At 72.9% G+C, this 56,877-nt stretch carries 50 protein-coding genes and 1 pseudogene (2 of these 51 running past the window's edge); 25 read left to right on the top strand and 26 right to left on the bottom strand.

Features of this window, described 5'->3' with window-relative positions; translation table 11 throughout:
* The 3 genes in view from ACWEJ6_RS28900 to ACWEJ6_RS28910 are tightly spaced (at most 14 nt apart) and all read right to left on the bottom strand, a layout consistent with a single transcriptional unit that may run on beyond the window.
* A protein-coding gene (locus tag ACWEJ6_RS28900) for an FAD-dependent oxidoreductase (protein ID WP_452427744.1) crosses the window boundary here: on the bottom strand, positions 1-71 show its start. The gene continues 1,264 nt to the left of window position 1, outside the view; 71 of the gene's 1,335 nt are visible here — the first part of the coding sequence; its start codon is at positions 69-71; its stop codon lies off the left edge, out of view.
* Positions 68-1,333 (bottom strand): kynureninase, encoded by a 1,266-nt coding sequence (gene kynU / locus ACWEJ6_RS28905; RefSeq protein ID WP_452427746.1) that lies wholly within the window; start codon positions 1,331-1,333, stop codon positions 68-70. Before kynU ends, ACWEJ6_RS28900 begins: the two co-directional genes overlap by 4 nt.
* A gap of 14 nt (positions 1,334-1,347) precedes the next feature.
* Positions 1,348-2,208, bottom strand: coding sequence for a tryptophan 2,3-dioxygenase (locus ACWEJ6_RS28910; protein ID WP_452427748.1), 861 nt, complete (start codon positions 2,206-2,208; stop codon positions 1,348-1,350).
* Positions 2,209-2,380: 172 nt separating this feature from the next.
* On the opposite strand from ACWEJ6_RS28910, the gene ACWEJ6_RS28915 reads away from it, so the two are divergent.
* A complete protein-coding gene (locus ACWEJ6_RS28915) occupies positions 2,381-2,824 on the top strand; it encodes an Lrp/AsnC family transcriptional regulator (protein WP_452427750.1) in 444 nt (147 codons plus the stop codon).
* On the opposite strand, the gene ACWEJ6_RS28920 is transcribed toward ACWEJ6_RS28915, so the two are convergent.
* Genes ACWEJ6_RS28920 through ACWEJ6_RS28950 form a run of 7 tightly spaced genes read right to left on the bottom strand, consistent with a single transcriptional unit; the run spans position 2,802 to position 8,960 of the window.
* Positions 2,802-4,040 carry a carboxylesterase family protein gene (locus ACWEJ6_RS28920; RefSeq protein WP_452427752.1) on the bottom strand — a complete coding sequence of 413 codons (1,239 nt, stop codon included), beginning with the start codon at positions 4,038-4,040 and terminating at the stop codon, positions 2,802-2,804. The genes ACWEJ6_RS28915 and ACWEJ6_RS28920 overlap by 23 nt on opposite strands.
* Complete coding sequence (locus ACWEJ6_RS28925) at positions 4,037-5,014, bottom strand: amidohydrolase family protein (protein WP_358299626.1); 978 nt, start codon at positions 5,012-5,014, stop codon at positions 4,037-4,039. Before ACWEJ6_RS28925 ends, ACWEJ6_RS28920 begins: the two co-directional genes overlap by 4 nt.
* Positions 5,015-5,016: 2 nt before the next feature.
* Positions 5,017-5,559, bottom strand: a complete 543-nt coding sequence (locus tag ACWEJ6_RS28930; protein ID WP_357981713.1) for a 3-hydroxyanthranilate 3,4-dioxygenase — start codon at positions 5,557-5,559, stop codon at positions 5,017-5,019.
* On the bottom strand, positions 5,556-5,981 hold the full coding sequence (locus ACWEJ6_RS28935; protein WP_357981716.1) for a RidA family protein: 426 nt from the start codon (positions 5,979-5,981) through the stop codon (positions 5,556-5,558). Before ACWEJ6_RS28935 ends, ACWEJ6_RS28930 begins: the two co-directional genes overlap by 4 nt.
* A complete protein-coding gene (locus ACWEJ6_RS28940) occupies positions 5,978-6,724 on the bottom strand; it encodes a 2-keto-4-pentenoate hydratase (protein WP_452427755.1) in 747 nt (248 codons plus the stop codon). The genes ACWEJ6_RS28935 and ACWEJ6_RS28940 overlap by 4 nt, the downstream gene beginning before the upstream one ends.
* Positions 6,721-7,518: a 2-keto-4-pentenoate hydratase gene (locus ACWEJ6_RS28945; protein ID WP_387674220.1), complete on the bottom strand. Its 798-nt coding sequence runs from the start codon at positions 7,516-7,518 to the stop codon at positions 6,721-6,723. Before ACWEJ6_RS28945 ends, ACWEJ6_RS28940 begins: the two co-directional genes overlap by 4 nt.
* Before the next feature lie 8 nt (positions 7,519-7,526).
* Entirely contained in the window at positions 7,527-8,960 is a 1,434-nt protein-coding gene (locus ACWEJ6_RS28950; RefSeq protein WP_452427757.1) for a 2-hydroxymuconic semialdehyde dehydrogenase, read from the bottom strand.
* Positions 8,961-9,133: 173 nt separating this feature from the next.
* On the opposite strand from ACWEJ6_RS28950, the gene ACWEJ6_RS28955 reads away from it, so the two are divergent.
* The 3 genes from ACWEJ6_RS28955 to ACWEJ6_RS28965 are packed head-to-tail and all read left to right on the top strand — an operon-like array spanning position 9,134 to position 12,109.
* A complete protein-coding gene (locus ACWEJ6_RS28955; protein WP_358299276.1) occupies positions 9,134-10,444 on the top strand; it encodes an MFS transporter in 1,311 nt (436 codons plus the stop codon).
* Between the two features lie 31 nt (positions 10,445-10,475).
* Entirely contained in the window at positions 10,476-11,444 is a 969-nt protein-coding gene (locus ACWEJ6_RS28960; RefSeq protein WP_364338849.1) for a LysR substrate-binding domain-containing protein, read from the top strand.
* 5 nt (positions 11,445-11,449) lie between these two features.
* Positions 11,450-12,109 (top strand): GntR family transcriptional regulator, encoded by a 660-nt coding sequence (locus tag ACWEJ6_RS28965; protein WP_387674228.1) that lies wholly within the window; start codon positions 11,450-11,452, stop codon positions 12,107-12,109.
* Positions 12,110-12,186: 77 nt separating this feature from the next.
* Here ACWEJ6_RS28965 and ACWEJ6_RS28970 read toward each other — a convergent pair whose 3' ends face one another.
* On the bottom strand, positions 12,187-13,380 hold the full coding sequence (locus tag ACWEJ6_RS28970; protein WP_387674231.1) for an amidohydrolase: 1,194 nt from the start codon (positions 13,378-13,380) through the stop codon (positions 12,187-12,189).
* A gap of 141 nt (positions 13,381-13,521) precedes the next feature.
* Between ACWEJ6_RS28970 and ACWEJ6_RS28975 the strand changes: the two genes are divergently transcribed.
* The 10 genes from ACWEJ6_RS28975 (at position 13,522) to ACWEJ6_RS29020 (ending at position 26,055) form a co-directional block, all read left to right on the top strand.
* Positions 13,522-14,478 carry a helix-turn-helix transcriptional regulator gene (locus tag ACWEJ6_RS28975; protein ID WP_452427762.1) on the top strand — a complete coding sequence of 319 codons (957 nt, stop codon included), beginning with the start codon at positions 13,522-13,524 and terminating at the stop codon, positions 14,476-14,478.
* A gap of 368 nt (positions 14,479-14,846) precedes the next feature.
* Positions 14,847-15,221, top strand: a complete 375-nt coding sequence (locus tag ACWEJ6_RS28980; protein WP_452427764.1) for an STAS domain-containing protein — start codon at positions 14,847-14,849, stop codon at positions 15,219-15,221.
* Between the two features lie 179 nt (positions 15,222-15,400).
* The gene (locus ACWEJ6_RS28985) at positions 15,401-19,666 is read left to right on the top strand and encodes a HAMP domain-containing protein (protein ID WP_452427766.1); all 4,266 of its coding nucleotides are present in this window, start codon (positions 15,401-15,403) and stop codon (positions 19,664-19,666) included.
* 25 nt (positions 19,667-19,691) lie between these two features.
* Entirely contained in the window at positions 19,692-22,040 is a 2,349-nt protein-coding gene (locus tag ACWEJ6_RS28990) for a SpoIIE family protein phosphatase (protein ID WP_387674238.1), read from the top strand.
* 114 nt (positions 22,041-22,154) lie between these two features.
* Positions 22,155-22,631 (top strand): ATP-binding protein, encoded by a 477-nt coding sequence (locus ACWEJ6_RS28995; RefSeq protein WP_452427768.1) that lies wholly within the window; start codon positions 22,155-22,157, stop codon positions 22,629-22,631.
* A gap of 19 nt (positions 22,632-22,650) precedes the next feature.
* The gene (locus tag ACWEJ6_RS29000) at positions 22,651-22,995 is read left to right on the top strand and encodes a YciI family protein (RefSeq protein ID WP_387674364.1); all 345 of its coding nucleotides are present in this window, start codon (positions 22,651-22,653) and stop codon (positions 22,993-22,995) included.
* Complete coding sequence (locus ACWEJ6_RS29005; protein ID WP_452427770.1) at positions 22,992-24,218, top strand: RNA polymerase sigma factor; 1,227 nt, start codon at positions 22,992-22,994, stop codon at positions 24,216-24,218. Before ACWEJ6_RS29000 ends, ACWEJ6_RS29005 begins: the two co-directional genes overlap by 4 nt.
* Before the next feature lie 32 nt (positions 24,219-24,250).
* A complete protein-coding gene (locus ACWEJ6_RS29010; RefSeq protein ID WP_387674246.1) occupies positions 24,251-24,838 on the top strand; it encodes an ArsR/SmtB family transcription factor in 588 nt (195 codons plus the stop codon).
* A gap of 1 nt (position 24,839) precedes the next feature.
* Positions 24,840-25,565 (top strand): SRPBCC family protein, encoded by a 726-nt coding sequence (locus ACWEJ6_RS29015; RefSeq protein WP_452427773.1) that lies wholly within the window; start codon positions 24,840-24,842, stop codon positions 25,563-25,565.
* Between the two features lie 7 nt (positions 25,566-25,572).
* Positions 25,573-26,055 carry a metallophosphoesterase family protein gene (locus tag ACWEJ6_RS29020; RefSeq protein ID WP_352329954.1) on the top strand — a complete coding sequence of 161 codons (483 nt, stop codon included), beginning with the start codon at positions 25,573-25,575 and terminating at the stop codon, positions 26,053-26,055.
* On the opposite strand, the gene ACWEJ6_RS29025 is transcribed toward ACWEJ6_RS29020, so the two are convergent.
* From ACWEJ6_RS29025 to ACWEJ6_RS29050, 6 genes and pseudogenes are all read right to left on the bottom strand, one after another.
* Entirely contained in the window at positions 26,048-28,186 is a 2,139-nt protein-coding gene (locus ACWEJ6_RS29025; RefSeq protein ID WP_452427775.1) for a molybdopterin-dependent oxidoreductase, read from the bottom strand. The two genes, ACWEJ6_RS29020 and ACWEJ6_RS29025, sit on opposite strands and share 8 nt — an antisense overlap.
* A 93-nt stretch (positions 28,187-28,279) precedes the next feature.
* The gene (locus tag ACWEJ6_RS29030) at positions 28,280-29,575 is read right to left on the bottom strand and encodes a M1 family metallopeptidase (RefSeq protein WP_452427851.1); all 1,296 of its coding nucleotides are present in this window, start codon (positions 29,573-29,575) and stop codon (positions 28,280-28,282) included.
* Entirely contained in the window at positions 29,572-33,414 is a 3,843-nt protein-coding gene (locus ACWEJ6_RS29035; protein ID WP_452427777.1) for a Pls/PosA family non-ribosomal peptide synthetase, read from the bottom strand. Before ACWEJ6_RS29035 ends, ACWEJ6_RS29030 begins: the two co-directional genes overlap by 4 nt.
* A 157-nt stretch (positions 33,415-33,571) precedes the next feature.
* Entirely contained in the window at positions 33,572-34,510 is a 939-nt protein-coding gene (add, locus tag ACWEJ6_RS29040) for an adenosine deaminase (RefSeq protein ID WP_452427779.1), read from the bottom strand.
* Between the two features lie 11 nt (positions 34,511-34,521).
* On the bottom strand, positions 34,522-35,280 hold the full coding sequence (locus ACWEJ6_RS29045; protein ID WP_358299223.1) for a class I SAM-dependent methyltransferase: 759 nt from the start codon (positions 35,278-35,280) through the stop codon (positions 34,522-34,524).
* 292 nt (positions 35,281-35,572) lie between these two features.
* Positions 35,573-36,475 (bottom strand): annotated as a pseudogene (locus ACWEJ6_RS29050) (RNA polymerase sigma factor); the annotation flags it as partial.
* Between the two features lie 516 nt (positions 36,476-36,991).
* Here ACWEJ6_RS29050 and ACWEJ6_RS29055 point away from each other — a divergent pair.
* The 4 genes from ACWEJ6_RS29055 (at position 36,992) to ACWEJ6_RS29070 (ending at position 42,748) form a co-directional block, all read left to right on the top strand.
* Complete coding sequence (locus ACWEJ6_RS29055; protein ID WP_387674262.1) at positions 36,992-37,423, top strand: hypothetical protein; 432 nt, start codon at positions 36,992-36,994, stop codon at positions 37,421-37,423.
* Positions 37,424-37,668: 245 nt separating this feature from the next.
* The gene (locus tag ACWEJ6_RS29060) at positions 37,669-40,317 is read left to right on the top strand and encodes a BTAD domain-containing putative transcriptional regulator (protein ID WP_452427782.1); all 2,649 of its coding nucleotides are present in this window, start codon (positions 37,669-37,671) and stop codon (positions 40,315-40,317) included.
* Between the two features lie 549 nt (positions 40,318-40,866).
* On the top strand, positions 40,867-41,706 hold the full coding sequence (locus tag ACWEJ6_RS29065) for a hypothetical protein (RefSeq protein ID WP_452427784.1): 840 nt from the start codon (positions 40,867-40,869) through the stop codon (positions 41,704-41,706).
* A 49-nt stretch (positions 41,707-41,755) separates the two neighbouring features.
* A complete protein-coding gene (locus ACWEJ6_RS29070) occupies positions 41,756-42,748 on the top strand; it encodes a hypothetical protein (RefSeq protein ID WP_452427786.1) in 993 nt (330 codons plus the stop codon).
* Positions 42,749-42,893: 145 nt separating this feature from the next.
* On the opposite strand, the gene ACWEJ6_RS29075 is transcribed toward ACWEJ6_RS29070, so the two are convergent.
* From ACWEJ6_RS29075 to ACWEJ6_RS29100, 6 genes are all read right to left on the bottom strand, one after another.
* Positions 42,894-43,034 (bottom strand): hypothetical protein, encoded by a 141-nt coding sequence (locus ACWEJ6_RS29075; protein ID WP_452427788.1) that lies wholly within the window; start codon positions 43,032-43,034, stop codon positions 42,894-42,896.
* Positions 43,031-43,597 carry a DUF4291 domain-containing protein gene (locus ACWEJ6_RS29080; protein ID WP_452427790.1) on the bottom strand — a complete coding sequence of 189 codons (567 nt, stop codon included), beginning with the start codon at positions 43,595-43,597 and terminating at the stop codon, positions 43,031-43,033. The genes ACWEJ6_RS29075 and ACWEJ6_RS29080 overlap by 4 nt, the downstream gene beginning before the upstream one ends.
* A gap of 77 nt (positions 43,598-43,674) precedes the next feature.
* The gene (locus ACWEJ6_RS29085) at positions 43,675-44,055 is read right to left on the bottom strand and encodes a hypothetical protein (protein WP_452427792.1); all 381 of its coding nucleotides are present in this window, start codon (positions 44,053-44,055) and stop codon (positions 43,675-43,677) included.
* Between the two features lie 36 nt (positions 44,056-44,091).
* Entirely contained in the window at positions 44,092-44,685 is a 594-nt protein-coding gene (locus ACWEJ6_RS29090; RefSeq protein WP_452427794.1) for an SMI1/KNR4 family protein, read from the bottom strand.
* Positions 44,686-44,759: 74 nt separating this feature from the next.
* Positions 44,760-45,335: an exonuclease domain-containing protein gene (locus tag ACWEJ6_RS29095; RefSeq protein ID WP_452427796.1), complete on the bottom strand. Its 576-nt coding sequence runs from the start codon at positions 45,333-45,335 to the stop codon at positions 44,760-44,762.
* A gap of 71 nt (positions 45,336-45,406) precedes the next feature.
* Positions 45,407-46,462 carry a winged helix DNA-binding domain-containing protein gene (locus ACWEJ6_RS29100; RefSeq protein WP_452427798.1) on the bottom strand — a complete coding sequence of 352 codons (1,056 nt, stop codon included), beginning with the start codon at positions 46,460-46,462 and terminating at the stop codon, positions 45,407-45,409.
* A gap of 9 nt (positions 46,463-46,471) precedes the next feature.
* On the opposite strand from ACWEJ6_RS29100, the gene ACWEJ6_RS29105 reads away from it, so the two are divergent.
* Together ACWEJ6_RS29105 and ACWEJ6_RS29110 are read left to right on the top strand one after the other, a co-directional pair.
* On the top strand, positions 46,472-47,650 hold the full coding sequence (locus ACWEJ6_RS29105; RefSeq protein WP_452427800.1) for a cysteine desulfurase-like protein: 1,179 nt from the start codon (positions 46,472-46,474) through the stop codon (positions 47,648-47,650).
* A 43-nt stretch (positions 47,651-47,693) separates the two neighbouring features.
* Positions 47,694-48,290: an NUDIX hydrolase gene (locus ACWEJ6_RS29110; RefSeq protein WP_387674294.1), complete on the top strand. Its 597-nt coding sequence runs from the start codon at positions 47,694-47,696 to the stop codon at positions 48,288-48,290.
* Positions 48,291-48,315: 25 nt separating this feature from the next.
* On the opposite strand, the gene ACWEJ6_RS29115 is transcribed toward ACWEJ6_RS29110, so the two are convergent.
* The 3 genes from ACWEJ6_RS29115 to ACWEJ6_RS29125 all read right to left on the bottom strand — a co-directional run bounded on the left by ACWEJ6_RS29115 (position 48,316) and on the right by ACWEJ6_RS29125 (position 52,484).
* A complete protein-coding gene (locus ACWEJ6_RS29115; protein WP_452427802.1) occupies positions 48,316-49,983 on the bottom strand; it encodes an acetolactate synthase large subunit in 1,668 nt (555 codons plus the stop codon).
* A gap of 116 nt (positions 49,984-50,099) precedes the next feature.
* Positions 50,100-50,411 (bottom strand): hypothetical protein, encoded by a 312-nt coding sequence (locus ACWEJ6_RS29120; RefSeq protein ID WP_387674300.1) that lies wholly within the window; start codon positions 50,409-50,411, stop codon positions 50,100-50,102.
* Between the two features lie 93 nt (positions 50,412-50,504).
* Positions 50,505-52,484, bottom strand: a complete 1,980-nt coding sequence (locus tag ACWEJ6_RS29125) for a HelD family protein (protein WP_452427805.1) — start codon at positions 52,482-52,484, stop codon at positions 50,505-50,507.
* Positions 52,485-52,550: 66 nt separating this feature from the next.
* On the opposite strand from ACWEJ6_RS29125, the gene ACWEJ6_RS29130 reads away from it, so the two are divergent.
* The 5 genes from ACWEJ6_RS29130 to ACWEJ6_RS29150 all read left to right on the top strand — a co-directional run.
* On the top strand, positions 52,551-53,165 hold the full coding sequence (locus ACWEJ6_RS29130; RefSeq protein ID WP_452427807.1) for a TetR family transcriptional regulator: 615 nt from the start codon (positions 52,551-52,553) through the stop codon (positions 53,163-53,165).
* Positions 53,166-53,404: 239 nt separating this feature from the next.
* Positions 53,405-54,082 carry a lysophospholipid acyltransferase family protein gene (locus tag ACWEJ6_RS29135; protein ID WP_452427809.1) on the top strand — a complete coding sequence of 226 codons (678 nt, stop codon included), beginning with the start codon at positions 53,405-53,407 and terminating at the stop codon, positions 54,080-54,082.
* A 79-nt stretch (positions 54,083-54,161) separates the two neighbouring features.
* A complete protein-coding gene (locus ACWEJ6_RS29140) occupies positions 54,162-55,736 on the top strand; it encodes a penicillin-binding transpeptidase domain-containing protein (RefSeq protein ID WP_387674311.1) in 1,575 nt (524 codons plus the stop codon).
* Positions 55,737-55,823: 87 nt separating this feature from the next.
* Positions 55,824-56,468, top strand: a complete 645-nt coding sequence (locus tag ACWEJ6_RS29145) for a GntR family transcriptional regulator (RefSeq protein ID WP_452427811.1) — start codon at positions 55,824-55,826, stop codon at positions 56,466-56,468.
* Positions 56,465-56,877 carry the 5' portion of an OsmC family protein gene (locus ACWEJ6_RS29150; RefSeq protein WP_452427813.1) on the top strand. Its footprint extends 55 nt past the window's final position, so only the first 413 of its 468 coding nucleotides appear in the window; its start codon is at positions 56,465-56,467; its stop codon lies off the right edge, out of view. The genes ACWEJ6_RS29145 and ACWEJ6_RS29150 overlap by 4 nt, the downstream gene beginning before the upstream one ends.

A 56,877-nucleotide genomic window follows, 5' to 3' on the forward strand; every position in this document is an offset into this window, starting at 1 on the left:
AGGCCGCGCCGGGCCAGGTAGCAGGCGAGCAGGCAGCCGGTCAGGCCCGCGCCGACCACGGTGACGTTCATCGGTCCTCCTCGACGCACTCGGCCAGCGCGACGGCGGCGCGCCAGCAGTCGTGGTAGGTCGAGTACAGGGGCGTCGGCGCGAGGCGGACGACGTCCGGCTCGCGGGCGTCGGCGATCACCCCGTGCTCGTGGCGCAGCCGCCGGGTCAGCTCGGCCGCGCCGCCGCGCTCGACGCGCAGGGAGAGCTGGCAGCCCCGGCGGGCGGGGTCGCGCGGCGTGACCACCGTGAGCGGCCTGGTGGGGGTGACCCGGTCGAGCAGGCTCTCCAAGTACGCGGTGAGCCGTACGCTGCGGGCCCGCAGGGCGGTCATCCCGATCCGGTCGAAGACGCCGAGCGAGGTGCGTACCGGGCCCATCGCGTAGATCGGCGGGTTGGAGACCTGCCAGGCGTCGGCGCTGGCCGGCGGCCGGGAGACCGGCGCCATCTCGAACCGGGTCGCCTGCTCGGTGCTCCACCAGCCCTCCAGCCGCTGCAGCGCCGGATCGCCCAGGTGCCGCTGGTGGACGAACACGCCGCCGAGGGCGCCGGGCCCGGAGTTGAGGTACTTGTAGGAGCACCAGGCGGCGAAGTCCGGCCCCCACGCGTGCAGCTCCAGCGGCACGTTCCCGGCGGCGTGCGCCAGGTCCCAGCCGACGGCCGCGCCGCTCGCCCGGCCGGCCGCGGTGATCCCCGGGATGTCCATGAGCTCGCCGGTCAGGTAGTTGACGCCGCCCAGCAGGACCAGCGCGACCGTGTCGCCCTCGCGGTCCAGGTAGTCCAGCACCTCCCGGCCGTCACGCAGCCGGACCACCGTCTCGTCCGGGTCGAGGCCGTGCAGGCGGGCCTGGCTGCGCACGGCGTAGCTGTCGGAGGGGAACGCGGTGTCCTCGATGAGGATCCGGGTCCGCGTGCCGCGCGGCCGGTAGAACGAGACCATCAGCAGGTGCAGGTTGACCGTCAGCGAGTTCATCACCACGGTCTCCTCGGGCAGCGCGCCGACCAGCCGGGCGGCCGGGCCGGTGAGCCGCTCGTGGTAGGGCAGCCACGGGCGGGCGCCCTCCAGGTGTCCCTCCACGCCGAGCCGGGCCCAGGCCTCCAGGTCCTCGGCCAGCTCCGCCGCGGTCGCCCGGGGCTGCAGGCCCAGGGAGTTGCCGGCGAAGTAGGCGCACTCGGGGTGGCCGCCGCCGTCGGCGGGCGGGATCAGGAACAGCTCGCGGTGGCCCGGGTCGTCGCGGTCGCGGCGCAGGGCGTCCTGCTCGGCGGGTTTCCAGTCGTCGATCACGTGTCGTCCGTCCTTCACATGTGGGTCCGGGCGGACCACAGCTCGGGGAAGACCACCCGCGCCATGCTGCGTTCCAGCCAGGCCAGGCCGTTGGAGCCGCCGCTGCCGGGCTTGGCGCCCATCGACCGGCGGACCGCCGTCACGTGCTGGTAGCGCCAGTCGCCGAACTGCTCGGCCACGTCGGTCAGCGCCTCGCCGAGCAGCCGCGGCGCGTTGCCGGGGCCGGTGTCGCGGTACACCTCGACCCAGGCTTGCTCGACGGCCGGGTGCGGCTCGTGCTCGACGGCGAAGTCACGCTCCAGCAGCTCGCGGGGGAGGTCGTGGCCGAGCCGGGCCAGCAGGGCGATGGCGTCGTCCCACAGGCTCGGCGACTCCAGGGTGGTGAGCAGGTCGCGGTGGGTGCGGTCCTGGCGTCTGAACGGGCGCAGCAGGGCCGGGTTCTTCAGCCCCAGCAGGAACTCCACGTGCCGGTACATCGCCGACTGCAGGCCGCTGGCCTCGCCGAGCTCGTCCCGGAAGCGGTTGAAGTCGGCGGGGGTCATCCAGCGCAGGCCGCGCCAGCTCGCGTTCAGGCCCTCCAGGTGCAGCACGGTACGGCGGAGCGGGTCCAGCGCGGCCCACACGTCGTCGGCCCGCAGCCGCTCCTGCGCGTTGCGCAGCTCGAAGGCGATGAGCTTGAAGTACAGCTCCATCACCTGAGTGATCATCAGGAACGACATCTCGCCCGCGTCGTCGCTCATCGGGTGCTGCAGGTCGTGCAGCACGTCGGTGCGGACGTAGGCGTCGTAGGGGGTGCGGGTCTGGAAGTCCAGGGTGGGAGCTCCGCCCGTCGCCCTGGCTCTTGCGGCGCGTTCCTCCGCCGTGGTCGGCCGCACTGCTGCTAACTGTCGCGTCGCGTCCACACGCTTGCCCTTCTCTTAGCCTTGCTGTCCCCATGATGGCGTCGGGATGATGGAGAAGGAATGCCATATAGAAGGCTATATCGCCATATAGGCTTATCTTTCGGTATAAATCATGATTTGGGGCTTACGAACGGAAGGCGTGATCGTGGACGAGACCGACTGGGAGTTGCTGCGCGAACTCCAGGACAACGCCCGGCTCTCCCTCAAGGAGTTGTCGCGCCGGGTCCACCTGTCCGCGCCCTCGGTGGCCGACCGCGTACGGAAGCTGGAGGAGTCGGGCGTGATCACCGGCTACCACGCGACGGTGGACCCGGTGCGGGCCGGCTGGCCGGTCTCGGCCTTCATCCGCATGTCCTGCTACGGCACCCGCTGCGTGCTGCGCGACCCCGAGGTGGCCGGCTGGCCTGAGGTCCGCGAGATCCACCGGGTCACCGGCGACGTGTGCAGCATCCTGCGGATCGTGGCCGTCTCCATGGTCGCCTTCGAGGACCTGATCGACCGCCTGGCGGTCTACGGCCCGCCCTCCAGCACCATGATCCTGTCCACCCCGCTCCCCGGCCACCCCCTCACCTCCCCCGACGGCCCGTGAGCCCGTCCGCCTCGCGGCCGGCCGTGGTGATCCACGGACCTGTGCCGTCGTGGCAGAAGCGGGCGAAGGTGGTGCTCATCGAGTGGGACAGGGCGTCCACCTGGGGGCCCGTGCCGGTCAGCGGGGTTCCGTGGGTGCCGAGGTAGAGGGGGACGTCCGCCAGATGGCAGGCGCCCAGGGCGACCCCGGCGTGGCTCATCGGCGAGCGGTGCCCGCAGACGTGGTGCCCGGCGGGGCCGTGATGGGCGTCGGCGAGCTCCTGGGCGGGCCCGGCGAAGAGCTCGCCGGTGTCCAGGCCGTCCTGGCCGATCGCGGTGAACAGGCGGGTCTCCTCGGCCGTCGTCGTCACCAGCAGCGGGACGCGCGCGGCGGCGCCCGTCCGGACGGCCTCCACCGGGTGGACGGCCAGCAGCTCGCCGTCCACGACGGGCGCGGCGGGCAGCAGCCCCGCGGCCGGGGCGCAGGCGCGTACGGCGGCCTCCTCGGCGGCCAGCAGCCCGGCGAGCGGCACGGCGTACGGGTCGCCGCCGAGCGCGGAACGCGCCACCGAGGTCCAGTCGGCGGCCTCGGCGGGCGTGCGGAACCCGTACGGGACGGGGCTCATCGCCGCCGCCCGCGCGAACAGGCCGGGCGCGCACGTCATCAGGGCCAGCACGCAGGTGCCGCCCGCCGAGTGCCCGGCCAGGGTGACGTTCGCCGGGTCGCCGCCGAAGGCCGCGATGTTGGCGCGCACCCACTCCAGGGCGGCGATCTGGTCGCGCAGCGCCAGGTTGGCCGGCACGCCGTCGCCGTGCCAGAAGCCCGGCAGGCCGAGCCGGTAGTTCACGGTCACCACGACCAGGCCGTGGTCACGGGCGAGCGCGGTGCCGTCGTACATCGCCTGGGAGCCGGAGCCGAAGACGAACGCGCCGCCGTGCAGGAACACCAGCACCGGGCGGCGCCCCTCGGCGGAGGGCGTCCAGACGTCGAGGAACAGGCAGTCCTCGGCCGACGTGGCCGGGTCGATCTCCAGGCCCGGCACCCAGGCCATGCGGCCGGGCCGCTGCGGGGCGGGCGGGCCGGGGGTGCTGGCGTCCGCGACGCCCCGCCAGGGGCGCGCGGGCTCCGGCGCGGCCAGGCGGCGGGCGGGCGCGGCGTAGCGCACGCCCTTGAACGTGCTCACGCCGCCGGCCCGGACGCCGCGCAACGCCCCGAGCGGCGTCTCGGCGACCGTCATCCCCCGAGCCCCAGGAAGGCGGCGGCGTTGCCGCCCAGGACGGCGGCGCGGCCCTGCTCGTCCAGCTCGGCGCAAGCGCGCACGACCGCGCCCGGCTCCTGCTCCCCCAGCGGGAACGGGAAGTCGGTGCCGAGCATGACGCGCTCGGCCCCCATCACCTCGACCAGCAGCCGCAGGGCGCGCGGGTCGAACACCGCGGAGTCCACGTAGAAGCGGTCGGTGTAGGCCGACGGCGGCCTGGGCGAGTGCTCGCGGACGATGTCGCGCTGGTGCCAGGCGTTGTCGGCCCGGCCCAGCAGGTAGGCGAAGCTGCCGCCGCCGTGGCAGAAGCACAGCCGCAGCGAGCCCGGCAGCCGCTCGAACGCCCCGGACAACATCAGCGACAGGATGCCGAGGTGGGTCTCGGCCGCCATGCCGACCAGCCACGGCATCATGTGGCCGCGCATGCGGTCGGCGCCGAGCATGTCCCAGGGATGGACGAGCACCGGCATGTCCTGCTCGGCGCAGTGCGCGAGGAAGGCGACGATGTCGGGGTCGTCCAGGTTGCGCGGGCCGACGTGGTTGCCGATGTGCACGCCGCGGTGACCGGCGGCCTTGGCCTCGGTGACGGTCTTCGCGGCCAGTGCGGCGTCCTGCAAGGGCACCTGGCACAGCGGCAGCAGCCGGTCGGGGGCCTGCGCGCAGTGGTCGAGCACGCGGTCGTTGACCATGGCGCACCACTCGGCGGCGCGGGCCGGGTCGGCCGCGTAGCCGAACAGCAGCGGGGTCGAGGAGACCGCCTGCACGGCCACCCCGGTGCGGTCCATGGCGGCCACGCGGGCCCCGGCGTCCCACAGCTCCGGCGTGACCGGGCGGTAGTCGTCCTCGCCGCTCATCATCATGCCGTCGCGCAGCCACGGCTCGCCGGCCCCGGCGAGCGTCCTGGCCTCCTCGCGGGAGATCCGCGGGAAGACGTGCGCGTGCACGTCGATCATGGTCACCGGACCACCGGCCGCAGGTGGTCCGGCCAGTCCTTGCCGGGGTGCTCGGCGCCGCAGTGGGGGCAGGTGCGGTCGCCCTCGTGGAAGGCGCGGAAGACCGGCGGCAGGTCGTCCACGATCGACTGGAGCTGCACCTCGGCACGGTGGACCAGCCGGTGGCAGTTGACGCAGTACCACTCGAAGGCGTCCAGCGCGCCCTGCGGGCGGGCGAACTCCACGACCAGGCCGATCGAGCCGGGCACCGGCCGCTGCGGCGAGTGCCGCACGTGCGGCGGCAGCAGGAAGACGTCGCCCTCGCCGATCTGCACGTCCACCGGCGGCTTGCCCTCCTCCTCCATGACCCGCAGCACCATGCCGCCCCGCAGCTGGTAGAAGAACTCCTCGATCGGGTCGTCGTGGAAGTCGGTGCGCTGGTTGGGCCCGCCCACGATCGTCACCATGAGGTCGGCGTCCTTCCAGATCTGCGCGTTGCCGACCGGCGGCTTGAGCAGGTCCTGGTGCTCGTCGATCCACTTGTTCAGGTTGAAGGGGGGGATCATGCCTGGCTCCTTTGGGGGATGAGGGCGGTGCAGGAGATCTCGATCAGCAGGTGCGGGTGCGGGAGCTGGTGGACGGCGACGGTGGTGCGGGCCGGGCCGCTCTCGTCGAAGTACTCGCCGTAGACCTCGTTGTAGCCGCCGAAGTCGTTCATGCTGACCAGGTACGCGGTCACGTTCACCACGTCGTCCAGGCCGCCTCCGGCGGCGGCCAGCAGGTCGGCGATGTTCTCGATCACCGCCCTGGTCTGCTCGCGGATGTCGAGGCTGGTGGTGCCCAGCTCGTCCGCGCTCGCCCCGGCGAAGGAGCCGTCGGGGCGGCGGGAGCTGGTGCCCGACACGAACACGAAGTCGCCGGCCCGCTTGACGTGCGGGAACCGGCCGCGGGGCCGGGCCTTGCCCTCGACCAGCAGCGCGTCGCTCATCGGGTGGTCACCTCCACGTGTCCGAGGCCGGCGGCGCCGACGCGTACGTGCGCCCCGGCGGGCAGCGGCAGCGCCGCCGTGGCCGCGCCGGCCAGGACGATCCAGCCGGCCTCCATCTCGATCCCGGCGGCCCTGGTCAGCCGGGCGGCCGCGGTCAGCGCGCGCAGCGGGTGGCCGAGGATGGCCGCCGACGAGCCGCCGGCGACCTGGCGGCCGTCGATCTCCATGACCAGGCCGAGGTTGCCGAGGTCGCCGGCGTCCTGCGGACGGCGCCAGGGGCCGACGCCGAAGCCGCTGGCCGAGGCGTTGTCGGCGATGACGTCGGGCAGGGTGAAGCTGAAGCCCTCGTAGCGGGAGTCGAGCACCTCGTAACCGACCGCGACGCCGCCGACGGCCGAGGCCACGTCGGCCGTGCCGCGCACCGGCCGGTCCAGCAGGAACGCGATCTCCGGCTCGATCCGCGGGTGGATCAGGCCGGCGGTGTCGAGCCGGGACTCCACCAGCATGGCGTCGGTGAGCAGGCCCCAGATGACGTCGTCCACGCCCATCTGGGCCATCTTGGCGCGGCTGGTGAAGCCCATCTTGACGCCGACGATCCGCTCGCCGCGGGCCAGCCGCCGTTCGATCAGGGCGCGCTGGACCTCGTACGCGGCGGGCACGTCGAGGTCGGCCGTGTCGGTCAGGCGGGGGATGGCGCGGCCGGTCAGGGTGGCCTCGTCCAGGCGTTCGGCGAGCGCGTTCACCGCTCCTCCTTCTCGTCGTCGGCGGCGAAGGCGGCGCGGACGTCGCCCAGCCCGTCGATGCGGGCCTCCAGCACGTCGCCCGGACTCACCGGGACGACCGGGCCGAGCGCCCCGGTCAGCACGGTGTCGCCCGCCCGGAGCGGGCGGCCGAGCGCGGCCAGCGTGTCGGCCAGCCAGACCGCGGCGTGCAGCGGGTGGCCCAGGCAGGCCGCGCCGACGCCGGTCGAGACCTGCTCGCCGCGCCGTTCGATGACCATCCCGGCCAGCCGCAGGTCCACGTCGCGCAGCGGGACCGGGCGGTTGCCGAGCACGTACAGGCCGGAGGAGGCGTTGTCGGCGACGGTGTCGGCCAGGGTGATGTCCCAGTCGCGGATGCGGCTGCCGACGACCTCGATCGCGGGCAGCGCGAACGCCGTCGCGGCGATCACGTCGGCGACCGTGTGGCGCTCGTGCGGCAGGTCGCGGTCGAGCACGAGCGCGACCTCGGCCTCGGCGCGCGGCTGGAGCACCGCGCCGGCCGGGATCTCCGCGCCGTCGGGCACCGCCATGTCGGCGAACAGCACGCCGAAGTCGGGCGAGCCGACGCCGAGCTGCGCCTGCACGGCCTTGCTGGTCAGCCCGACCTTGCGGCCGGTGATCCGCCTGCCCTCGCCGAGCCAGTGCTCGGTGAGCAGGCTCTGCACCGCGTAGGCCGCCTCCAGGCCGTCGACCAGGTCGCGGACCGGCTCGCACGGGCGGCCGGACGCGTACGCCTCCAGCAGCCGCGCGGCGGCGGCGCGATGGTTGTCTGTCACTTCTGTCCTCATATCTTGACGCACACGTTGACCGGCTCGGAGAAGAAGTCGAGCGAGTACTCGCCGCCCTCACGCCCGATGCCGGAGGCCTTCACGCCGCCGAACGGGGTGCGCAGGTCGCGCAGGTTCCAGCAGTTGACCCAGACGATGCCGGCCTGGATCCGGGGTGCCACGCGGTGGGCGCGCGACAGGTCGGTGGTCCACACGGTGGCGGCCAGGCCGTACGGGCTGTCGTTGGCCAGCCGGACGGCCTCCTCCTCGTCGTCGAAGGGGGCGACGTGGCAGATGGGGCCGAAGACCTCCTCGCGGACGGTCCTGGCGTGCGGCGGCAGGCCGGTGATCACGGTGGGCTCGACGTGGAAGCCGCCGTCGCGGGCGTCGCCGAACTCCGGCACGCCTCCTCCGGCCAGCACCGTCGCGCCCTCCTCGACGGCGAGGCGGTAGTAGGACAGCACCTTGTCGCGGTGCTGGGCCGAGATCATCGGCCCGTAGCCGCGCAGGCCCCTGGCCCGCTCGGCCAGTGCCTGGGTGAACGCCTCGAAGATCGGGCGCTGGACGTAGACGCGCTCGGTGCACAGGCAGATCTGGCCGGAGTGGGTGAAGCTGGAGCGGATCGTGCCCTCGACGGCCTCCTCCAGGTCGGCGTCGGCGAAGACCAGGGCCGGGTTCTTGCCGCCGAGCTCGAAGGAGACCGGGGTGACGTGCGCGGCGGCGTTGCGCATGATGGCGCTGCCGGTGGCCGAGGCGCCGGTGAAGGCGATGGCGTCCACGCCGGGGTGCGCGGTCAGGTGCTCGCCGGCCGCCCCCGCTCCGTGGCCGTGGACCAGGTTGAACGCGCCGGCCGGCAGGCCCGCCGCGTCGATCACCTCGGCCAGCAGGGTGGCGGTGGAGGGGGTCTCCTCCGACGGCTTGGCGACGACGGCGTTGCCCGCGGCCAGGGCCGGCGCGACCTTCCAGGTGAGCAGCAGCAGCGGCAGGTTCCACGGCGAGATGACGGCGACCACGCCGAGCGGGCGGCGCACGGTGTAGTTGAGCGCCTGCCCGTTGCCGCTCCAGGCCGGGACGCTGGTGTTGTAGGCCCGTTCGGGACGGCCGTAGGCCAGGTCGGCGTAGGCGCGGAAGTTGCCGGCGGCGCGCGGGATGTCCACCGTCGCGGCCAGCTCGCGCGGCTTGCCGGTGTCGGCGGCCTCGGCCTCGACGAACTCCTCGAACCTGGCCTCGATCCCGTCGGCGATCCGGCGCAGGTACGCGCACCGCTCCTCGGTGGAGGTGGCGCCCCAGGGGCCGTCGAGGGCGGCGCGGGCGGCCCGGACCGCCTCGTCGATGGTCTCGCGGGACGCCTCGGGGACGGCTCCGACGGTGCGGCCGTCGACGGGCGAGATGAGGGGGAAGTCGGTCCCCGCCGTCGTGAAGACGCCGTTGACGTAGTGCGCGGGCTTCATGGTCGACATTCTGCTGATCGCTCGACATAACAGTCCAATACCGAAATGTCGCCTAGCTATCCTTATTTCGTTATATGTCGGTTCTGCTATGCCTGCCGACCGAATCGGTATTCGTTCTGGCATACCACCAGCGTGCATCCTCTTCCGTACCCTCATTCGGAAGGCACAGAGAGATGGACACAGATCGCCGCCTGGCCGCCCGCCGCGTCTCGCGGGCCGCCTTCATCGGCACCGCCATCGAGTGGTACGACTTCTTCCTCTACGGCACCGCCGCGGCCCTCGTCTTCAACAAGCAGTTCTTCCCCGCCATGGACCCGGTCGCCGGCTCCATCGCCTCCTTCGGCACCATGACCGTGGGATTCCTGGCCCGCCCGCTCGGCGGCATCGTCTTCGGCCACTTCGGCGACCGGATCGGGCGGCGCAACACGCTCGTCGTCTCGCTGCTCATCATGGGGATCGGCACCACGCTGATCGGCGTGCTGCCGACGTACGACAGCCTGGGCGTGTGGGCGGCGGTGCTGCTCGTGGTGATGCGCGTCGCCCAGGGCATCGGCCTGGGCGGCGAGCTCGGCGGCGCGGTGGTGCTGACGATGGAGCACGCGCCGAAGGGCCGGCGCGGCCTGTTCGGGGCGTTCCCGATGATGGGCACCCCGGCGGGCATGTTGTGCGCCAACGCCGTCTTCCTCGGCACGTCCTCGCTGCTGGGCGAGGAGAGCTTCATGGCCTGGGGCTGGCGGGTGCCGTTCCTGCTCAGCATCGTGCTGGTGGCGGTCGGCCTGTACCTGCGGCTGCGCATCGAGGAGAGCCCCGACTACGCCGACCTGGTCGAGCGGCGCAAGCCGGTCAAGCTGCCGATCGCGGTGGTGCTGCGCGACCACTGGCGCGAGGTGGTGCATACGATCGGCGTGATCATCGGCAACAGCGCGCTGGCCTACATCTTCATGGTCTACATCCTCGGCTACGGCGAGGCCGCGGCCGGCCTGTCGCGGACGTTCCTGCTGAGCTGCGTGATCGGCGGCGCCGCCGTCTGGCTGGTCACCGCGCCGCTGTGGGCCCACCTCGGCGACCGGCACGGGCTGCGTGCCGTCTTCACCTGGGGCTCGGTGGTGCTGCTGGCCGGCGCCCTGGCGATCCTGCCGGTCGTCAACACCGGCAACAAGCCGCTCATCGCGGTGTTCATGCTGGTGATGGGCGCGGTGCTGGCCATGACGCACGCGCCGCAGGGCACGCTGACCGCCAGCTTCTTCCCGGTCGCCATCCGGTACTCCGGCACGTCGGTCGCCTACCAGCTCGCCTCGCTGCTGGGCGGCGGGATCACGCCGCTGGTGGCCGCCTCGCTGTTCGCCTCGACCGGGACCTCGCTGTCGATCACCGCCTACCTGACCGTGGTGACGGTCATCAGCCTGGTCGCCGCCCTGGTGATCCCGCGCAACGACGCCGAGCGCCTGGGTGACCAGCCGGTTCCCGCCGACATAGCGAAATAGGGCAGGTTAGCCCTGGTCATATGATGATTTCGTGATATCTCGTCCGCTGGACCTGCTGAGCGGCCGGCTCAAGCTGCGGCACCTCGTGCTCGTGACCACCATCGCCGAGCAGGGCGGCGTCCTGCGCGCCGCCGAGCACCTCCACCTGGCCCAGCCCGCCGTGACCCGGGGGCTGCGGGAGGTGGAGCAGATCCTCGGGGTGGAGCTGTTCACCCGCGGATCGCGCGGCGTCACCCCCACCCTCTTCGGCGAGGCGTTCATCGACCACGCCCGTGCCGTGCAGGCCGAGCTGCGCCGCGCGGGCGAGCGCATCGCCGGCCTGGCCGACGGCACGGCCGGCACGGTCACCGTCGGCACCCTGCTGGCCGCCACGAACGTGCTGCTCCCCCGCTCGATCGCGGCGCTCAAGGCCGAGCGGCCGGGCATCACCGTGATCGTCAAGGAGGGCACGTTCGACTCGCTGGTCCCCCAGCTCACCGGCGGCGACCTCGACCTGATCCTCGGCCGGCTCAACCCGATCGAGGACCGCCCGGACCTGCGCCAGATCCCGCTCTACAACGAGCCCGTGCTGCTGGTCGCCCGCGCCGGGCACCCGGCGGCGCACGCCCGCGCGCTGGCCGGCCTGCTGGACTACCCGTGGATCCTGCCGCTGGAGCAGACCTCGCTGCGACGGGAGCTGGAGCAGGTGTTCCACCGCAACGGGCTGCCGCTGCCGCCCGACCGCACCGAATGCAGCTCCATCCTGACGATCCGCTCCCTGCTGCTCGGCACGGACATGATCGCCGCGCTGCCCGCCCTCTTCGTCAGGACCGACCCCCAGCTCCTCGAACTCCAGGTGCCGCTGCCGTCGGTCCGCCGCTCGGTGGGCGCCACCCTGCCCGGGGCCCGCGCCCTGACGCCCGCGGGCAAGGTCATGCTCGCCCATCTCCAGCAGCAGGCGCGACGCCTCGACACCGGGGACGCGGACAGCCCGTCCGGTGCGGCGCCGGTGGGAGACTGAGGGGCATGGTGGCAGGAGCCGGGTTCGAGCCCGAGTCCGTACGCGTCATCCGGCGGCTGCGCGACGACATCCTCGACGGCGTCCGCCCGCCGGGCAGCAAGCTCGTCGAGCGCGACCTGGCCACCGAGCTCGGCGTGAGCCGGGTGCCGGTGCGCGACGCCCTGGCCACCCTGGCCGCCGAGGGGCTGGTGACGTTGCGGCCCCGCACCTGGGCCGTGGTGCGCGAGTTCACCGCCCGCGACGTCGCCGACCTGGTGGAGGTGCGTTCGGCGTTCGAGGCCGTCACCTTCCAGCTCGCCGCCCGGCGGCACGACGCGCAGGGCCTGCGGCGGCTGCGCGCCGACCTCGACGCGGAGCTGCGGGCGGCGCGCGCCGGCGACGCGGTCCGCGCCCGGCGGGCCGCCGCCGACTTCCACGAGACGGCCACCGCCATCGCGGGCAACGACCTGCTGGTCGAGGTGGGGCAGGTGCTGCGCAGCCGGATGCGCTGGCTGCTCGGCCGGCACGACGACCTCCAGGCGGTCGCCGACGAGCACCGCGAGCTCTACGAGGCGATCGCCGCCCGCGACGTGACCCGCGTCGGCGAGCTGGTCGCCCGGCACGTGGCGACCAGCTCCCGGCTCATCGGGGAACACGCCGACCGGCAGCGGTCCGGCACTCCCTGACCCGGCGCGGGGCGTCAGGCGACCCCCGCGCGGGCGTCAGGCGTACAGAAGCACGTCGCCGTCGCGGGTGTCAGGCGTCAGGCGTCAAGGAGCACGTCGCCGTCGCGGGCGACCACCCGGCCGCCGGCGACGACGAGCGCCCGCGGCGGCACCCGCACGAGCGCGTCCGGCACGTTCTCGGCGTCCACGAGCACGACGTCGGCCCGCGCCCCCGCGACGAGGTCGTGCCGGTCCCGGTGCACGAACGGCGCCGCCTTGGTGGTGGCCAGCTCCACGGCGGCGGTGAGCTCGTCGTCGGAGCGCAGCCCGTGCAGCCGGGCGAAGCCGAGGGCGATGCGCAGCAGGTCGCCGTCACCGAACGGCGACCACAGGTCCCTGATCCCGTCGGTGCCGAGGCCGAGGCCGATGCCGCGCTCGGCCATGCCCCGCCACGGGAGGGGTGCGGTGCGCACCGGCGCGACCGTCGCCCAGGAGATGCCCGCCGCGGCGAGGTCGTCGAGCAGGCCGCGCTGGCGTTCGGGGGCCAGGTCGCCGAGGGCGAAGCCGTGGGAGACGGTGACCTTGCCCTGCAGGCCGGTCCTGAGCGTGCGGTCGATGATCAGCTCGTACTGGAACGCGCCGAGCTCGCCGCCGTCGTGCAGGTGGATGTCCAGGCCGACGCCGCGGCGCTCGGCGATCTCGAACAGGCCGTCGAGCTGGGCGACCGGGTCCCGGTCGATGGTCGCGGGGTCGATGCCGCCGATGCTGGTGGCGCCCGCCCGCGCGGCCTGGTCGAGCAGGTCGAGCACGCCGGGCCGGCGGACGACGCCGTCCTGCGGGAAGGCCACGATCTCGACCTCGATCGCCCCGTCGAGCCGTGCCGCGGCCTCGCGCACGGCCTCGATGCCGCGCAGCCCGACCCCGAGGTCGACGTCGACGTGGGTGCGGGTGGCCGTGGTGCCGTGCCGCAGGAACTCGCGCAGCACCGCCACCGTGCCGTCGACACCCGGGATGCCGTACTTGTCCCGTTCGGCGCGCTCGTGCTCGATGCGGCCCTGCGTGGTCGCCACGCCGCCGTACGACACCCAGGGCCGGCCCCACCAGCTCTTGTCGACGTGGGCGTGGGCGTTGACGAATCCGGGCAGGGCCAGCAGGCCGCGGCCGTCGATGTGCTCGCCGGCGGGCGGGGTGGTCCCGGCCGGGAGCACGGCGGCGATCCGGGTACCGTCGATGGTCAGGTCCACGGGCGCGCCGCCCCAGGGGCGCACGTTGGAGATCGTCCAGGAAGTCACCTGAAAAATGGTATACCAAAAGCGGATCGTCCCTGGCAGAGGGCCCTGTCCCGTCGGCGGCCGGCCGTTGTCGTAGCCGTTTGGGAAAATCGGCACGGGCCGCGGCAGGCGCGGTCCCCCCGACCGGAGAGAGGTGGTCCGATGGGCCCAGAGGTCTTCGACAGCCGTGACATCGGCCAGACGGAGGCGTTCCTCAGCAAGGCGTACGCCAAGATGCGCATCGGCTCCGACGTGAAGAACCCCCGCACCCAGATCTCCCGCCAGGTCATGGGCTCGGTCAGCATCGACCGGCTCAACCTCGAATACGCGATGAGCTTCGACGTCAACCCGCTCGGCAAGGTGTGCCTGTGCGCGGTCGAGACCGGCACCATCGCCCAGCAGGTCGCCGGCGGGCCGGACGAGCTCTTCGGCCCCGGCGACACGGTGTTGTTCGCCCCGCACGACCTGCCCTACACCGGCGAGATCCGCCGCTCGCGCTACGACATCATCATGTTCGACCCCGCGCTGCTGCAGCAGGTGGCCGGCACGCTGCCCGGCCGCCGGGCCGAGCCGGTCCGGCTGGTGGGGCACCGTCCGGTCTCCGCCGCCGCCGGGCGCCATCTGCGGCGCACGCTCGCCTACCTGCGCGACGACGTCCTGGCCGCCCCCGAGCTGGCCGCCGAGCCGCTGGTCGTCTCCACCGCCGGGCAGCTCCTGGCCGCCAGCGTGCTCACCACCCTGCCCACCGACGCCGACGACGCCGCCCCCGGCTCCGCCCGTCCCGAGGCGCTGCGCCGGGCGACGGCCTTCATCGACGACCACGCCGACCTGCCCATCGGCATCGACGAGATCGCCACCGCCGCCCGGGTCAGCGCCCGCGCCCTCCAGTACGCCTTCCGCCGGCACCTCGGCACCACCCCGCTGGGCTACCTGCGCCAGGCCCGGCTGGCCCGCGCGCACGCCGAGCTGAAGACCGGCGATCCCGCCACCACGGTGACCGCGGTCGCCGCCCGCTGGGGCTTCTTCCACCCCGGGCGCTTCGCCCAGCTCCACCGGGCCGCCTTCGGCTGCTCGCCCGGCGACACCCTCCGCTCCGCGGCCGAGCTCCGCCACGACTGATCCTCTGATGCCCGTTTCGTTCTGTGGACAGGAGTGAGCCGGATTCTTCGCCTGATGTGCTGACCCGCCACCGCCGAAGGCTCAAGGGTTGGAGGCGAGCACCGATCGCCGCGGCACGGAGGAGATGATCGCGATTGAGTCCCGGCCGTAGCGGCGACATGGCGCGTCCGCGGCGAGGGCGTAGCCGCAGGCCAGGCGATCGAGAGGCAGCACAGTCGGGGCGGCCGCGCCCTCCGGGCGACCGCGTCGGTCCCGTGACCGAGCCGATCCCGCCGCCGGCCTGTGATGCCTGACCTCCTTCGTCCGCCGCCACACCCGTCCCCTTCAGACCGGACGGGCCTTCGTGCTGCCCGGCCTCCGGTGACGGCGTGACCCCTCTGAGCCTGAGCTGCCGCGACCTGCCCGGCGGCGTGCTGGTGACCGTGATCGGCGAGCTCGATGCCTCCAACTCGACGCGGCTGGAGTCCTTCACCGAGCGGCACCTGCGGCACGGGGCGGGCATGGTGCTCGACCTGGGCGGGCTGAGCTTCATGGACAGCCGCGGCCTGCACGTGTTGTTACGCCTCAACGCCGCGGTGCTCGAACACGGGGGCGTCCTCCGCCTGGCCGGCGTGCAGGAGCTGCCCGCGCGCGTCCTCCAGGTCACCGGTGTGTGGTCCTCGCTGACCGTCCACACCGGCGTGGGCGACGCCGTGGCCGCGATGGGCGCGCAACGCCCCGACAGCCTCCGCGAGTCGTCGTGAGCGGTCCCCGCCGCACCTCGGCGTTCGGGGCTGAAGATCATGAGTGCCGGCTCTAGAATCCGGATGACCAACAACCATGACTGTTCCGTCGACGACCTCGATCATGGCCTGCTGATCAGGGCCGTTCGCGAGGTCACCGGCGGGGCAGTCCCGACAACGTCGTAGGACACGAGGGTGACATGAGCGAAGCGATGACCGGTGGCTCCCGTTCCGCGTCCGGGGGCGCCGAGGTCGGCGAGCTTCGGCTGCGTCAGCTGCTCGGCGGGCTGACGGCGGTCCGGGACGGCGATTTCCGTACCCGGCTGCCCGAGGACGCCGACGGGCTGCTGGGCGAGATCGCCTCGGTGTTCAACGGCATGGTCGATCAGTTGTCGTTGTTCACCTCCGAGGTGACCCGGGTGGCGCGTGAGGTCGGCACGGACGGGCGGCTGGGCGGTCAGGCCGATGTGCCGGCGGTGTCGGGCACGTGGAAGGACCTGACCGAGTCGGTGAACGCGATGGCGGGCAACCTGACCGACCAGGTGCGCAGCATCGCGCAGGTGACGACGGCGGTGGCGCGGGGTGACCTGTCGCAGAAGATCACCGTGCACGCGCGCGGGGAGATCCTGGAGCTGAAGAACACCGTCAACACGATGGTGGACCAGCTCTCCTCGTTCGCCGACGAGGTCACCCGGGTGGCGCGTGAGGTGGGCACCGAGGGTCAGCTGGGTGGTCAGGCCGAGGTGGAGGGGGTCGCGGGCACCTGGCGTGACCTGACCGACTCGGTGAACTTCATGGCGGGGAACCTGACCGACCAGGTGCGGAACATCTCGCAGGTGGCCACGGCGGTGGCGCGGGGTGATCTGTCGCAGCGGATCACGGTGTCGGCTCGTGGGGAGATCCTGGAGCTGAAGAACACGCTCAACACGATGGTCGATCAGTTGTCGTCTTTCGCCGACGAGGTCACGCGGGTGGCGCGTGAGGTGGGCACGGACGGGCGGCTGGGTGGTCAGGCCGATGTGAAGGGCGTGTCGGGCACGTGGAAGGCGTTGACGGAGTCGGTCAACGTGATGGCCGACAATCTGACGGCGCAGGTGCGCAGCATCGCCGAGGTGACCACGGCGGTGGCCAAGGGTGACCTGACGCAGAAGATCCGGGTGGATGCCCGGGGGGAGATCCTTGAGCTGAAGGAGACCATCAACACGATGGTCGACCAGCTGTCGGCCTTCGCCGACGAGGTGACGCGGGTCGCGCGTGAGGTGGGCACCGAGGGCAACCTGGGCGGCCAGGCCACCGTCCGGGGCGTGTCGGGCACGTGGAAGGACCTCACCGACAATGTCAACGTCATGGCGTCGAACCTGACGAGCCAGGTGCGCAGCATCGCCCAGGTGGCCACCGCCGTCGCCCGCGGCGACCTGTCACAGAAGATCACCGTCGAGGCCAAGGGCGAGGTGGCGGCGCTCGCCCAGACGATCAACACCATGGTCGACACGCTGAGCGCGTTCGCCGACGAGGTCACCCGCGTGGCCCGCGAGGTCGGCACCGAAGGCCAGCTCGGCGGCCAGGCCCGCGTCCCCAACGTGGCCGGCACCTGGAAGGACCTCACCGACAACGTCAACTCGATGGCCGACAACCTGACCAACCAGGTGCGCAGCATCGCCCAGGTCACCACGGCGGTGGCCAAGGGCGACCTGACCAGGAAGATCGACGTCGACGCCCGCGGCGAGATCCTGGAGCTCAAGACCACCATCAACACGATGGTCGACCAGCTGTCCTCGTTCGCCGCCGAGGTCACCCGCGTGGCCCGCGAGGTCGGCAGCGAAGGACGCCTCGGCGGCCAGGCCGAGGTCGAGGGCGTCTCCGGCACCTGGAAGCGGCTGACGGAGAACGTCAACGAGCTGGCCGCCAACCTGACCCGGCAGGTGCGCGCCATCGCCGAGGTCACCAGCGCGGTCACCTCCGGCGACCTGACCCGCTCGATCACGGTCGATGCCGAGGGCGAGCTGGCCGACCTGAAGGACAACATCAACTCGATGGTCAAGTCGCTGCGCGAGACCACGACCGCCAACGAGCAGCAGGACTGGCTCAAGTCCAACCTGGCCCGCATGTCCGGTCTCATGCAGGGCCACCGCGACCTGGCGGCCGTCGCCGAGCTGGTGATGAACGAGCTGGCCCCGCTGGTCAGCGCCCAGTACGGCGCGTTCTTCCTGGCCGAGGAGAACGAGCTCCAGCTCATCAGCGCCTACGGCTACCCGGCCGACCCGGGCAGGCCGACCCGGTTCCGGCTCGGCGAGGCGCTGGTCGGCCAGGCCGCCCGCAGCCGCAGAGTCATCGCCGTCGACGACGTACCCTCCGGCTCCGTCCGGATCTCGACCGGCCTCGGCACGATCGAGCCCGCCTCGGTGGTGGTGCTGCCGATCGTGGTCGAGGAGCAGGTGCTCGGCGTGATCGAGCTGGCCTCGGTGCAGGCGTTCACGCCGGTCCACCGGGCCTTCCTCGACCAGCTCATGGAGACGATCGGCGTCAACCTCAACACGATCGTCGCCAACGCCCGCACCGACGAGCTGCTGGCCGAGTCGCAGCGGCTCGCGGCCGAGCTGCAGGCCCGGTCGGAGGAGCTGCAGCAGCAGCAGGAGGAGCTCCAGCGCTCCAACGCCGAGCTGGAGGAGAAGGCCACGCTGCTGGCCCGCCAGAACCAGGACATCGAGACCAAGAACCTGGAGATCGAGCAGGCCAGGCAGGAGCTGGAGGACCGCGCCCACCAGCTGACGCTGGCCTCGACGTACAAGAGCGAGTTCCTGGCGAACATGAGCCACGAGCTGCGCACCCCGCTCAACTCGCTGCTCATCCTGGCCCAGCTCCTGGCCCAGAACCACACGCGCAACCTCACGCCCAAGCAGGTCGAGTACGCCGAGATCATCCACTCGGCCGGCTCCGACCTGCTCCAGCTGATCAACGACATCCTCGACCTGTCCAAGGTCGAGGCGGGCAAGATGGACATCAACCCCGAACGCGTGCCGTTGCGGCAGCTCCTCGACTACGTCGAGGCCACGTTCCGGCCGATGACGTCGCAGAAGAGCCTCGACTTCACGATCACCAACGCCCCCGGCATCCCGGTGGAGGTCGTGACCGACGACTCGCGCCTGCGCCAGGTGCTGCGCAACCTGCTGTCGAACGCGGTCAAGTTCACCGAGACCGGCAGCGTCGAGCTGCGCATCGAACCGGCCGCCCAGGACGAGCTGCCCGCCTCGGTGCGCCAGCACGGCGCGGCCGTCGCCCTGCGGGTGGTCGACACCGGCATCGGCATCGCCGCCCAGCAGCTCGAAGCCATCTTCGGCGCGTTCCAGCAGGCCGACGGCACCACCAGCCGCAAGTACGGCGGCACCGGCCTCGGCCTGTCCATCAGCCGCGAGATCGCCCACCTGCTCGGCGGCGCGATCAGCGCGCAGAGCACGCCGGGCCAGGGCAGCGTGTTCACCCTCTACCTGCCGATCGCCCGGCCGGACTTCATCGGGCTCTCCCCGAAGAAGGCCCTGGCCGACCCCTCGGTGATCGTCGAGTCGGCCCGCGTCACCACGCCCGAGCAGGAGGCGACCACCCCGGCCAGGTCCCACCAGCCGCAGCCGCGCCGCCTGCTGGTGATCGAGGAACGGCCGCAGGGCCTGCTCTCGCACGTGGCCGAGAGCGTGGTGACGGAGCTGGCGCTGAGCAAGGACGAGACGATCGAGATCGTCACGGCCGCCGGAGCGCAGGAGGCCGCGGCCACGCTCGCCGCCGACCCCTGCCACTGCATCGTGCTCGACCTCGACCTGCCCGACCAGAGCGCCTACCGCCTGCTGGAGGCCATGGACGGCGACCAGGCCCTGAACTCGGTGCCGGTCCTGGCCTACAACAACTGGCGGGCCAGCTCCCAGCAGGCGGTGCCGTTGCAGACGCGCGAGGGCGGCCAGCCGCTGGAGCTGCTGTCCAGCCTCGACGAGCTGCGCGAGCGCATCGCCCTGCACCTGACCGCCGACCAGCCCGGCGACGTGCTGCCGCTGATCCGGGCCGGGAACGTCAACCAGCTCGCCGGGGCCGAGATCGACACCTCGCTGACGGGCCGGACGGTGCTGATCGTCGACGACGACGCCCGCAACCTGTTCGCGCTGACCAGCATGCTGGAGGTGCACGGCATCGACGTGCTGCACGCCGAGGACGGCCGCAAGGGCATCGACACGCTCGTCGCCCACCCGCAGATCGACCTGGTGCTGATGGACGTGATGATGCCCGAGATGGACGGCTACACCGCCACCGCCCGCATCCGCGCGATGGCGCAGTACGCCGACCTGCCCATCATCGCGGTCACGGCCAAGGCGATGCCGGGCGACCAGGAGAAGGCGCTGGCAGCCGGCGCGAGCGACTACGTGACCAAGCCCGTCGAGGCCGACCATCTGGTCGAACGCATCCGTCACTGGCTCGGCGCCTGACCCGTCCCCCTCAAGGAGCAACGCTGTGCACCACCAGCACGATCCGGCGGCCGCCGTGCCGCCGGAGCGTACCGAGCCGCCCAATCTCGGCCGCCTGGCCGCGACGGTCGACCGCCTGCACAACCAGATCCTGGAGGCCCAGCGGGCCGCCGAGGGCCGCGCCCTGGTCGAGGTCGCCAAGGGCGTGCTGGTCGAGCGCCTGCAGTGCAGCCTGGCCACCGCCGCCAGGCAGCTCGCCACCCTGGCCGACCAGGCGGGGGTGACGCAGCTCGAACTGGCCGCCGACATCATCAACCAGGCCGCCCACGACCGCATCAGCGAGGCCGCCCGCGACTTCCTCAGCTCGGCCCGCGCCGAGGAGTCGGCGGAGGTGGCGGTGCGGCTGCGCACCGCCGAGAACGGGGCGCTGACCGCCACCGACGCGCAGGCCGTGGCGCAGTCGCTGTTGGAGCAGGCCCTGTCCGCGCTCGGCGCGACGACGGTGGCCATCTGGGAGGCCGGGCCCGACGCGTCCCTCACCCTGGCCGGGTACGCGGGGCTGGCCGACGAGGAGGCCAGGCGCTGGCGTTACGTGCCGCCGGGCGTGGCCACGCCGGCCCGCCGCGCGCTGCTGGAACGCGGCACGGTGTGGCTGGACGACCTGGCCGCCGTCGGGCTGCCCTCGATCGGGCAACGCCAGACCCCCGGCGCGCGGGCGACCGCCCCGGCCGGGACGGGCGGCCGGATCCTCGGCGTGCTGGAGATCGGCTGGCCGCACGCGATGCCGCAGCCCGGCGCGCGGATCGTCAAGCAGATCGAGGTGCTGGCCGACCTGTGCGCCCACACCTTCGAGACCACCGACCAGGCCGTGCACGAGCCGCAGGTGCTGCCCGAGCTGATCGACCTGGCCGACGCGCTGCCGGACGCGGCGCTGGTGCTGCGCCCGCAGCTGGGCACCGAGGGCCGGCTGACCGACTTCCGCATCGTGCACGCCAACCCGCGCTTCCTCGACCCCGCCGGGCGGCCGCGCGGCGAGGTCGTCGGGAGCCTGTTCCTGGAGGCGTACCCGCTGGCCGCCGAGGAGGGCGCGCTGCTGGCCAGGATCGAGCACGTGCACGCCACGGGCGAGACCTTCAGGGCCGAGAAGATGACGATCACGGCCCTGGTGGACCAGATCCCGCTGCACACCGTCGCGGGCATCGCGATCATCCGGCTCGGCGACGGCGTGCTGCTCATCTGGCGGCTGCAGGACCAGGACGCCCAGCTCGCCAACCTGCTCCAGCACGCCCAGCGCCTGGGCCGCATCGGCGGCTTCGAGGAGAACCTGCTCACCGGCGAGATCGTCTGGAGCGCCCAGCTCCACGACCTGTACGGCATGTCCCTCGACGAGCCGCCCATCCCGCTGGAACGCCTGGCCACGCACGCCCACCCCGACGACGCCGTGGCCATCGGCCGGTTCGTCCGGGCCGTGCTGCACCACCGCCGTCCGGCCTCCACCGCCTACCGGCTGCAGCGGTCCGACGGCACCGTGCGGCACATCAGAGTGGTCGCCGAGCCGGTCTTCGACGACAGCGGCCTGCTGCTGTCCATCCGCGGCGCCTACCAGGACATCTCCTCCCAGCACTGGACAGAGGTGGCGCTGGCCGCCACCCGCGACCAGCTCGCCCACACCGAGCAGCAGGCCGCCGAGCGCAACCGGCTGGCCCTGCAGCTCCAGCAGGCGATCATGCCGCCGAGCCGGGAGCCGCTGGAGGCGTTCGACCTGCAGATCGCCGTGCGCTACCGGCCGGCCGAGAAGGAGCACCTGGTCGGCGGCGACTGGTACGACGCGGTCGTGCTGCCCACCAAGCAGATCCTGCTGTCGGTCGGCGACGTCGCCGGGCACGGCATCGAGGCGGCCACCGGCATGGTCGTGCTGCGCAACGCGCTGCGCGGCCTGGCCGCCACCGGCGCCGGGCCGGGCCAGCTGCTGACCTGGCTCAACCTGGTCGCCCACCACCTGACCGCGAACGTCACGGCCACCGCGATCTGCGGGCTGTTCGACCCCCGCACCCGCGTGCTGCGCTACGCCAGGGCCGGGCACCTGCCGCCCATCCTGGTCCGCGACGGGCAGGCCAGGGAGCTCGACATGACCAAGGGCCTGCTGCTCGGGGCGGTCGCCGAGGCCGAGTACGAGGAGACGCACGTCCAGCTCGCCTCCGACGACATCCTGCTCATGTACACCGACGGCCTCATCGAACGGCGGGACGTCAACCTGCACGAGTCCCAGCAGCGGCTCCTGGACATCGCCCGGCACCCCGCGGCCACCCTGGAGCAGCGCCTCGACCACCTGCTGACGCACAGCAACTCCGACACCGACGACGACACGTGCATCATCGGCGCCCGCCTCCAGTAGCCGTCCGCGCCGCGGCCGGGCGGCCCGGGAGTTTGCCGGGCTTGCGTCTGGTAAGCAACCAAAGCCGGGTCCCCCGCCACGCCACACCCAGGCAGGACTGATCAGACCATGGGCATGGAACCGGAGCTACGCTGTCCCATCAGCACCGATCTCGACGCCATCCGCCGCCTCGTACGCGACCACGCCGGCCGCGGCGGGCTGTCCGGTGAGCGCCTGGACAACTTCGTGCTGGCGGTCAACGAGGCGGTCACCAACGTCCTCGACCACGGCGGCGGCACCGGCACCCTGCTGGCCCTCACCGACTCCGGCGGCGTCACGGTGGAGATCGCGGACGAGGCCGGCCGGCTCAGCGCCGCCCACCTGGCCGCGGCCGAGCACGGCCGCGCCCACTCGGCGGGGTTCGGCTTCGGCCTGTGGCTGATCCAGCACCTGTGCGACCGCGTCGAGCTCGACCAGAGCCCGCGGGGCTCCCGGTTACGCCTGCACATGAGCGTGCGGACCGCCGCCGACCGGCCGCCCGGCACCCTCGTCCCGCAGGGCTGCGACTCGGTTGAACCCGGCCGGGCCCGGCCGGATTTCCCGGAACCCTAGGATGAGGCAGGTGAAATACATGCTGCTCATCTACAGCAACCCCGCCGCCCAGCAGGCCGTCGCCGACGGGTTCGACCAGGTCATGGCCGAGGTCGACGCGCTCATGGCCGAGCTGGAGGCCAACGGCGAGCTGGCCGGGGGCCAGGCGCTGGGCGACCCCGCCTCCTCCAAGACCGTGACGGTGCGCGACGGCGTGCCCGCCGTCACCGACGGCCCCTTCCTGGAGGCCAAGGAGTACCTGGCCGGCTATCTGATCGTCGACTGCGCGAGCGTCGAGCGGGCCACCGAGATCGCCGCGCGCTGGCCGGACGCGCGTCTGTGCGCCATGGAGGTGCGGCCCGTCATCGACGAGGTGGCGGAGTGATCGAAGGGCTGCTGCGCGAGCTGGCGCCGCAGGTGCTCGGCGTGCTCGTCCGCCGTTACGAGCAGTTCGACGCCTGCGAGGACGCCGTCCAGGAGGCCCTGCTCGACGCCGCCGTGCAGTGGCCCGACCAGGGCGTGCCGGACAACCCGCGGGCCTGGCTGATCACGGTCGCCTCCCGCCGGGTCATCGACCACTTCCGCAGCGAGAGCGCGCGCCGGCGGCGGGAGGAGAGCGCGGCGGTCGCCGTCCCGGCTGACGAGTTCGTCGAACCGGCGCCGGGCGAGGAGCGCACGCCGTCCGGCGACGACACGCTGACGTTGCTGTTCCTGTGCTGCCACCCGTCGCTCTCGGAGCCCTCGCAGCTCGCGCTCACGCTGCGGGCCGTGGGCGGCCTGACCACGGCGCAGATCGCGGCGGCGTTCCTGGTGCCGGAGGCGACGATGGCCCAGCGCATCAGCCGGGCCAAGCAGCGCATCAGGTCCACGGGCGTGCCGTTCGGGCCGCCGCCGGAGCCGGAGCGGGCCGAGCGGCTGCGCGTGGTGCTGCACGTGCTCTACCTGATCTTCAACGAGGGTTACACCGCCACTTCCGGACCCGACCTGCAACGTCCCGAGCTGACCGGCGAGGCGATCCGGCTGGCCCGGCTCGTCCACCGGCTGCTGCCCGGCGACGGCGAGGTCGCCGGGCTGCTGGCGCTCATGCTGCTGACCGAGGCGCGGCGGGCGGCGCGCACCGGGCCGGGCGGCTCGCTGGTGCCGCTGACCGAGCAGGACCGCTCGTCGTGGGACCGGCGGCTGATCGAGGAGGGCGTCGAGCTGGTCAGCAAGGCGCTGGCCACCAGCGCGCTGGGCCCGTACCAGTTGCAGGCGGCGATCGCGGCCGTGCACGACGAGGCGCCCACCGCCGCCGAGACCGACTGGCCGCAGATCCTGGCGCTCTACGGCGTGCTGGCCGGGCTGGAGGACAACCCGGTGGTCCGGCTCAACCAGGCCGTGGCCGCCGCCATGGTGCACGGCCCGCGGGCCGGGCTCGACCTGCTCGACGGCCTGGCCGCCGACGACCGGCTCGCGGGCCACCACCGGCTGGCCGCGGTCCGCGCCCACCTGCTGGAGATGGAGGGCGACGCGGAGGGGGCGGCGCTGGCCTTCCGCGAGGCGGCCCGGCGGACGCTCAGTCTGCCTGAGCAGCGCTATCTGGAGGGCAAGGCCGCCCGGCTGGCTTGACAACGATTTTTTTCGGTGCGATCGTTTCAGGCATGCACGAAGTGGCAGCGATCGAAGACGCGGCGGCCGCCGAGGCGTCGCTCGACCCGATGCGGTCGAAGTTGCTGGCGGAGCTGGTCGAGCCGGGCTCTGCCACGTCCCTGGCCGCCAAGGTGGGCCTGGCCCGGCAGAAGGTCAACTACCACCTGCGCACCCTCGAACGCCACGGGCTGGTCGAGCTGGTCGAGGAGCGCAGGAAGGGCAACGTCACCGAGCGCGTCATGCAGGCCACGGCCGCCTCCTTCGTGATCTCTCCCACGGCCCTGGCCGCCGTGCAGCCCGATCCCGCCCGGTCCCCCGACCGGCTGTCGGCGCGCTGGCTGCTGGCCCTGGCGGCGCAGCTCGTCCGCGACGTCGGCACGCTGATCACCGGCGCGGCCAAGGCGCAGAAGAAGGTGGCCACGTTCGCCATCGACGGCGAGGTGCGCTTCGCCTCGGCCGCCGACCGGGCCGCGTTCGCCGAGGAGCTGGCGCAGTGCGTCACCTCGCTGGTCAGCAAATATCATGACGAGTCCGCGGAGGGCGGACGGGACCATCGTCTGGTCGTCGCCGTGCACCCGTCCGTGAAGAAGGGTTCCTGAGGTGGGGCGCGAGTTCGAGATCCCCCTTGAGTCCATGGTCGAGGCGACGCCCGAGCAGGTGTGGGCGGCCATCACCACCGGGCCGGGCATCGACTCGTGGTTCATGGGCCGCAACGAGGTCGAGGGCGGCGCGATCCGCACCGCCTTCGCCGGGGCCGAGCTGCCCGAGTCCAGGGTGACCGCCGAAGACCAGCTCAAGCGTTTCGCCCACTCCGGCGTCCCGGGCCCCGACGGCCGTTTCGTGGCCTACGAGTTCCTGCTGGAGGGCCGCGGCCAGGGCAGCACCCTGCTCCGCATGGTCACCAGCGGCTTCCTGCCCGGCGACGACTGGGAGCAGGAGTACGAGGCGATGTCCACAGGCCTGGCCCTGTTCTTCGCGACGCTGACGGAGTACCTCGGCCACTTCGCCGGCCGGGCCGCGACCCCGCTCACCGAGTCCGGCCCGCCGGTGAGCGACTGGCCGCGCGCCTGGCGGGCCCTGTACGCCGCCCTCGGCGGCCGCCCCGAGCCCGGCGACACCGTCCGGCTCGCGCCGCCCGGTCTGCCCCCGGTCCAGGGCGTGGTCTACGTCCGCAACGCCCAGAGCGTCGGCGTCCGCACCCCCGACGCCCTCTACCGGTTCGTCCAGGGCATGGGCGGCAGCCTGCTCGCCATGCACCTGCTGTTCGGCGACCCCGCGGGGCAGGCTCCGGCCTGGCGGGCCTGGCTGGAGGATCTGCGGGCATGACTTCCGGATGAACGTGGTGGCGCTGTCCGACACCCACGCGCCCCGGCGGTGGCGCGCCTGCCCGCCCCGGGTGGCCGAGCACCTGCGCGGGGCCGACGTCATCCTGCACGCCGGGGACGTCTGCGTGCGCTCGGTGCTCGACGAGCTGGCCGCCTACGCCCCCGTGCACGTGGTGAAGGGCAACAACGACGGCCCCGACGTGGTGGCGCCCGAGACGCTGGAGCTGACCCTGGAGGGCCTGCGGATCGGGATGATCCACGACAGCGGGCCCGCCAAGGGCCGCCTGGCGCGGCTGCGCCGCCGCTTCCCCGAGGCCGCCCTGGTGGTCTTCGGCCACTCGCACATCCCGCTCGACGAGTCGGGCGAGGGGCTGCGCATCTTCAACCCGGGCTCCCCCACCGACCGCCGTCGCCAGCCGCACGGCACGATCGGGCTGCTGACCGTCGAGGACGGCGTCCTGACCCGCGCGGAGATCGTGCCCGTCAGCTGAGCGGCTCGACGGTGACCGGCTCGACGGTGACCGGCTCGACGGTGACCGGCTCGACGGTGACCGGCACGCCGTTGAGCGCCGCCGTGCCGGTGAGCTCGTCCAGGAGGCAGGGGTCGGTGAGGTCGTTGGCGCTGGCGCCCCCCAGCGTGGCCGCGACCGACAGCAGCACGCCCGGCCGGTCGTGGCCGTAGCCGTGGGGCAGGCTGACCACGCCGGGCATGACGTCCTCGCTCGCGCTGACCTCCACCGTCACCTCGCCGCTGCGGGAGCGCACCCGGACCGGCGCGCCGTCGGTGAGCCCGCGGGCGCGCAGGTCGCCGGGGTGCATGAGCAGGTGGTGCCGGGGGCGGCCCTTGGCCAGCCGGGCGGAGTTGTGCAGCCAGGAGTTGTCGTCGCGCAGGTGCCGGCGGCCGATCAGCAGCAGCCCGGCGGGGGCGGGGGCCAGCAGCTCGGCGCGGGCGCGGGCGAGCCCGGCGAGCAGGACGGGCGGCGCGGCCTGGACGCGGCGGCCCGGCGTGCGCAGCCGGCCCGGCAGGCTCGGCTTGAGCGGGCCCAGGTCCAGCCCGTGCGGGTGGCGGCGCAACCGCGCCACGCTCAGCCGGTACGGCCCCGCCCGCAGCCCGAGGTCCACGATCCGCTCCGGCGAGAGCCGCAGCATGAGCCGGTCGGACAGCGACCCGGCCCGGACCAGGCGGCGGTATCGGCGGGCCAGCTCGCGCAGGATCTCCCAGTCGTGCCGGGCGCCGGGCGTCCTGGGCAGCACGGCCGGGGTGTAGCGGGCGTGGTCGCGGACCGCGACCAGGTTGAAGACGAGGTCGTAGTGGTCGCGTTCGAGCAGGTCGGTGGGCGGCAGGATGACGTCGGCGTGCCGGGTGGTCTCGTTGACGTAGAAGTCGAGGCTGACCATGAAGTCGAGCCCGGAAAGGGCCCGCGACAGCTCGTGCCCGCCGGGGGCCGAGCGCACCGGGTTGCCGGCGATGGTCACCAGCGCCCGCACCTGCCCTGCGCCGGGCGTGCGGATCTCCTCGGCGAGCGCCGCGGCGGGCAGCTCGCCGCCGAACTCCGGCAGGCCGCGCACCCGGCTGCGCCACCTGCCCTCGTGGCCGGGGTCGATCAGGCGGTTGCGCACCGGGTCGACGGCCGGTCTGCTCATCAGCGTGCCGCCGGGCCGGTCGAGGTTGCCGGTGACCAGGTTCAGCAGCTGGATCCCCCACTGGCACAGGGTGCCGAACCGCTGGGTGGACACGCCGATCCGGCCGTAGGCGGCGGCGCTGGGGGCGGCGGCGAACTCGGCCGCGACCCGGGTGATCACCTCGGCCGGCACGCCGGTGACGGCCGCGGCCCGCTCCGGCGTGAACGCCTCCAGCGCCGGGGCCAGCCGGTCGAGCCCGTCCACGTAGGGCGCGGGACGGGCGGCGCCGCCGCCGACGATCAGGCCGACCATGGCCAGGATGAGCGCGGCGTCGGTGCCGGGACGGACGAAGTGGTGCTCGTCGGCGAGGCGGGCGGTCTCCGTGCGGCGCGGGTCGAACAGCACCATCCGGCCGCCGCGGGCGCGCAGGTCGCGGATGCGCCGGACGACGCCGGGCGCGCTCATCACGCTGCCGTTGGAGACGGCCGGGTTGGCGCCGAAGGCCAGGAAGTAGGCCGTGCGGGCGATGTCGGGCACGGGGAGCAGCCACTGGCTGCCGTACAGGTGGCGGGCTACGTACTGGTGCGGGAGCTGGTCGAGGGAGGCGGCGGAGTAGCGGTTGCGGGTGCCCAGCAGGCGGGCGAACGGCGGCGCGTGCGTCAGCGCGCCCAGGCTGTGGACCACCGGGTTGCCGAGGTAGACGGCCACGGCGTCGGGGCCGTGCACGATGCGCGTCCCGGCCAGCCGGGCGGCGACCAGGTCGAACGCGTCCGCCCAGGGGACCTCGCGCCAGCCGTCCGGGGTGCGGACCACGGGACGGCGCAGCCGGTCGGGGTCCTCGCGCACGTCCTGCAGGGCCACCGCCTTGGGGCACAGGTGCCCGGCCGACAGCGGGTCGTCCTCGTCGCCGCGGATGCCGGTGATCCGGTCGCCGTCCAGGTCGACGCGCAGGCCGCACATGGCCTCGCACAGGTTGCAGGTCGCGAGCCGGGTCACCATGTGACCAGGCTATGAGCGGACGGTCCCGTCCCCGAGCCGCCACCCCGGCGACCGTCCGACCAGGTCGGCGCGGTGTGCGCGGCTCGGGGCCGGTCAGGCGCCGCGGTCGCGGGTCAGGGCGCCGCCCGCCATCGGCGGCAGGGGCCGGTCGTGCAGCCACGCGGTCAGCAGCGCGCCGGCCGCGACGTGCCGCTCGGCGTGCGCGGCGAACTCCCGCGTGGTGACGCTGCCGTACCGGCGGCTGTCGGCCCAGGAGCGCAGGAGCGTGAAGAACGCCTGGTCGCCGGCCGCCCGGCGGAGGGCGTGCAGAGTCAGCGCGCCGCGCTTGTAGACGCGGTCGTCGAACAGCACGGCCGGACCGGGGTCGGCCAGCACGAAGTCCTGCGGCAGCGCGGCGAGCCTGCGGTGCCAGCGCAGCGCGTGCTCGTCCGCGGGCGGGCCGCCCGAGCGCTCCGACCACAACCACTCCGCGTACGTGGCGAACCCCTCCTGCAGCCAGATGTCGGCCCACCCCGCCACGGTGAGGCTGTTGCCGAACCACTGGTGGGCCAGCTCGTGCGCGACCAGCCGCTCGCAGCCGCGCGCGCCGTCCACATGGTTCCTGCCGAAGATCGACATGCCCTGCGCCTCGACCGGGATGTCCAGGTCGTCGTCGGCCACGACGACGGTGTAGCCGCTGAACGGGTAGGGCCCGAACAGCTCGCCGAACAGCGCCATCATCTCGCCCTGGCGGCCGAAGTCGTGCCGGGCGCGGGCGGCCAGCCGCGCGGGGTGGGCCAGGCGCGTGCCGCCCGCCTCCGAGAGCTGGTAGCGCCCGATCTGCACGCTGGCCAGGTACGTCGCCATCGGCTCGGCCTGCTCGTAGACCCACGTCGTGGTCCCGGACGCCCGCCGCCTGGCGGTGAGCACGCCGTTGGCGATCACCTGGTACGCCGGCGCCGTCGTCACCGAGATCCGGTAGGGGGCCTTGTCGTCCGGCCGGTCGTTGCACGGGAACCAGGAGGGCGCGCCGATCGGCTGACCGGCCACCAGCGCGCCGTCGGTCAGCTCCTCCCAGCCGAGGCCGCCCCACGGGCTGCGCACCGGGACGGGCGTGCCCGCGTACCGCACCTCGACGACGGCCCGCTCCCCGGCGGCCAGCGGGCCGGGCAGGGTGAGGCGCAGCTTGCCCTGGCCGTGCGTGTGGCGGACGGCCCGGCCGGCCACCGTGACGCCCTGGACGCGGAAGTGTCCGAGGTCGAGGCCGAGATCGGCGAGCGGCTCGGCGGCGCGGACCGTCAGGCGGGCGGTGCCGTCGAGCCGGTTGGCCGCGAGCCGGTAGTGCAGCGCCAGGTCGTAGTGCTCGACCGCGTACCGGTGGTCGCCGTGCCCGGGGAAGTACGCCGTCATCGCCACGCCGAGACGGGGTTGCCGAACCACCGGCTGCCGCCGGGCAGCGCCTCGCCGCGCATGACCAGGGACGCCGGCCCGACCGTCGTGCCCGCGCCCACCCGAGCGGCGGGCAGGACGACGCCGTGCGGGCCGAGCGTCGCGCCGGCCTCCAGCGTCACCGTGTCGATGCTCATGACCCGGTCGTGGAACAGGTGCGTCTGGAGCACGCATCCCCGGTTGACGCACGCGCCGTCGCCGAGCGTCACCAGATCCGCCTCCGGCAGCCAGTACGTCTCGCAGGTGACCCCACGTCCGATGCGTGCCCCGAGGGAGCGCAGCCACACGTTCAGCGGGGCGGTCCCCAGCCACGGCTGGGCGAACCAGGGCGCGGCCAGCACCTCGACGAAGTTGTCCGCCAACTCGTTGCGCCACACGAACGAGCTCCACAGCGGCCTGTTCCCGGCCTTGATCCGGCCGACCAGCGCCCATTTGGCGGCCGTCGCGACCGCCGCGGCGAGCACCCCGGCGGCCAGCACCACCACCCCGCCCAGCGCGGCGGCCACGGCGAAGCCGTGACCGGCGGCCAGCCACTCGAACGCGGCGACGGCCAGCACGGCCAGCGCTACCACGCCCATCGCGGGCACCACCCGGCACACCTCGACCAGCGCCCGCGCCGCCCGGTACCGCGCGGGCGGGTCGTAGGTCCTGCTGCGGTCGGCCTCCTCGGCCGTGCGGCGCAGCTCCATGGGCGGCATGCCCACGTACGAGGAGCCCGACTTGGCCTTCTTGGGCGTCGCCGACAGCACGCCGACCAGGCCGTCCTTGGGCACCTTGCGGCCGGGGGCGGTCATCCCGGAGTTGCCGAGGAAGGCGCGCTTGCCGATCCGCGCCGAGGCCAGGCGCATCCAGCCGCCGTCCAGCTCGTACGGGGCCACCATGGTGTCGTCGGCCAGGAAGGCGCCGTCGCCGACGGAGGTCATCGTGGGCAGCGCGAGCACCGTGGACAGCTCGGCGCCGCGGCCCACCTTCATGCCGAGCGCCCGCAGCCAGACGGGCGTCAGGACGCTGGCGTACAGCGGGAACAGCCACACCCGGGCCGAGGCCATCAGCCGGCCGGTCACCCACGCCTGCCAGGCCGGACGGCTGTGCACCGGATGGTGACCGGGGTGCAGCCCCAGGCCGAGCAGCCGCACGCCGGCCAGCGTGACCAGCGCGAAGGCCGCCATGCCGGCGACCGTGGCCAACGGCACGGCGGGCAGGGCGGCGGCCAGCGCGCCGCCGAGCGTCGGCTCGTCCCCGGCGAAGGCGGCCAGGACGGCGAGCGCGACACCGGCCGCGGCAACCGGGAGCAGGCTGAGCACGACCGCGCTCACCCCGTACAGCGCGACCCACGGGCGGGAGCGGGGGGCGCGCTCCGCCGGCCGGGAACGGCGCGGCTTGCCCTGGCGGAAGGCCGGGACGCCGGCCCAGCGCTCGCCCGACGGGACCGTCCCGGCCACCGCGGAGCCGGGGGCGACCTGCGCGTTCTTGCCGACGCGCGCGCCGGGCAGCAGGGTCGAGCGGGAGCCGACGGTGGCGCCCGCGCCGATGCGGATCTCGCCGACGTGCAGCACGTCGCCGTCGTACCAGTGGCCGGACAGGTCGACCTCCTGCTCGACGGAGGCGCCCCGGCCCAGCTTGAGCAGGCCGGTGATCGGCGGGGGCGAGTGCAGGTCGGCGTCCGGGCCGACGGTGGCGCCGAGCAGCCGGGCGTACCAGGCCATCCACGGCGCGCCGGCCAGGTCGGGCACGCCGAGCCGTTCGGCGAACCGCTCGGCGAACCACAACCGCAGGTGCACGCCGCCGCCGCGCGGGTGGGCGCCGGGGCGCACGCCGCGCAGCAGCAGCCGGGCGACCGCCGCCGACAGGCCCATGCGTCCCATGGGGGTGACGAACGCCAGCGCGCCGAGCGTCACCCACCACCACGACAGCCGCGGCGCCCACGGCGGGGCGAGCACGTTGCCGAGCGCGGCCAGCGGCACGACCCAGCGCAGCGCGCCCACGGTGAGCAGCGGGATCATCAGCGCGGTCTGCGCCAGCGCGGCGCGTCCCGGCATGGGGGCGGCCGCGGCGTGCGCGGGGGCCTGCGTCCCGCCCCTGGCGGCCAGCAGCTCGGCCAGGCCGGCGAGGGTCGGGTGGGCGTAGACGTCGCCGACGGCCACGTCGGGGTGGGTGGCCCGGAGCACGGAGACCAGGCGGGCGGCGGCCAGGCTGGTGCCGCCGTCGGCGAAGAAGTCCGACCCGGGCCCTTCCGGGCGCACGCCGAGGATCTCGGTCCACTGCTCGGCCAGCAGCGCCTCGGCCGGGGTCAGGCCGGTGTCCGCGGCGGCCGGGCCGTCCAGCGGCCACGGGAGCGCGTCCCGGTCGATCTTGCCGGAGGTCCTGGTGGGCAGGGCGTCCACGGGGGCCAGGCGGGGCACGAGCGCGGCGGGCAGCGAGCCGGCCAGCAGCTCGCGGGCCCGTCCGGCGTCGAAGCCGGGCCCGGTGACGACGTAGCCGACGAGCACCTGGTGGCCGCCGCCCGCGGTGCGGACGGCCGCGGCCGCGCCGGTGACGCCGGGCAGCGCGTTCAGCGCGGCGTCCACCTCGCCGAGCTCGATCCGGCGTCCGCCCAGTTTCACCTGGTCGTCGGCGCGGCCGGCGAAGACGAGGCCCTCAGGTTCGGCGCGGACGAGGTCGCCGCTGCGGTAGGCGCGCTCCCAGCCCAGGGACGGCAGCGGCGCGTACTTCTCGGCGTCCTTGGCCGGGTCGAGGTAGCGGGCCAGGCCCACGCCGCCGATGATCAGCTCGCCGGTCTCGCCCATGGCGACCGGCTCGCCCGCGCCGTCCACGACCGCCAGGTCCCAGCCGTCCAGGGGCAGGCCGATGCGTACGGGCCCCTCCCCCGTCAGGCGGGCGGCCGAGGCCACCACGGTCGCCTCGGTGGGCCCGTAGGTGTTCCACACCTCGCGGCCGGGCACGGCCAGCCGTTCGGCGAGCTCGGGCGGGCAGGCCTCGCCGCCGAAGATGAGCAGCCGGATGCCGTCGAGGTGCGCGGCGGGCCAGAGCGCGGCCAGCGTCGGCACGGTCGAGACGGCGGTGACGCCCTGCCCGGCCAGCCAGGGGGCCAGGTCCATGCCGGTGCGCACGAGCGCTCTGGGGGCGGGCACCAGGCAGGCGCCGTGCCGCCAGGCCAGCCACATCTCCTCGCAGGAGGCGTCGAAGGCCACCGACAGCCCGGCCAGCACCCGGTCACCCGGGCCGAGCGGCCGGTCCTGCAGGAAGAGCCCGGCCTCGGCGTCGGCGAACGCGGCGGCCGAGCGGTGCGTCACCGCCACGCCCTTGGGCCTGCCGGTGGAGCCGGAGGTGAAGATGATCCAGGCGTCGTCGTCCGGGGTGGGCCGCTCGGGCGTGGCCGCCTGGCGGGCGGGCGTGACCGGGCCGCCGTCGAGCACGGCGTCCACGGCGGCCTCGGCGAAGACGAGTTCGGCGCGTTCGTCCGGGTCGTCGGCGTCCACGGGGACGTACGCGGCGCCGGCCGCGAGCACGGCGAGGATGGAGACGTACAGCTCGGCGGTGCCGGAGGCGATGCGCACGCCCACCCGGGAGCCGCGCCCGACGCCGGCCGCGGCCAGCTCGGCGGCGACCCGGTCGACCTCGGCGCGCAGCGACCGGTAGTCCAGGCACACGGCGCCGTCGTCCAGCGCGGGCGCGCCGGGGTGGCGGCGGGTGGTCTCGTCGAGGATGTCGATCAGCGTGCGGGGCGGCGCGGCCAGCATGCCCGCCGGGTAGACCGCCGACGCGGTCCTGAGTCGTAAGTCTGCCGAGTCGGTGCGCAAACGCTGCTCCTTCGGTCGGGCGGTCGGCCCCGGCCCGTCAAGGCCGCGGGCTGCCACTGTCGTGGCGTTCGCGCCACCTCCGTTCGCAACGGTCGCCGATTCGCCAACTATTCCACGATGTGACGGAGATCGCCGTGCCCGGCGGGGGCCGGTCGGGTCAGCGGAGCCAGGCGTCGACGGCGGCCAGCAGGTCCGCCTTGAGGGCGTCCGGGGCGAAGGAGGCCCTGATCGAGGCGCGGGCCAGCTCGGCCAGGACGTCGTCGCCGTACCCGAAGACCTCGCGCAGCCGCAGGTACTCGTCGGCCAGCGCCGTCTCGCCGTCGGTGTTGACCGTGACCGCGAGCCCCGCCTCGCGCAGGCGCGGCAGCGGGTGCTCGGCCAGCGACGGCACCAGCCCGAGCAGGACGTTCGACGTGGGGCAGACCTCCAGCGGGACGCCGCGCTCGCGCACCTCGGCCACCAGCGCCGGGTCGTCCAGCACCCGGATGCCGTGGCCGAGCCGCTCGGTGCGGCCCAGGTCCAGCGCCTCGCGGATGCTCGCCGGCCCGGCCGCCTCGCCCGCGTGGTGCACCAGGTGCAGGCCCGCGTCCCCGGCCGCGGCGAACACCTCGGCGAAGGGGGCCAGCGGATGGGCCTCGTCGCCCGCGAGCCCGAGGCCGATCACCTCGTCGTAGCGGGTGGCCAGCTCGTACGTCCGCCACAGCCGCTCCAGGGGCCGCCGCCTGGAGTGGTCGAGCAGCACCCGGGCCTCGACGCCGTACCGCCTGCCCTCGGCCAGGCCGTCGAGCACCGCCTCCAGCGGCATCTCCGGGGCGCCCAGCCGTTCCCCGTGGGCGGCGGCGGTGAAGGTGACCTCGACGTAGCGGGTGCCCTGGGCGGCCTCGTCCTCGCAGAACTCCAGGGCGACGCGCCGGAAGTGCTCGGGGGTGCGCAGCAGGCCGCGCACCTTGGCCCGCTGGTCGGCGAACTCGCGGAAATCGGCGAACGGGCCCTCGGGCTCGGGCGGGCCGCCCAGCTCGCGCACGGTCGCGGGCCGTACGGTGCTCTCCAGGTGGACGTGCAGGTGGGCCTTGGGCAGCAGGCGGAGATCTCTCACTCTCCGGGAGGTTATCGCCGGGTGATGCGGATTTTCGACTGTTTATGTGGGCCCTGCTCCCAGTCGTCCATGAACGTCGCTTTCAGCCCGTGCTTGCGGGCCAGTTCGACCAGCGTCTCGGTGCGGTAGTAGAAGTCCTCACGCAGGACGTGGTGCTCCTCGCCCTCGGTCCGGTCGAAGGTGAAGTCGAACCAGCCGTCCGGCTTCATGACCCGGCCGACGTTGGCGAAGCACTCCTCGATGACCTCGATCGGCGAGTGCGAGAAGACGCTGTGGGCGTGGACGACGTCGAAGTACTCGTCCGGCAGGAACGCCAGCCGCAGGTCGCGCACCGGCGCCAGGTACGGCAGCTTGTCCTGCAGGGCGTGCTTCTCGACCGTGTCCTGGGCGGCCAGCAGGATGTCGGGCGAGATGTCGATGCCGTAGTAGTTGCCGGTGAACAGGTAGCCGATGAACAGGCGGCCGGCGCGCAGGTTCCCGCAGCCGATCTCCAGCATCCGGCAGTCGGGCTTGAGCCCGTGCTCCACCAGGTAGTCGAACTGCATGCGTCCCAGGGCGAGCCAGCGCCGGTGCCGGTGCGATCCCACGGCGCCCTCGGGGTCGCGGGCCGTGTCGGACCTCATGACGGCGCGGTAGTAGGTGACGTGGTCGTGCGTGCGGAGCCGGAACCAGGTGTCGCGGGCCAGCCGGCGCAGGTGGGGGGCGATCCTGTGGGGGTGCCGGAACGCGTAGGCGGCCTGGTGGACGAGGCTCGTACGGGAGCGTTTCACGTTGGGCAGAGTAGGTCCGGCCCACCCGGCCCGCGCCGGGCTCCACACACTCCAGAGCGCCCTTTTACCCGCCCTTTCCCACCCCTGGACCGCTCTTCCGTGGGCGACGGGCGCGTCGCCGTGGCTCGCGGCACGCGGGTGCTCGGGTGGCCGTCGCCGGGGTGGACGGAGGTCGTGCCTGTCGCTGGTCGCGCCGGCGTCGCGGCGGCTGGTTCGGTCGACAAGGCGGTGACGCTCCACGTCCACACGGCGAGCCCTGCTCGGCGTGTCGCGTGCTGCCGCTCCCGGGCGGTCAGCTCAGGTAGTCGCGCAGCGCCATGGCCCGGGAGGGGTGACGCAGCTTGGACATGGTCTTGGCCTCGATCTGCCGGATGCGCTCACGGGTGACGCCGTAGACGCGGCCGATCTCGTCGAGGGTGCGCGGCTTGCCGTCGGCCAGGCCGTAGCGCATCGTGATCACGCCCGCCTCGCGCTCGGAGAGCTGGTCGAGCAGGCTGTGCAACTGCTGCTGCAGCAGCGTGAACGAGACCGCGTCGGCCGGGGAGACGGCCTCGGTGTCCTCGATCAGGTCGCCGAACTCGCTGTCGCCCTCCTCGCCGAGCGGCGTGCTCAGCGAGATCGGCTCCCGGCCGTAGCCCTGCACCTCCGACACCCGCTCGACGTCGAGATCGGTCTCGGCGGCGATCTCCTCGGGGGTGGGCTCGCGGCCCAGGTCGGACTGCAGGCGGCGCTGCACGCGGGCCACCTTGTTGATCAGCTCGACCATGTGCACGGGGATGCGGATCGTCCGGGCCTGGTCGGCCATGGCACGGGTGATGGCCTGCTTGATCCACCAGGTGGCGTAGGTGGAGAACTTGTAGCCGAGCCGGTAGTCGAACTTCTCGATCGTCCGGATCAGGCCGAGGTTCCCCTCCTGGATCAGGTCGAGGAAGAGCATGCCGCGGCCGGTGTAACGCTTGGCGATGGAGACGACGAGCCGGAGGTTGGCCTCCAGCATGCGGCGCTTGGCACGAAGGCCGTCGTCGGCGATCCACTCCAGGTCGGCACGCAGCTCGGAGGGCAGGCCGGGCTCGCTGTCGAGCCGTTCCCTGGCGAACAGGCCGGCCTCGATGCGCTTGGCCAGCTCGATCTCCTGCTCGGCGGTGAGCAGCGGGACGCGCCCGATCTCCTTCAGATAGGTCTTGACCGAGTCGGCGCCGACGGCCGTGCCACCGTCGGCGATGGTGTCGTCCAGTTCGAGAACCTCTGCTGCTTGGGACAAAATTCTCTCCTCGCTCGCGTTGGGTGGACGCTCAGTGACTGAGCCGGCCTGCGGGCAGGGCCGGCGGGGAAACGTAGCGGGCCGATAGGCGTCGGAACCTTCAGGGCATGAGGGAACGGAAGAAGCGGGGCCTGGCAGGGCCGTCTCTGACCAGGCTACCCAACACTTCCTCGAACGTGGCTTCGACGAACACCCGATCATCGCTCCCCCGCCGGCGCCATCCACCCCCTGACCAGCCCCCCAACCCCGTCCCCTCGCCACCACCCCCGCCGACCGACGGCACTCCAGAAGACGCCCGCCCCCTCGTCCCTGTTTCATGGCGACGGCCCCAACAGACAACCAACCTGAACCAAACAGGCCCCTTTTAGCTTGACGGCATGCAATCGCGAAAGCGCTTGGCGGGCCGTTCCACCGCCTTGGCTTGCGCAGGCGAGACAACGAGGAGATCTCATGCTGAGAAAGTTCGTCCCGGCCGCTGTCACTGCCGTCGCTCTGGCCGGGCTGGCGCTCGCGTCACCCGCGAGCGCAGAAACCCTTTCCTCTTACAAGGCATACGGCTGCGCGTCCGGAGACTTCTGCGTGTATTCGACAGAGGTCATCTCCGAAGCGACGAAAATCAGCATCGGCCGGGGCGAGAACTGGGGGCCGGTCAGCGTGGCCAGCAGCCCCTACAAGAACGTCCGATCCTTCTTCAACAACGGCATGATCGACACCTATGACCACGTCTGGGTCTCGTACTACTACGGGGACGGCACCAAGGCGAGCAAGTGCATTCACCGCGCCGAGGACGGCGACCTCGCGGCGGGACACGAGTGGCCCGATCGCCGAACCCCCGTGACCGTCGTCCAGATCCAGTGGAAGAAGGAGAACTGCGCCGATTAGTGCGCACCGCCGATGATCCGGCGGACCGGCTTCCCGGGCTGTGCGTCCGGGATCGGGTGACTCCGGCATCCACTTGGCAGCGCCGAGAACCCCCGCCCCTTGAACCTGCGATTGAGGGGCGGGGGTTCCGGGGCGGGGCATGCGCGGCGAGATGCACCATGGCCGGACGGACCGGCCGCCCGCCTCTGACCAGCCTCGTCAAGACGGCATGACTTACCGGCTCGGCAACCCCCATAATCAGCTCAGTGGAAATCGGGGTGCTCGGGGCAGTAACGGTCGACGGCGCGACAATTCCGGCAGGCAAGCAACTGACCCTCTTGGCGATGCTGGTGTGCCACGCCAACCGGCCGGTGTCGGGCGACGTCCTGGCGCAGGCGGCATGGCCGTCCGCGGCGCCTTCGCCCAGCACCTTCCGCTGGCACCTGCACCGGCTGCGCGCCACGGTCGGAGACAGGCTGGTGCGCCGCGGCGACGGCCACATGCTGCGCGTCGCCGACGATGAGCTGGACGCGCTCCGGTTCACGCGATGGGTCCAGCGCGCCGCCGCCGAGCCGGCCGAGCGCGCCTTGGCCCTCCTGGATCAGGCCCTGGCCCTGTGGCGAGGCGCGCCGTACAGCGGGCTGGACGATCTGGAGGACATCAGGGTCGAGGCCGCCGCGCTGCAGGAGACGCGGCTGGGGGCGATCGAGGCACGTGCGAAGGCTCTGATGTCGTTGGGGCGCTTCGCCGAATGCGCCAGTGACATGGCCACCGCGGTGGCCGGACAACCGCTGCGCGAATCGTTCGTGGAGCTGTGGCTGCGTGCCCTGGCCGCCGCCGGGCGTCCCGCTGAGGCGCTACGGCTGTACGGGCGGACCCGCGCCAAGCTGGTGGACGAACTCGGCGTCGAGCCGAGTGGCCCGCTGCGTCGCCTCCACGAGGAACTGCTCCGCCACGAGCCGGCCCCCCGGCTGCTGCCCCCCGACGTGTACGCCTTCACCGGCCGTACGCAGGAGCTGGGCGTGCTGGATCGGCTCCTGCACGGCCCGGCGGACGTGGCCGTCATCAGCGGAGTGGGCGGCGTCGGCAAATCCGGGTTGGCGCTGCACTGGGCCCATCGTTCCCGCGACCATTTCCCTGATGGGCAGCTCTATGCCGACCTCGGGCAGCACACCGCGGCCGACGTGTTGCCCCGCTTCCTGGCCGTACTCGGGGTCATCCTCGTCCCCGAGGACCACGACGCCCGCATCGCGCTGTACCGCCAGGTCCTGGCCGAGCGGCGGATGCTCATCGTCCTGGACAACGCCTCCGGGTCCGTGGACGTGGAGCCGCTGCTGCCCGGGACGGCGGGCTGCGTGACGGTGGTCACCGGGCGTAGCAGGTTCGAGAGGCTGGTCACCGCCTGTGGGGCATCGCTGATCCAGCTCGACGTGCTGCCTCCCGCCGACGCCGCGCTGCTGCTGAGCCGTATCGCCCGCATCGAGCCGGGCCACGCCGTCCCGCTGGTCGAGCTGTGCGCCAGGCTGCCGCTCGCCCTTCGCGTGGCCGGCGCCCGGCTGGTGACCCGGCCTGGCTGGACCCCGGAGACCTTGGCCGCCAGGCTCACCGAGGAGCGGCGGCTGGATGAGCTGCGTGCGGGAGAGCTGGACGTGCGCGCCAGTCTGGAGGCCGGCTATCAGGAGCTGCCCGACGCCGAGCGGGTCCTGTTCGAGCGGCTCGGTCTGCTGCCGGCGCCCACCTTCACCGCCTGGATGGCCGCCGCCCTGCTGATGGTGCCCGTCAGCACAGGCGGGGACCTGCTGGAACGGCTGGCCGAACGGCAACTGCTCCAGCCTGAGGGCTTGGACATCGCCGGCCAGGAGCGCTATCGCTTCCACGATCTGATCCGGCTGCTGGCCCGCGAGCGCGCCGGTACCGGGCCGGCGCAGGACAGTGTTCGTGACCGCTTCCTGTCATGCCTGCTGGCGCTGGTCAAGGACGCCTGTGAGGGTGAATACGCGGGCGGGTTCCGGCTGCTGGACAGCGGCGCCCCGCATTGGCGGCCGCGGGGTCGGGTGCTGCCCGACGAGCCGATGACGTGGATGGCGGCCGAGCGTGAGACCCTGCTCGCCGGCATCCATCACGCCGCCGAACTCGGACACGCCGCCATGTGCTGGGACCTGGCGCTGGCCGGCGTTCGCCTGTTCGAGATCCACGGCCAGTTCGTGGACTGGGAGCAGACCTCCCGGCTGGCCTTACGGGTCTGCCGCGACCATGACGAATCGCGGGGCGCGGGGGCGATGCTCGCCTCGCTGTCCGCGGTCGAGGGGTTCCAGTACCGGCGCGAGAAGTCTCTCGCCCTGGCCGAGGAGGCGCTGCCGTTGCTGGACGAGAGCTCCGTCAAGGCGCTGACACTGGCCAACCTCAGCGCCGCCGAGCTGAGGCTGGGGGACGCGGAGTCCGCTCTGGCGCACCTCACCCAAGCCGTGTCCATCGCCGCCAGGCTGGGTGACACCCTCAGCGAGGCCATTCTGCTCGCGCGCCTGGCCCTCCTCCAAGGGGGCGACCCACGCCCGATGCTGGACAAGGCCATGAAGCTCGCGGCGGGCAACACGCGCGTCTCCTCGCTGATCGCGATGTCCGACCTGCTCGCTTCGGTGAGAGCCGGTCGCCACGCCTATGCGGAGACGCTGTCGATCAGGATCCTCGATGACGTCCGCCGCTATGGCGATCGGGTGATGGAACGTGAGGCACTGTGCCTGCGCGCCGACAGCCTCATCGCTCTGGAGCGCCCGGCCGAAGCGGCCGCCTGCCTGCGTCGCGCCCACGAGTTGGCCGTGATCCAGAACGTGCCGCTGGAGGTCCGGCGGATCACGGCCGTCCTCGAGACCCGGTGCCTGCCCACGGCCGAGAGCCCGGCCAGGCACCGGATGTGACGGCCGGGGCCGCACCCCCGGTTGCGTCGTCCGACGCGGCCTGTCCGGCTCGGTCACGCGCTTCGCCGCCTGATGACGGGTGCACCGGCACCGGTCCGCCGGTTGTCCCGGTGCGCTAGGGGCATTGGATCATGCCGCCGCCGTCTCCTTCGCTGGAGACCTGGCTGAAGTGGATGTAGCGGTCCGGCTGGCCCTGGCCGCCACGCCAGGTGTACCAGCGGTTGTCCCCGCCGCTGTAGTCTCCACGAACCCAGCAGCGCGGGTAGATCTGCGTCCCCACATAGCAGGTGAAGAGGAAGTTGGGCTGTCCGAGCCGGGGAGAGCTGCGGACGTTGCCGTCGTGGGATTGCCTCTCGCGGCTCGATGAGGAGGCACGCCCCGGTAGGCGTGTCAGGGCTCAGTCTTGGTGGCGGGTGGTTTGTCTGGAACCCGGGCTCAGCAGCCAGGATGCCGGCCGGGTCCGGGGACCCCACGGTCACGGTTCAACTTGACAGTTGATCTCGTAGGCACAAGATTGTTGCGCCCTCCCACCATCTCCAGAGGAACGTGATGAAGCGGACCGTCATGGGTGTCATCCTGATCGCGGGCCTGGCACAGCTCGTCGCCGTCCCCGCCCAGGCGGTGTCCGGGAACGACCCGGTAGAAGCGCTCCGAGCCACATTGACCCGCGGTAAGGGCGTGAACATCGTGTCCACCGCGAAGGTGGACCACGGTCGCGGCGGGTCTTACACCCTGGCCCTGAACGGCACGGTCGGGTTCGGGCCGCAAGGTGAGATCGCCTCTGACACGTCCCAGCGCGTGCGGTACAGCAAGACGGTGATGAGCGGTCTGAAGAAACTCGGCATGGCCGAGGACGCCGCCGCTGAAGAACTGCCCCTGAGGGTGATCTCGTCAGGCTACGACGACTACGTCTCCGGCCCCCGATTCGCCGACGTACTGCCGCAGGGCACGAGCTGGGTGCGCTATCCGCACACCGATCTGCCGGCCAGCAACCCGCTGCTGGAGGTTCTGGAACCCGCCACGCTCAAGACGCTGCTGGCCCACCGCACGTCCTGGCGCGGCGGAGTGGTGAAGGGCATGATCAAGGCCGACAAGCTGGTCAAGGTGTCGCGTTCTTTCGCCTCGCGCTTTCGCGGCTACTCCTGGAGCGAGCCCGTCAGCACCATCTCCTACACCATCCGCCTGAGCACGGCTGGACTGGTGGAGCGAGTCACGGCCAAGGGGGTCATGCACCACTGGAGGGGGTCCGTGTTCCGGCTCACGGCGGACACCCGCTACTCCACCTGGGGACGGCAGGTCACCGTCGCGCTGCCTCTGGAGAGCGAGGTGCTCGATCAGGAGCAACTTGAGGGCAAGGTGCCCTACGGGGTGCCTGGTGCCTGGAACTAGCCGCTCGGCGCTGTTGCGACACCATGATCACGTGCGGTATTGATCACGGATGTCCTTGATACGGGTGATCACGGCCGCGGCCGAGCTGCTCGACAAGACCTCGCGCATGCGTCCGGGCCGGTCGTGGGACGATCCCGCGCTGGAGCAGGCGCTGCGCCAGGTGCGGGCCGGACGGCTGGAGCCGGGCCTGGAGCTGGTCCGCCAGGCGCGCGACGACCACGAGGTGCGTGCGCTGCGCGTCGAGCAACTGGGGATCGCCGCCCGTGCGCGCACCGAGGCGCTGCTCCGGCTGGCCGGTGACGACCCCGACGCGTTGCTCTGGCTCGGCGCCGCCCGGATCCAGCAGGCATGGGCGATCCGCGGCGGCTCCTACGCCGCGTACGTGGGCGGCCAGCGCTTCGCCCGCTTCCACGAGGTGCTGGCGGACGCCGCCGTCCCGCTGCGGCAGGCCGCCGAGGCCCGTCCGGACGATCCCGTTCCGTGGGAGCGGCTGCAGTGGCACGCGCTCGGCGCGCAGGCCGGCCGGCAGGAGCTCGACCGCCTCTGGGCTGAGCTGACCGCCCGCGCTCCGCACCTGTATCTGGGCCACTACACCCGTGTCCAGGTGCTGTGCGGCAAGTGGTACGGCTCCGACGACGAGGTGCTGGCCTTCGCCCGCCGCACGGCGGACGCGGCGCCGCCGGGCGACCCGGTGACGGCAACGCTGGCGCTGGCCCACTTCGAAGTCGCGTGGGGCCGGATCGGCGAGTCGGAGCGTACGGCGCGGGAGATCCTCGAAGGCTACTTCGGCGACCCTGAGGTGGCCGGTCCGCTGGTGGCGGCGTCCGACAAGTGGCGCGAGGGCGCCCGGCCGCATCCGCGGGCGCTGGACGCCGCGCACCTGTTCGGCGCGGCGCTCTACCACGGCGGCCACCTCACCGGCGCGCAGCGCCTGCTGGAGGGCCTGGGCAGGCGCATGCCGGAGAACCAGCCGTGGGCGGTCGGCAGCCTGCTGCCGGGCCGCCACTACGCCCGCGTGCGCCGGGACCTCGGCCTCGCCTAGCCCGGCCCTGCGCGCCGGACCTCGTCCGCACGCCGGACGTCGGCAGGACGAGCGTGGGCGCGCCATCGGGGGTCGGCTCGCGGCCGATGCGCCGGTTCACGCGCAACCGCCTCGCGTAGTCGTCCAGCATGGACCGCGACCGCGATCACACGTTCTGCGGCAGGTTGCCGAGGACGTCGTCCATCAGGTCGCCCGGCGTCTCGTGCACCGGTTCCGGGTCGGCGCCTGTGGCATCCCATGCGCTCTTGGCACGGTTCGTCCATCCCTCGTGCCGGTAGGCCGTCATCTGCCCGGAGAGAGGAGGCGTTCCAGCGTTCGCGGCAGGGGATACACCCGCTCGGCGGGGAACAGCCGTCGGGCCTTGGCGGCGTGCCCGGTTTGTGTCAGAACCGTGGCCTTGCGGACCTGCGGGGTGAGGTCGGTGAGGCTGACGATCCAGTCGTCGGTGAAGGCGCGGATCAGGTCGCGGCCGATGCCGACCTGGATGCTGTAGTGGTTCAGCGCCGCTCCGCGCAACGAACGTTCCGGGTCCCACTGGACATGGACGGCTGCCCGGGCCACAGCCGCCGGATCCGCTGTCGTGAGCACGGCCTGGGACAGAGCCTCCTCCCAGCCCCGCCGGGTCATCCGCACTGCGAGAACGCGCTCCTGACCGGCTTTGCGGGCCCAGTTGCTGCGATGCATGAGCCACAGGAACGAGGGCTTGATCCAGGTCATCCTCTGGAACGAGAACGGCGCGACGAAACGGCCCGCGCGCAGCGCCGCGTCGGCTATGGCAGGCGCATATGCCTGGTAGACCACGATCGTGTCAGCGTCGTGGTCTGCGCGAATCTCGTACTGGGGTGCCATGCGCTGCACCCTGCCATCCGGTGCGCTCACATCGCGAAGCCTTTTCGCCTCCGGTCGAAGCGACTCGCCGGCCGCTGTCAGCAGGAGGGGCCAGGACCAAGCGATTCGATCCAGGACGGGAAGTCCGCCGCCACGACGTCGAAGCCCGCAGGCTCCAGGTCACCCAGACCGGAGGAGAACACGGCGGAGTCCGGGTCATCGGCGCGCAGGAGGAATCCGCGGCCACCGCTGTCATCGCCGACGAGAAGGAACCCTGGTGCATACCGCGCGACCTCGTAAGTGGCGTTGCGTTCACCGATGTCCCCGGCCGAGTACACCGCGACACCGCACTCCGTGTGCAGGCCGTCCCGAACGCTCCACAGGGCCACCAGCGGAGCCGGCAGACTCAGCGCCGTCTCGGCCCGCGCCCGCAGGACATCGTCCGGCGTCGCCGCCGGCCTCGGAACCGCCCCCGCCACCCTGCCCCCTCCCGGCAGACCCCGGCCCCAACATGATCATCGACATCGTGACGAACCGTAGCCGGGGTCCGATCTCGCCTTCCAGCGCTTCTGTTCTTCGAGCCAGTGCACGTAGCGCGGCGAGGTGTTACGCACCTCGATGCTGAGGGGGTAGGGGTCGTGCTCGTCCAGGAGCAGCATGCGGAGGAATTCGACCATGCCACAGGGGAAGAGGGTGAAGCCCTCGCGGGTATGGCGGCCGCAGACCAGGACGGGCCACCGGTCGGGGTCGGGATCGGTGGTCAGCCAGCACAGGATGTCGGGGCCCGAAGTGATGCCCCAGGCGAGGATGTGGTTCGGGTCGATGTCGAGCCCTTCCTGGCCGCCCAGCATCTCCCAGGTGTCACGGGCGTTCTCCGTCTCCTCCTCGAAGGTCCCGGGATCCCACTGGATGTACTCCTTGGGCAACGGCATGAGGATGCCGACCTCGGCGAACGAGCCGCCGCCGTAGACGGACATGAAGGCCATGTAGTCACGCGGGAACCGCGTGCCCCACCGCGCCTCTGCCGCCGACCAGTCGATCTCCTCGTCCGCGCCGAGATCGGCAGGCAGGATCTCGGTCAGCGCTGCGATCCCTGTCGGGTCTTCCACGGCAATCCCTTCGACGACGTGGCAGGGGAGTCTACGAGGCCACACCGACACAACCGGATCAGTCGCACCAGGAGCTAGCGGCCCGGCCATGCCCCGCGGTCCAACAGGTCGAGGACGAGTGCCGCGATGTTCCAGGCGTCGTCCTCGCCGCGGTGATGGCGTCCCTCCAGCGGCAGTCCGGCGATCTGCAGAGCGTGATCCATGCCGGGTTTCCTGCGCAGTCCGTACGCCGCCGCGAACACGGCCTTGGCGTTGGTGTGCGTGCGTTCCGTCGGGTAGCCGAACGGGTAGGCCACTCCGTCGGCCTGACTCTGTCGAGCGAACTGCCGGCGGTCGTACTCGCCCCAGCTCGCCCATGGACGCTCCCCGGCGTCGTACTCCTCGGCGAGGATCCGGCACGCCTCCGCGAAGGTGACACCGCGTTCCACCTCGGCCTGGGTCAGGCCGGTCAGTTCCGTGCAGAAGTCACTCACCGCCGATCGGGCAGGGCGGACCAGGATGCGGTGCCGGGACACCCGGCTCCGCGCCGACACGTCCACGACGGTGAGGCCGATCTCGATGATCTCGTTGACGGAGCCGGGCGGCGGCTGCCCGTCCCAGCAGGTGGCTTCCACATCGATGACGTTCAACAGGGCGGATTCGTGACGCATGGGCCGAGGGTAGGGACGCACCCCCGGCTCCGGCATCCCAATTCCCCACGTTCGTTCTTCGGGCGGGGTGGTCAGTCGGGTGGGGTGTGTTCGAGGGTGTAGGTGGTCGCGTCCGGTTCGGCGAAGGCGAGAAGCGCGAGCCCTTCCTCCTCCAGGACGTCCAGAGGCGTCGGCGCGGCGAAGGGGCTGATGAGGAGCTTGGCCTTCTTGCCGGACCGCTTGATCTGCCAGGTCCCCGCCGCGAACCCGTCCACCAGGTACGTGGCCTTGATCCGCAGGTTCTTGGTCGCGACCAGCGGCCTGAACTCGTCCGCCAGCACCCGCGTACGGTCGGCGTGCCCCAGGACGAGGTTGTCGAAGTCGGGCAGGAAGCGCACCGGCGCGGGCACGTCGCCGCCCGGCCGCGGCGCGCCGGGCAGGTCGAACAGTTCGCGTCCCGTCTCGTCGGCCAGCCTGTCCAGCTCCATCCCCTTCATGACGGCCCGCATCCCGCCCAGTCCCGACCAGGTCTGGACGTCGGCGGGGGTGGCCGGGCCGAACGCGGCGAGGTACCGCTCGACCAGGCGTTCCACGCTGGGCGCCGGGTCCAGTTCGACGCCGGGCAGCCCGAAGGCGGACTCGCGCGGGAAGCTCCACCGGTCCTGCGTCGGCACCATGACCAGCGGCGTCATCATGCGCACGGCGTAGCCGAGCACCCGTTCGTCCGCGCCGGGGAACTCCTTCAGCAGCAGGGGCCGCAGCTCGTTGAAGGTGAGCGGCCCGTCGGCGAGCAGCCGGTCGGCGACCGCGGCGACGCCCTCGAAGTCGACGCCCTCGAACCGGCGCGCCGCGGCGGCCAGCATGGGACGCAGCAACGGGCGGAAGGACGCGTAGTCCTCCGCCGTCACCAGGTGCAGCGTGGCCCGCATCATCGTCGCCCGCACCAGGCCGCCGGCGTGCAGCGAGTCGTGCAGGTCGTCGCGCCGGAAGCCGGCCAGCCGCGTCCACACCCCCAGGTAGGGCGGCCGCGGCTCCTGCGCCTGCAGCCCGGCCAGCCGGTGCACGACGTCGGCCGGGCGGCCCTCGTGCCGGGCGAGAAGGTGCTGCCGGGCCAAGGTGGCGCGGTTGAGGTCTCTGAGGGTGAGCATCTACTTATCATGCCTTTCCCCCTGGAGTCCGTACGTTCCTCCTATCCTGCGCTTTCCGATGGTTTCGCCTACCTTGACGGCGCGGCCGGCACCCAGACGCCGCAGCCGGTGATCGACGCCATCTCCGCCGCCTACCGGGCCGGGCTCGGCAACGTGGGCGGGGCCTTCCCCGCCAGCCGCCGGGCGGACGAGATCGTCGCCGCCTGCCGGGCCGCCGTCGCGGACCTGGTCGGCGGTCAACCCGACGGCGTGATCCTCGGCCCGAACATGACGACGCTGACGTACCGGCTGGCCAGGGCGCTGACCGGGCCTGGCGACGAGGTGGTGGTCTCCCGGCTGGACCACGACGCGAACGTGCGTCCGTGGACCCAGACGGGCGCCGCCGTCCGCTGGGCCGAGGTGGACGCGGTGACCGGCGAGCTCCCGGTCGACCAGTACGCCGGCCTGATCGGCGAGCGGACCAAGGTCGTCGCGGTGACGGCGGCGAGCAACATCCTCGGCACCCGTCCCGACGTGGCCGCCATCGCCGAGCTGGCCCACCGCGCGGGCGCCCTGCTGTACGTGGACGGCGTGCACGCCACCCCGCACGGCCCGGTGGACATGCGGGCGCTGGGCGCCGACTTCTACGCCACCAGCGCCTACAAGTGGTCGGGGCCGCACGTGGGGGCCGTCGTCGCCGACCCGGCGCTGCTGGAGACGGTCCGCCCGGCCAAGTTGCGGCCCTCCCCCGACACCGTGCCGGAGAGGTTCGAGACGGGCACGTCCGCGTTCGCCGACCTGGCCGGGGTCACCGCGGCCGTCGACCACCTAGCCGCCATGGTCCCCGGCACCGGCACCCGCCGCGAGCGCCTGCTCGCCTCGATGGCCGCCGCCGAGGAGCACGAGCTGGGGCTGTTCGCCGCCCTGATCTCCGGCCTGGAGACGATGCCGCACGTCACCCTGCTCGGCAAGCCCGCCAGGCGCACCGCGACCGCCTACTTCACCGTCGCCGGGCACACCCCGCGCCAGGTCGCCGAGCATCTGGCCGGGCTGGGGGTGAACGTCTGGAACGGCCACAACTACGCCTGGGAGCTGACCGGCGCCCTCGGCGTGCGCGACTCGGGCGGCGCCGTCCGCGCGGGCCTGGTCCACTACAACGACCGCTCGGACGTCGACCGCCTCCTGGAGGGAGTGGCCGCCCTCTCCTGACGGGTTCTCGGCCCGTACGGGCAGGGCGTGGGATCCTGAGGGGATGCTGCCCCCGATCGACGTGCTGCGCGAGCAGGTCACCGCGCATCTCGCCGCCTTCGACCGCCGGGAGGTGCCGCCCGTCCCAGGGGTGCGCCGGGCGGCCGTGACGGTGTGCGTGCTGGAGGACGCCGAGCGCGTCCCGTACACGGTGCTGATCCGCAGGGCGGCGCGGGGGCGCAACGCGGGGCAGTGGGCGCTGCCGGGCGGGCGGCTCGACGACGGCGAGCTGCCGGTGGAGGCGGCGCTGCGCGAGCTGGCCGAGGAGGTCGGGGTGACCGGCGTGGCGGTGGCCGGGCTGCTCGACGACTTCGTCGCCGACTCCGGGTTCGTGATCACTCCGGTGGTGGCGTTCGGGGGCCGTCAGGAGCCGGTGGGCGACGCCCATGAGGTGGCCTCGGTGCACGCGGTGCCGCTGGAGCGCTTCCTCGCGCCCGGCGTGCCGCGCTGGCAGGGCGAGCTGCTGCAGATGCCGCTCGGGCCGGACATCGTGATCCACGCGCCGACCGGGGCGATCCTGTGGCAGTTCGCCGAGGTGGCGCTGCGCGGGCGCGAACAGCGGGTGTTCGACGTCGCGCAGCCCCACTGGACGAGAACCTGACCCACATGCCCCTGGGAACGGCCGGTCAGAAGGGGCCGGTGAGTTCGCCGAGCTTGCCGGTCAGCTCCAGGTTGGCCGCGTAGTCGACGGGCACCGCGATCACCGACACCGTCTCGTCGGCCAGCGCCTTGCGCAGCGTGGGCAGCAGCTCCCCGGCGCTGGTGATCCGGTAGCCGCGGGCGCCGAAGCTCTCGGCGTAGGCGACGAAGTCGGGGTTGCCGAAGCGGATGCCCGAGTGGCGGCCGAGCTCCAGGTCCATCTTCCACTCGATCAGCCCGTACGCGTCGTCGACCCACACCAGGACCGTGATCGGGATACGCTCGCGGACGGCCGTCTCCAGCTCCTGGGAGTTCATCAGGAACGCCCCGTCGCCGGTGGCGGCCAGCACCTTGCGCTCGGGGAAGGCCAGCTTGGCGGCCAGCGCCCCGGGCACCGCGAACCCCATCGAGGACAGCCCGTTGGAGACCAGCATCGTGTTGGGCTCGTACGTCGGGTACATGCGGGCCATCCACATCTTCACCGCGCCGGTGTCGGCCAGCACGATGTCCTCGCGGCCCATGGCCTCCCTGATGTCGGCGACCACGCGCCGCGGCGACAGCGGGAAGCCGTCCTCCGAGCGCCCCTGCTCCAGCTCCTCGCGCATCAGGCGGCGGATCTTCTCGCCGGTGCCGTTGAGCTCGAAGCGGCGCGGGACGGCGTCGGCGAGCGCGTCCAGCGACCGGGAGATGTCGCCGTGCACCCCGACGGCCACCGGGTAGTGGTCGTCGACCTCGGCGGGGAACCGGTGGAGGTGGATGATCTCCTTGTCGCGGTTCGGGTTGATCTTGACGGGGTCGAACTCCTGCAGCTCGTAGCCGACGCTGATCAGCACGTCCGCCTCGTCGAAGCCGAAGTTGACGTAGTCGTGCCGCATGAAGCCGACCGCGCCCAGCGCGTGGGGGTGGTCGTCGGGGAAGACGCCCTTGCCGTTGAACGTGGTGGCCACCGGCAGCCCGAGCCGTTCGGAGAAGCGCACCAGCGCGGCGGCCGCCCCGGCCCGCCCGGCGCCGTGCCCGGCCAGCACGATCGGCCGGCGCGCGCGGGCCAGCACGTCGGCCGCGCGGGCGATCTGCGCGGCGGAGGGATCTTGGGGGCGTACGACGTTGACCGGCAGCGGCCCGAGGTCGGCCGGCACGGGGGCCGACTCGACGTCTTCGGGGATGGGCAGGTAGACGGCGCCGGGCCGCTCGGTCTGGGCGGTCTTGAACGCCTTGCGGATCATCTCGGGCAGGGCCAGGGCCGTGGGGGCGAGGTCGGCCCACTTGGTGATCGGCCGGAACAGCGACACCAGGTCGACCACCTGGTGCGACTCCTTGTAGATGCGGTCGAGGCCGACCTGGGCGGTGATCGCCACGACGGGGGTGCTGTTGGTGGTGGCGTCGGCCACGCCGAGCTGCAGGTTGATCGCGCCGGGGCCGAGCGTGGCCGAGGCCACCCCCGCCTTGCCGGTGAGCCTGCCGTAGATCTCGGCCATGAACGCCGCGCCCTGCTCGTGCCGGACGAGGATGTAACGGATGGAGGAGTCGTTGAGCGCGTCGACGAAGTGGATGTTCTCCTCGCCGGGGATGCCGAAGACGTACTCGACGCCTTCCGCCTCCAGGGCTCGCACGATCAGATGGGCCGCGTCCGCCTGCGGGGACACCTGCGGGGACATGGTTAACGCCTTCTTCCATGAGCGACTGCGTCCCTGACAGCACCCGGGAGGCGCGCTTCATTCCGGGACGCGTCCCTGTGCCCGCGCGACGGCGGATCTCACGCGGGCACAGCGGGTCAGGAGCCCAGCGCGCGCGTGGCCAGCGCGCCGAGGACCATGCCGACGACCATGCAGGCCGCGGCGGCGATGGCGGCCCACTTGCCCAGGGACTCGCCGCGGGTGTGGCCGACGATGCCCAGCACGATGCCGGCCAGGCCGAACAGGATCGGTATGAACAGGATGGCCACCGCGGCGCTGACGAACCCGATGATCGACAGGACCTGGGCGCCCTGCCGCTGCGGCGGCCGGGCGTAGGGCGGCGGCTGCGGCCGGCGCCCTTCACGCGTGTGCTCGTCGTCGCCCGGGGGCGGGTCTTGCGAAGCGGTCATTCTCCGGCTCCCTCGTGAAGTGAATCACATCACACACCAGAGCCGGAGGCCTGTCGAGCCGCCGAGTCCCGACATCTGCCCATTTCAGAAGGGTTATGACGGGCGGGAAAACTGAGGGGGAAGGGGTTCGGCGTGGACGACGTCGAGCCGGGAGACCGCGCGGGTGAGGGCGACGTACAGACGGTTGAGCCCGCGCGGCTCGGCCGCGACGACGGCGGCCGGCTCGGCGAGCACCACGTGGTCGTACTCCAGGCCCTTGCACATCGAGGCGGGCACGACGCTCAGCCGCTCGCCGAGGTCCACCCCCTCGTTCCAGAGCGCGCAGGTGATCGCCTCGACGTGGGCGTCGGCCGCGATCACCCCGATCGACCCCTCGAACCCGCCCGCCTCCCGTACGGCCGCCACGACCCCCTTCTCCACCTCGGCCGTCGCGATGACGCGCAGCCTGCCGTCGGAGCGGTGGGAGCGGGTGGGGGGCACGTCGGCGTCGAGCGCGGCCAGCAGCGTGTTGGCCAGCTCCACGACCGCGCCGGGCACGCGGAAGCCGGTGGTCAGCTCCACGATCCGGCCGCCGGGGCTGCCGAGCAGCTCCAGGTGCTCCGGCCACGACCTGGCCGCCCACGGCGTGGTGCCCTGGGCCAGGTCGCCGAGCACGGTCAGCGAGCCGTGCTCGCTGCGCCTGGCCACGGCGCGGCACTGCATGGGCGACAGGTCCTGGGCCTCGTCCACGATGACGTGGCCGTAGCCGCGGGGACGTTCGAGCAGGCAGGCCAGCTCGTCCAGCAGCACCAGGTCGGCCTCGGTCCACTTGGCGCTCTTGGCGCTCTTGGCGCTCTTGGCGCCGCGCGGCGGGCCGGGCCAGGCGAGCGCGGCGCGTTCGGCGTCGGTCAGCAGGCCCTCGGGCGGGGCGCTGAGGACCTCGTGCAGCACGTCCTCGGGGCGGACGGCGGGCCAGGTCGCGTCGAGCGCCGGGGTGAGCGCCCGGCCGATGCGGCGTTCCCAGGCGGCGTCGCAGGTCTGGCCGCGGGCCTCGGCCTGGCGCCGCATCGCCGCCACCATTCTGGCCCTGACGCGTTCGCGGCCGACCCCGTAGGGGAGGGCGGCCCGCCTGGTGTCCTCCACGATGCGGCGCAGTTCGTCCTCGCCGACGCGCCAGCGGTAGGAGCCGTCGGCCACCACGGCGGGCTCGGCGGGCCTGCGGATGCGGCCGTACAGCGCGCGGCGCAGCACCTCGGCCATCCGGACGTCGTGCTTGACCGCCGCGGCCGCCGCGGAGTCGACGGCCCGTACGGGATAGGCGCCGAGCAGCCCTTCCAGGGTGGTCTGCTCGACGTCCACCTCGCCGAGCGCGGGCAGCACGGCCGCGATGTAGCCGAGGAAGGTCCGGTTCGGGCCGAGCACCAGGACGCCGGAGCGTTCGAGGCGGCGGCGGTGGGCGTACAGCAGGTAGGCGGCCCGGTGCAGGCCGACGGCGGTCTTGCCGGTGCCGGGGGCGCCCTGGACGCAGATGGTGGTGTCGAGGTCGGCGCGGACGAGGTCGTCCTGCTCGGGCTGGATGGTGGCGACGATGTCGCGCATCGGTCCGACGCGGGGGCGTTCGATCTCGGCGGCCAGGAGCGCGCCGCCGCCCTCCTCCCCCGCGCCTAGACGCTCGTCCTCGTAGCCGGTCAGCGTGCTGCCCGACCAGCCGAAACGGCGGCGCACCTCGACGCCCTGGGGGTCGCGGGCGCCGGCCCGGTAGAAGGCGCGCGCCACGGGCGCGCGCCAGTCGATCACCACCGGCGGCCCGCCGTGCTCGCCGGCGATGTGCCGCCGGCCGATGTGGTACGCCCGCCCGCGGTGCTCGGCCGAGTCCTGGCCGAAGTCGAGCCGGCCGAAGAACGGCGGCCCGTCGGGCTCCTCGCTCAGCTCCTTGGCCAGGCTCTTGAGATGGCGGCCGAGCCGCTCCGCGCTGTAGCGGTCGCCGGCGACGGTCTCGCCGACGATCACGTTCTCCCGCGCGCCCTCCAGCATCCTGCGCAGCCCCGCCCTGCACCGTTCGACGTGACGCCGTTCGTCGTCGAGCGTTCCCATGCCCACCCCCAAAGCGTTAACTCGGTTAAGACATTAACCAGGTTAACACTTTGATAGAGTGCGGTCATGACGGGACTGCGGGAGCTGCAGCGGCAGCGGGTGCACGAGGCCATCTCGACGGCGGCGATCGCGCTCTTCCTGGAACGCGGCTTCGACGAGGTGCCGGTGACCGAGATCGCGGCGGCGGCCGGGGTGTCCAAGCCGACACTGTTCAAGTACTTCCCGACCAAGGAGGACCTCGTCCTGCACCGGTTCGCCGACCACAAGGGCGAGGCGGCCCGCGTGGTGCGCGGCCGGGCGCCCGGCGAGCACCCGGTCGCGGCGCTGCGCCGCCACCACCTCGACGGCCTGGCCGCCCACGACCCGGTCACCGGGCTCAACGACCACCCCGAGGTGCTGGCCTTCCACCGCATGGTGTTCGACACGCCCAGCCTGGCCGTCCGCCTGTTCCACCACATGACCCAGGACGAGGCCGAGCTGGCCGAGGCCCTGGCCGAGAGCATGGACGAGCTGACCGCCGCGCTGCTGGCGGCCCAGGCGCTGGCCGTGCAGCGGGTGCTGGCCCGGCGCACCTGGGCGCAGCTCGCCGGGGGCCGGCCCCTGGCCGAGACGGAGGCCGACGCGGTGCGCGCCGCCGAACACGCCTACGCCCTGCTCATGGACGGCCCCGCCGGCCCCTGAGCTCCGGCGCGCAGGTCACGCGCGCCCCATCCGGCGGGCACGATTACCTCCAACGCCAGAGGCTGTGCTTAACTCGGAAATGCCGATGTGGCTGTGTCCCCCGGGCCGCAAATTACCGCCTTCACGGAATACCGTTCGGCTGGAACCGTGTTGTGCACCTCGCCGAGGAGGCGACCACCACATCGGCCTTAAAGCTTTCCGGGCGTCCCGCTGCCTTAGGGTGGCAAGGTTGACTGCCCATGATCCAGGAGAGCCCGTTGCTGTACGAAGTGGTCAAGTTCGCCGCCGCGCCGCTCGCCCACGCGATGTGCCGGCCGCACATCACCGGCGCCGCGAACGTCCCGAGGGTCGGCCCGGCCATCCTGGCGGCCAACCACCTCTCCGTGCTCGACTCCTTCCTGCTGCCCGCGCTGCTCCCCCGGCGCGTCACGTTCACCGCCAAGAACGAGTACTTCGACGGCAACCCCGTCTCCGGCTTCTTCATGCGCCTGGGCGGCAGCCTGCCGATCGACCGCGAGAGCGCCCACGCCGCCCAGGCCATGCTCGACGCCGCCGCCGAGCTGCTGGAGCGCGGCGAGCTGTTCGGCATCCACCCCGAGGGCACCCGCTCCCCCGACGGCCGCCTCTACCGCGGCAAGGTCGGCGTTGCCTGGCTGGCGCTCAAGACGGGCGCGCCCGTGCTGCCGGTGGCGCTCAAGGGCACCGAGAAGGTGCTGCCGGTCGGGGCCACGGTGCCCAGGCCGGCCAAGATCGGCATCTCCATCGGCCGGCCCATGCGCTTCGAGGGCGACCACACCAAGGCGCGCGACCGGCGCCGGGTCACCGACGAGGTCATGGAGGCCGTCCAGAAGCTGTCCGGGCAGGAGTACGTGCCCGCGTACGCCTCCAGCTTCAAGACCGCCAATGGAACGACGTGACCGGTCACCGCTAGGCTCTGACACCTGACGTCGAGGACCAGGGGGCTGACCAGTGGCGCGGGGCCGTACCATCGCGATCGTGTCGGTGTCCGCCGTGCTCGTGGCGGGGGCCGCGGGCGGGGGCGCCTACTACCTGCTGCGCACCAAGGGCACACCGGGCGAGACGGCGCAGCGCTTCGCCGCCGCCTGGCAGGCCGGCGACAAGGCCGCCATGACCGCCGAGCTGGCCACCCAGCAGCAGCTCACCGCCTACGACCAGCAGCGCGCCGCGCTCGGCGTCGAGTCGGCCACGGTCAAGCTGGGGCGGGTGGTCGAGGGCGACGGCCGGGCCAAGGTCCCCTACACCGCGACCCTGGCGCTGAAGAACATCGGCTCCTGGTCCTACGACGGGCAGCTCGACCTCGTGGTGGCCGACCGCATGTGGAAGGTCGACTGGCGGCCATCCACGCTGCACCCGCAGCTGACCCCGGGGGCGGCGTTCGCCGTCAAGACGAGCTGGCCGCAGCGCGCCGAGATCACCGACGCCGACGGCGGCCGCATCGACACCGGCACGTCCGGCGGCTCGGTGCAGCAGCTCGTCGGCTACCTCGACAAGGCCACCAAGAAGGACGTCGCCAAGCTCGGCGCCTCCTACAAGCCCGGACAGGCGATCGGGCGCGGCGGCCTGCAGGAGACGTTCCAGAAGCGGCTGGCCGGCACCCCCACCACCCAGATCCAGCTCGGCGGCAAGACCCTCGGCACCATCGAGGGCACCGACGGCAAGCCCGTCGAGACCTCGCTCGACCCGCGGGCGCAGGCGGCGGCCGTCACTGCGGTCAAGGACGTCCCCAAGCCCACCTCCATGGTCGCCATCCGGCCCTCCACGGGCGAGATCCTGGCCGTGGTCAACAACCAGGGCGGCTTCAACCGGGCCCTCGACGGCCGCTACCCGCCCGGCTCCACGTTCAAGGCGGTCACCGCCATCGGCCTGCTGGCGGCCGGCCTGTCGCCCAGCGACAAGGTCACCTGCCCGATGTACGCCACCGTCGGCGGGCTGAAGATCCGCAACTCGGAGAAGGAGGAGTTCGGCTCGCTGTCGTTCCTCGACTCCTTCGCCCACTCGTGCAACACCACGTTCGCGCCGCTGGCCGAACAGCGGCTCGGCGCCGACAAGCTGCTCAAGACGGCGGAAGGCGTCGGCTTCAACCAGCCGCTCAACATCGGCGTGCCGGCCACGAAGGCCAGCTTCCCGCGGGCCCAGTCCGACGCCGAGCTGGCCGCCGAGTCCTTCGGCCAGGCCAGGATCACCGCGAGCCCGCTGTCGATGGCCTCGGTCGCCGCCGCCATCGCCGACGGCACGTGGCGGCCGCCCACGCTGGTGCCCTCGCTCAAGCAGAAGGCCGGCGAGCAGGCGCTGCCCAAGGGGGTCAAGGAGCAGCTGCACAGCATGATGGCGGCCGTGGTCTCCAAGGGCACCGCCAGGGGCAGCGGCCTGCCCGCCGGCACCCACGGCAAGACCGGCACGGCCGAGTTCGGCACCGGCGACAAGCTCGACACCCACGCCTGGTTCATGGGGTTCAAGGGCGACGTGGCCTTCGCGGTGGTCGTGGAGGGCGGCGGCACGGGCGGCAAGGTCGCGGCCCCGGTGGCGGCGACCTTCCTCAAGGGCCTCTGACCTCTCCTCAGGGACAGCTCGGGCCTCCTCTCACAGGACGGTCGCATGCATTGCATGCAAAGTATGCAGAGCGTTAGAGTCGGGTCCGTGCAGAGCGATGTGGCCTGGAGCCGGTTGCGGGAGCTGATCCTCGACGGGACCTACCCGCCGGGGGCGCGGCTGACCGAGACGGAGGTCGCGGCGAGTCTGGAGATGAGCCGCACCCCCGTGCGCGAGGCGCTGCGGGCGCTGACCGCCGACGGCCTGGTGCGCCCGGCCGGGCGCGGGGTGGTCGTCGTGGCCCTGGAGCCGTCCGCACTGGAGGACGCCTACCAGGTGCGGGCGGCGCTGGAGGCGCTCACGGCCGAGCTGGCGGCCACCCGCCAGGGCGAGGGCCGCATCGCCCCCGCCGACCTGGCCTCGCTGCGGCAGGTCGCCGACGCCACGGCGGCCGCCACCGCGCAGGGCCGGCTCGGCGAGGCCGTCAGGCTCAACCGCCGCTTCCACCGGCGGATCGCCGAGCTGGCGGCCAACGCCATCGCGCTGCACACCCTGGAGCGCGTGTGGGACCAGATCCAGGTGTCCACGTTGCGCTCGCTGGCGCCGCCGTCCCGTCCGGCGCACGTCTCCGGCCAGCACGAACAGCTTCTCGCCGCGATCACCGAGGCCCGGCCGCAGGACGCCGCGGCCATCGCCCGCGCGCACGTCCTCGACACCCGCGCCGTCACTCACAGCAAGGACGAACCCGCATGACCCGCCACCACACGTACACCACCACCGTGACCTGGACCGGCAACCGGGGCACCGGCACCAGCGGATACCGCGACTACGACCGCGACCACGACCTGTCCGCCGAGGGCCGGCGGGTCATCGCGGGCAGCTCCGACCCCGCCTTCCGCGGCGACCCCGCCCGGTGGAACCCTGAGCAGCTGCTGGTCGGCTCGCTCTCCCAGTGCCACATGTTGTGGTATCTGCACCTGTGCGCCGAGGCGGGCGTCGTGGTCACCGGGTACACCGACCACGCGGCGGGCACCATGGCCGAGAGCGGCGCCGGCGGCCACTTCACCGAGGTCGCGCTCCGCCCCGAGGTGACCGTGGCCGCGCCGGAGATGGTCGAGACCGCCGCCCGCCTGCACGAGGACGCCCACAAGGCGTGCTTCAT

The sequence above is a fragment of the Nonomuraea sp. NPDC004702 genome, assembly GCF_053601695.1.

Bases quoted from the DNA above. Each gene is read 5' to 3' on its own strand.
- ACWEJ6_RS29115 (WP_452427802.1), bottom strand. From the start codon at position 49,983: ATGTCCCCGCAGGTGTCCCCGCAGGCGGACGCGGCCCATCTGATCGTG.
- ACWEJ6_RS29030 (WP_452427851.1), bottom strand. From the start codon at position 29,575: ATGACGGCGTACTTCCCCGGGCACGGCGACCACCGGTACGCGGTCGAG.
- ACWEJ6_RS29000 (WP_387674364.1), top strand. From the start codon at position 22,651: ATGCTGCTCATCTACAGCAACCCCGCCGCCCAGCAGGCCGTCGCCGAC.
- ACWEJ6_RS29095 (WP_452427796.1), bottom strand. From the start codon at position 45,335: ATGCGTCACGAATCCGCCCTGTTGAACGTCATCGATGTGGAAGCCACC.
- ACWEJ6_RS28975 (WP_452427762.1), top strand. From the start codon at position 13,522: ATGGGCCCAGAGGTCTTCGACAGCCGTGACATCGGCCAGACGGAGGCG.
- ACWEJ6_RS29055 (WP_387674262.1), top strand. From the start codon at position 36,992: ATGCTGAGAAAGTTCGTCCCGGCCGCTGTCACTGCCGTCGCTCTGGCC.
- ACWEJ6_RS28930 (WP_357981713.1), bottom strand. From the start codon at position 5,559: ATGATCCCCCCCTTCAACCTGAACAAGTGGATCGACGAGCACCAGGAC.
- ACWEJ6_RS29075 (WP_452427788.1), bottom strand. From the start codon at position 43,034: ATGACGGCCTACCGGCACGAGGGATGGACGAACCGTGCCAAGAGCGCA.
- ACWEJ6_RS29080 (WP_452427790.1), bottom strand. From the start codon at position 43,597: ATGGCACCCCAGTACGAGATTCGCGCAGACCACGACGCTGACACGATC.
- ACWEJ6_RS29070 (WP_452427786.1), top strand. From the start codon at position 41,756: ATGTCCTTGATACGGGTGATCACGGCCGCGGCCGAGCTGCTCGACAAG.
- ACWEJ6_RS29105 (WP_452427800.1), top strand. From the start codon at position 46,472: ATGCCTTTCCCCCTGGAGTCCGTACGTTCCTCCTATCCTGCGCTTTCC.
- ACWEJ6_RS28995 (WP_452427768.1), top strand. From the start codon at position 22,155: ATGGAACCGGAGCTACGCTGTCCCATCAGCACCGATCTCGACGCCATC.
- ACWEJ6_RS28985 (WP_452427766.1), top strand. From the start codon at position 15,401: ATGAGCGAAGCGATGACCGGTGGCTCCCGTTCCGCGTCCGGGGGCGCC.
- ACWEJ6_RS28955 (WP_358299276.1), top strand. From the start codon at position 9,134: ATGGACACAGATCGCCGCCTGGCCGCCCGCCGCGTCTCGCGGGCCGCC.
- ACWEJ6_RS29125 (WP_452427805.1), bottom strand. From the start codon at position 52,484: ATGGGAACGCTCGACGACGAACGGCGTCACGTCGAACGGTGCAGGGCG.
- ACWEJ6_RS29065 (WP_452427784.1), top strand. From the start codon at position 40,867: ATGAAGCGGACCGTCATGGGTGTCATCCTGATCGCGGGCCTGGCACAG.
- ACWEJ6_RS28950 (WP_452427757.1), bottom strand. From the start codon at position 8,960: ATGAAGCCCGCGCACTACGTCAACGGCGTCTTCACGACGGCGGGGACC.
- ACWEJ6_RS28925 (WP_358299626.1), bottom strand. From the start codon at position 5,014: ATGATCGACGTGCACGCGCACGTCTTCCCGCGGATCTCCCGCGAGGAG.
- ACWEJ6_RS28935 (WP_357981716.1), bottom strand. From the start codon at position 5,981: ATGAGCGACGCGCTGCTGGTCGAGGGCAAGGCCCGGCCCCGCGGCCGG.
- ACWEJ6_RS29010 (WP_387674246.1), top strand. From the start codon at position 24,251: ATGCACGAAGTGGCAGCGATCGAAGACGCGGCGGCCGCCGAGGCGTCG.
- ACWEJ6_RS29120 (WP_387674300.1), bottom strand. From the start codon at position 50,411: ATGACCGCTTCGCAAGACCCGCCCCCGGGCGACGACGAGCACACGCGT.
- ACWEJ6_RS29020 (WP_352329954.1), top strand. From the start codon at position 25,573: ATGAACGTGGTGGCGCTGTCCGACACCCACGCGCCCCGGCGGTGGCGC.
- ACWEJ6_RS29130 (WP_452427807.1), top strand. From the start codon at position 52,551: ATGACGGGACTGCGGGAGCTGCAGCGGCAGCGGGTGCACGAGGCCATC.
- ACWEJ6_RS29100 (WP_452427798.1), bottom strand. From the start codon at position 46,462: ATGCTCACCCTCAGAGACCTCAACCGCGCCACCTTGGCCCGGCAGCAC.
- ACWEJ6_RS29025 (WP_452427775.1), bottom strand. From the start codon at position 28,186: ATGGTGACCCGGCTCGCGACCTGCAACCTGTGCGAGGCCATGTGCGGC.
- ACWEJ6_RS29135 (WP_452427809.1), top strand. From the start codon at position 53,405: ATGATCCAGGAGAGCCCGTTGCTGTACGAAGTGGTCAAGTTCGCCGCC.
- ACWEJ6_RS28965 (WP_387674228.1), top strand. From the start codon at position 11,450: ATGGTGGCAGGAGCCGGGTTCGAGCCCGAGTCCGTACGCGTCATCCGG.
- ACWEJ6_RS29110 (WP_387674294.1), top strand. From the start codon at position 47,694: ATGCTGCCCCCGATCGACGTGCTGCGCGAGCAGGTCACCGCGCATCTC.
- ACWEJ6_RS28920 (WP_452427752.1), bottom strand. From the start codon at position 4,040: ATGACGGTCGCCGAGACGCCGCTCGGGGCGTTGCGCGGCGTCCGGGCC.